Source organism: Silvibacterium bohemicum (assembly GCF_001006305.1).
GTDB lineage: Bacteria > Acidobacteriota > Terriglobia > Terriglobales > Acidobacteriaceae > Silvibacterium > Silvibacterium bohemicum.
In genome coordinates this window covers 1,120,197-1,177,867 of sequence record NZ_LBHJ01000003.1, presented here as the reverse complement: position 1 = coordinate 1,177,867, position 57,671 = coordinate 1,120,197, and the positions used below count along the sequence as shown (strand labels likewise).

The 57,671-nt window shown below is 57.4% G+C and carries 45 protein-coding genes, 1 tRNA gene and 1 pseudogene (2 of these 47 cut by a window edge); 27 read left to right on the top strand and 20 right to left on the bottom strand.

Annotation, left to right across the window (positions count from 1 at the left end; translation table 11 throughout):
* From XX99_RS10465 to XX99_RS10450, 5 genes and pseudogenes are all read left to right on the top strand, one after another.
* On the top strand, positions 1–619 hold the end of the coding sequence (locus XX99_RS10465; RefSeq protein ID WP_050059268.1) for a translocation/assembly module TamB domain-containing protein. It extends 3,602 nt beyond the left edge of the window; only the last 619 of its 4,221 coding nucleotides appear in the window; the start codon falls outside the window, past its left edge; its stop codon occupies positions 617–619.
* Positions 620–892: 273 nt separating this feature from the next.
* Positions 893–1,681 (top strand): BON domain-containing protein, encoded by a 789-nt coding sequence (locus tag XX99_RS10460; RefSeq protein WP_050059267.1) that lies wholly within the window; start codon positions 893–895, stop codon positions 1,679–1,681.
* Between the two features lie 192 nt (positions 1,682–1,873).
* Positions 1,874–2,299: pseudogene (locus tag XX99_RS28650) on the top strand (condensation domain-containing protein); the annotation flags it as partial.
* A 12-nt stretch (positions 2,300–2,311) separates the two neighbouring features.
* Complete coding sequence (locus tag XX99_RS28055; protein WP_231581234.1) at positions 2,312–3,100, top strand: hypothetical protein; 789 nt, start codon at positions 2,312–2,314, stop codon at positions 3,098–3,100.
* A gap of 108 nt (positions 3,101–3,208) precedes the next feature.
* Positions 3,209–4,072, top strand: coding sequence for a UbiA-like polyprenyltransferase (locus tag XX99_RS10450; protein WP_050059265.1), 864 nt, complete (start codon positions 3,209–3,211; stop codon positions 4,070–4,072).
* Between the two features lie 301 nt (positions 4,073–4,373).
* Here XX99_RS10450 and XX99_RS10445 read toward each other — a convergent pair whose 3' ends face one another.
* The gene (locus XX99_RS10445; protein ID WP_050059264.1) at positions 4,374–4,673 is read right to left on the bottom strand and encodes a CsbD family protein; all 300 of its coding nucleotides are present in this window, start codon (positions 4,671–4,673) and stop codon (positions 4,374–4,376) included.
* 125 nt (positions 4,674–4,798) lie between these two features.
* Complete coding sequence (locus XX99_RS27210) at positions 4,799–4,951, bottom strand: lmo0937 family membrane protein (RefSeq protein WP_156185914.1); 153 nt, start codon at positions 4,949–4,951, stop codon at positions 4,799–4,801.
* 109 nt (positions 4,952–5,060) lie between these two features.
* On the opposite strand from XX99_RS27210, the gene pheA reads away from it, so the two are divergent.
* The 4 genes from pheA to XX99_RS10425 all read left to right on the top strand — a co-directional run bounded on the left by pheA (position 5,061) and on the right by XX99_RS10425 (position 10,592).
* Complete coding sequence (gene pheA / locus XX99_RS10440; RefSeq protein ID WP_050059263.1) at positions 5,061–5,885, top strand: prephenate dehydratase; 825 nt, start codon at positions 5,061–5,063, stop codon at positions 5,883–5,885.
* A gap of 277 nt (positions 5,886–6,162) precedes the next feature.
* Positions 6,163–8,604 (top strand): endopeptidase La, encoded by a 2,442-nt coding sequence (gene lon / locus XX99_RS10435; RefSeq protein WP_050059262.1) that lies wholly within the window; start codon positions 6,163–6,165, stop codon positions 8,602–8,604.
* Between the two features lie 273 nt (positions 8,605–8,877).
* A complete protein-coding gene (locus XX99_RS10430; RefSeq protein WP_050059261.1) occupies positions 8,878–9,633 on the top strand; it encodes a TIGR02391 family protein in 756 nt (251 codons plus the stop codon).
* Between the two features lie 74 nt (positions 9,634–9,707).
* Positions 9,708–10,592 (top strand): DUF5677 domain-containing protein, encoded by an 885-nt coding sequence (locus XX99_RS10425; protein WP_050059260.1) that lies wholly within the window; start codon positions 9,708–9,710, stop codon positions 10,590–10,592.
* 251 nt (positions 10,593–10,843) lie between these two features.
* On the opposite strand, the gene XX99_RS10420 is transcribed toward XX99_RS10425, so the two are convergent.
* Positions 10,844–12,742 (bottom strand): hypothetical protein, encoded by a 1,899-nt coding sequence (locus XX99_RS10420; protein WP_050059259.1) that lies wholly within the window; start codon positions 12,740–12,742, stop codon positions 10,844–10,846.
* A 431-nt stretch (positions 12,743–13,173) separates the two neighbouring features.
* Between XX99_RS10420 and XX99_RS10415 the strand changes: the two genes are divergently transcribed.
* The gene (locus XX99_RS10415) at positions 13,174–13,467 is read left to right on the top strand and encodes an ASCH domain-containing protein (RefSeq protein ID WP_050059258.1); all 294 of its coding nucleotides are present in this window, start codon (positions 13,174–13,176) and stop codon (positions 13,465–13,467) included.
* 88 nt (positions 13,468–13,555) lie between these two features.
* Here the strand turns inward: XX99_RS10415 and XX99_RS10410 are convergent, their stop codons facing one another.
* A complete protein-coding gene (locus XX99_RS10410; protein ID WP_156185913.1) occupies positions 13,556–13,825 on the bottom strand; it encodes a hypothetical protein in 270 nt (89 codons plus the stop codon).
* Complete coding sequence (locus tag XX99_RS10405; protein ID WP_156185912.1) at positions 13,822–14,721, bottom strand: STAS domain-containing protein; 900 nt, start codon at positions 14,719–14,721, stop codon at positions 13,822–13,824. Before XX99_RS10405 ends, XX99_RS10410 begins: the two co-directional genes overlap by 4 nt.
* Before the next feature lie 409 nt (positions 14,722–15,130).
* Between XX99_RS10405 and XX99_RS10395 the strand changes: the two genes are divergently transcribed.
* A complete protein-coding gene (locus XX99_RS10395) occupies positions 15,131–15,400 on the top strand; it encodes a hypothetical protein (protein ID WP_050059254.1) in 270 nt (89 codons plus the stop codon).
* A gap of 28 nt (positions 15,401–15,428) precedes the next feature.
* Here XX99_RS10395 and XX99_RS10390 read toward each other — a convergent pair whose 3' ends face one another.
* A complete protein-coding gene (locus XX99_RS10390; RefSeq protein ID WP_050059253.1) occupies positions 15,429–15,968 on the bottom strand; it encodes a cupin domain-containing protein in 540 nt (179 codons plus the stop codon).
* 145 nt (positions 15,969–16,113) lie between these two features.
* Between XX99_RS10390 and XX99_RS10385 the strand changes: the two genes are divergently transcribed.
* The 12 genes from XX99_RS10385 to XX99_RS10330 all read left to right on the top strand — a co-directional run bounded on the left by XX99_RS10385 (position 16,114) and on the right by XX99_RS10330 (position 33,236).
* Complete coding sequence (locus XX99_RS10385) at positions 16,114–16,797, top strand: MarC family protein (RefSeq protein WP_082125443.1); 684 nt, start codon at positions 16,114–16,116, stop codon at positions 16,795–16,797.
* A gap of 600 nt (positions 16,798–17,397) precedes the next feature.
* Positions 17,398–18,210, top strand: a complete 813-nt coding sequence (locus XX99_RS10380; protein WP_050059251.1) for a 2OG-Fe(II) oxygenase — start codon at positions 17,398–17,400, stop codon at positions 18,208–18,210.
* A gap of 315 nt (positions 18,211–18,525) precedes the next feature.
* A complete protein-coding gene (locus XX99_RS10375) occupies positions 18,526–20,799 on the top strand; it encodes a GumC family protein (RefSeq protein ID WP_050059250.1) in 2,274 nt (757 codons plus the stop codon).
* The gene (locus XX99_RS10370) at positions 20,786–21,724 is read left to right on the top strand and encodes a polysaccharide biosynthesis/export family protein (RefSeq protein WP_050059249.1); all 939 of its coding nucleotides are present in this window, start codon (positions 20,786–20,788) and stop codon (positions 21,722–21,724) included. Before XX99_RS10375 ends, XX99_RS10370 begins: the two co-directional genes overlap by 14 nt.
* Positions 21,725–21,869: 145 nt before the next feature.
* On the top strand, positions 21,870–23,222 hold the full coding sequence (locus XX99_RS10365; protein ID WP_156185911.1) for an O-antigen ligase family protein: 1,353 nt from the start codon (positions 21,870–21,872) through the stop codon (positions 23,220–23,222).
* Positions 23,219–24,505: a flippase gene (locus XX99_RS10360; protein WP_050059247.1), complete on the top strand. Its 1,287-nt coding sequence runs from the start codon at positions 23,219–23,221 to the stop codon at positions 24,503–24,505. The genes XX99_RS10365 and XX99_RS10360 overlap by 4 nt, the downstream gene beginning before the upstream one ends.
* Before the next feature lie 199 nt (positions 24,506–24,704).
* Entirely contained in the window at positions 24,705–25,583 is an 879-nt protein-coding gene (locus tag XX99_RS10355; RefSeq protein WP_050059246.1) for a glycosyltransferase family 2 protein, read from the top strand.
* A 93-nt stretch (positions 25,584–25,676) separates the two neighbouring features.
* Positions 25,677–26,759: a glycosyltransferase family 4 protein gene (locus tag XX99_RS10350; protein ID WP_050059245.1), complete on the top strand. Its 1,083-nt coding sequence runs from the start codon at positions 25,677–25,679 to the stop codon at positions 26,757–26,759.
* A gap of 7 nt (positions 26,760–26,766) precedes the next feature.
* The gene (locus XX99_RS10345; RefSeq protein ID WP_156185910.1) at positions 26,767–27,933 is read left to right on the top strand and encodes a glycosyltransferase; all 1,167 of its coding nucleotides are present in this window, start codon (positions 26,767–26,769) and stop codon (positions 27,931–27,933) included.
* Between the two features lie 93 nt (positions 27,934–28,026).
* Positions 28,027–29,904, top strand: a complete 1,878-nt coding sequence (locus XX99_RS10340; protein WP_050059243.1) for an acyltransferase family protein — start codon at positions 28,027–28,029, stop codon at positions 29,902–29,904.
* A 29-nt stretch (positions 29,905–29,933) separates the two neighbouring features.
* Positions 29,934–31,610: a glycoside hydrolase family 28 protein gene (locus XX99_RS10335; RefSeq protein ID WP_050059242.1), complete on the top strand. Its 1,677-nt coding sequence runs from the start codon at positions 29,934–29,936 to the stop codon at positions 31,608–31,610.
* A 51-nt stretch (positions 31,611–31,661) separates the two neighbouring features.
* Positions 31,662–33,236, top strand: coding sequence for a hypothetical protein (locus tag XX99_RS10330; RefSeq protein ID WP_156185909.1), 1,575 nt, complete (start codon positions 31,662–31,664; stop codon positions 33,234–33,236).
* A gap of 14 nt (positions 33,237–33,250) precedes the next feature.
* Here the strand turns inward: XX99_RS10330 and XX99_RS10325 are convergent, their stop codons facing one another.
* The 5 genes from XX99_RS10325 to XX99_RS10305 all read right to left on the bottom strand — a co-directional run bounded on the left by XX99_RS10325 (position 33,251) and on the right by XX99_RS10305 (position 41,872).
* Positions 33,251–34,147, bottom strand: coding sequence for a hypothetical protein (locus XX99_RS10325; protein ID WP_082125440.1), 897 nt, complete (start codon positions 34,145–34,147; stop codon positions 33,251–33,253).
* 115 nt (positions 34,148–34,262) lie between these two features.
* The gene (locus XX99_RS10320) at positions 34,263–35,183 is read right to left on the bottom strand and encodes a hypothetical protein (RefSeq protein WP_050059240.1); all 921 of its coding nucleotides are present in this window, start codon (positions 35,181–35,183) and stop codon (positions 34,263–34,265) included.
* A gap of 250 nt (positions 35,184–35,433) precedes the next feature.
* Entirely contained in the window at positions 35,434–38,751 is a 3,318-nt protein-coding gene (locus tag XX99_RS10315) for a CHAT domain-containing tetratricopeptide repeat protein (protein ID WP_156185908.1), read from the bottom strand.
* 464 nt (positions 38,752–39,215) lie between these two features.
* A complete protein-coding gene (locus tag XX99_RS10310; protein WP_050059238.1) occupies positions 39,216–41,234 on the bottom strand; it encodes an LVIVD repeat-containing protein in 2,019 nt (672 codons plus the stop codon).
* Positions 41,231–41,872, bottom strand: coding sequence for a DUF305 domain-containing protein (locus XX99_RS10305; RefSeq protein WP_231581233.1), 642 nt, complete (start codon positions 41,870–41,872; stop codon positions 41,231–41,233). Before XX99_RS10305 ends, XX99_RS10310 begins: the two co-directional genes overlap by 4 nt.
* A 933-nt stretch (positions 41,873–42,805) precedes the next feature.
* On the opposite strand from XX99_RS10305, the gene XX99_RS10300 reads away from it, so the two are divergent.
* Positions 42,806–42,882: transfer RNA gene (locus XX99_RS10300), tRNA-Asp, on the top strand.
* Positions 42,883–42,971: 89 nt separating this feature from the next.
* On the opposite strand, the gene XX99_RS10295 is transcribed toward XX99_RS10300, so the two are convergent.
* A complete protein-coding gene (locus tag XX99_RS10295) occupies positions 42,972–44,174 on the bottom strand; it encodes a tyrosine-type recombinase/integrase (protein ID WP_050059237.1) in 1,203 nt (400 codons plus the stop codon).
* Between the two features lie 77 nt (positions 44,175–44,251).
* The gene (locus tag XX99_RS28645; RefSeq protein ID WP_050059381.1) at positions 44,252–44,482 is read right to left on the bottom strand and encodes a helix-turn-helix domain-containing protein; all 231 of its coding nucleotides are present in this window, start codon (positions 44,480–44,482) and stop codon (positions 44,252–44,254) included.
* Between the two features lie 373 nt (positions 44,483–44,855).
* On the opposite strand from XX99_RS28645, the gene XX99_RS10285 reads away from it, so the two are divergent.
* Positions 44,856–45,809, top strand: a complete 954-nt coding sequence (locus tag XX99_RS10285; protein ID WP_082125437.1) for a LysR family transcriptional regulator — start codon at positions 44,856–44,858, stop codon at positions 45,807–45,809.
* A gap of 200 nt (positions 45,810–46,009) precedes the next feature.
* Here the strand turns inward: XX99_RS10285 and XX99_RS10280 are convergent, their stop codons facing one another.
* From XX99_RS10280 to XX99_RS26715, 5 genes are all read right to left on the bottom strand, one after another.
* The gene (locus tag XX99_RS10280) at positions 46,010–48,139 is read right to left on the bottom strand and encodes a VWA domain-containing protein (RefSeq protein WP_050059235.1); all 2,130 of its coding nucleotides are present in this window, start codon (positions 48,137–48,139) and stop codon (positions 46,010–46,012) included.
* Positions 48,140–48,141: 2 nt separating this feature from the next.
* Entirely contained in the window at positions 48,142–51,126 is a 2,985-nt protein-coding gene (locus XX99_RS10275) for an outer membrane beta-barrel protein (protein ID WP_050059234.1), read from the bottom strand.
* 128 nt (positions 51,127–51,254) lie between these two features.
* Entirely contained in the window at positions 51,255–53,051 is a 1,797-nt protein-coding gene (locus XX99_RS10270; RefSeq protein ID WP_050059233.1) for a M56 family metallopeptidase, read from the bottom strand.
* Entirely contained in the window at positions 53,048–53,434 is a 387-nt protein-coding gene (locus XX99_RS10265; RefSeq protein WP_050059232.1) for a BlaI/MecI/CopY family transcriptional regulator, read from the bottom strand. The genes XX99_RS10270 and XX99_RS10265 overlap by 4 nt, the downstream gene beginning before the upstream one ends.
* A 296-nt stretch (positions 53,435–53,730) precedes the next feature.
* Complete coding sequence (locus tag XX99_RS26715) at positions 53,731–53,898, bottom strand: hypothetical protein (RefSeq protein ID WP_231581231.1); 168 nt, start codon at positions 53,896–53,898, stop codon at positions 53,731–53,733.
* A gap of 108 nt (positions 53,899–54,006) precedes the next feature.
* Here XX99_RS26715 and XX99_RS10260 point away from each other — a divergent pair, with 108 nt between their 5' ends.
* Both XX99_RS10260 and XX99_RS10255 read left to right on the top strand, forming a co-directional pair.
* On the top strand, positions 54,007–54,378 hold the full coding sequence (locus XX99_RS10260; protein ID WP_050059231.1) for a type ISP restriction/modification enzyme: 372 nt from the start codon (positions 54,007–54,009) through the stop codon (positions 54,376–54,378).
* A gap of 82 nt (positions 54,379–54,460) precedes the next feature.
* Positions 54,461–56,521: an ATP-binding protein gene (locus tag XX99_RS10255; RefSeq protein WP_050059230.1), complete on the top strand. Its 2,061-nt coding sequence runs from the start codon at positions 54,461–54,463 to the stop codon at positions 56,519–56,521.
* A 50-nt stretch (positions 56,522–56,571) separates the two neighbouring features.
* On the opposite strand, the gene XX99_RS10250 is transcribed toward XX99_RS10255, so the two are convergent.
* Both XX99_RS10250 and XX99_RS10240 read right to left on the bottom strand, forming a co-directional pair.
* Positions 56,572–56,859 carry an ATP-binding domain-containing protein gene (locus XX99_RS10250; protein WP_050059229.1) on the bottom strand — a complete coding sequence of 96 codons (288 nt, stop codon included), beginning with the start codon at positions 56,857–56,859 and terminating at the stop codon, positions 56,572–56,574.
* A gap of 356 nt (positions 56,860–57,215) precedes the next feature.
* Positions 57,216–57,671: the 3' portion of a CpaF family protein gene (locus tag XX99_RS10240; protein ID WP_050059227.1), read on the bottom strand. The gene runs 525 nt beyond the window's last position; 456 of the gene's 981 nt are visible here — the last part of the coding sequence; its start codon lies beyond the right edge, outside the window; the stop codon is at positions 57,216–57,218.

Below are 57,671 nucleotides of genomic sequence, written 5' to 3'. Positions count from 1 at the left end.
CGGCCACATCTCCGTTACGGAAGGCAGCGCCACCTTTGCGGGAACGAAGTACGAGCTGCAGCACGGCGACATCTATTTCACCAATCCGCTGCGCATCGACCCGGTCATCGATCTGAGCGCGATGGCTCACGTGGAGGATTACGACATCACCATCGGGTTAAATGGCACGCCGTCGAAGCTGGTGCCTACCTTCCGCTCCGAGCCGCCGCTTTCCGAGCAGGATATCTTCGCCCTGCTGGCCCTGGGCCGGACGCAGGAGGAGCAGCAGATCTACAGCAGTATGCAGTCGCAGGCAGGAGTGAACTCGACCGCCGACACCCTACTGGGCGGCGCGCTGAACGCGACCGTGAGCAGCCGCATACAGAAGCTCTTCGGCGGCGGCAGCGTGAAGATCGATCCCACCTTTGTCAGCGGGACAGGGAACTCGACGGCGCGCATCACGGTCGAGCAGCAGATATCGAAGAACGCGACGCTGACCTACGCGACCAACGTGAACTCGACCGCCCAGCAGCTCATCCAGGGACAGGTCAACCTGACGGAGAACATCTCCATCCTGGCGGTGCGCGACGAGTCGGGAGTCTTCAGCCTGCTGTTCAAGATCAGGCGCCGCTACCGGTAGTTTTTTGAGGACTTTTTAGACGAACTCCGGGTTGTTATAGCGTGTCGTTATTCGTTTGAAGTGTTCGTCATTCCGGCAACCGCGGGGGTACAATCTCCGCGATGCAAAGGAAGTAGCGGGAGCGAAAGAAATCCGTTATAGTTCGGTCCGCGAGCATCTCTTCGATTCGCCGGGGCGTCTGATTTGGACGAAGCGACAAATTGACGAGAAGTCGACAAACGTAAATTGATCCGACGACATAGGAATGAGATAGTCAAAGCGAGGGATTTGACAATGAGAAATGCAAGACTCGGTGTTGCGCTAACTGCGGTCACTCTTATGCTGGGCAGCGGTTCCACCTCAATTTCGCGTCATTCGGCGGCCTTTGCTCAAACCTCGCCCGATGACAATAACCTGCGCGCCGAAATCATGAACAAGGCGTTGAACAAATCGCGGTTCAAAGATGTGCAGGTCACCGTGCAAGGCGGCGTAGCGCGGCTGACGGGAACGGTCGATGTCTTCGATATCAAGGAAGAGGCGGACAAGCGGGTTCACCGCACCAAAGGCATCAAGGCAGTCGATAACGAGATCGAAATCGCCGGGCCTGCGGTTCCGGATGCCGAGCTGCAGCAGAAGCTGGTGAGAGCCATCGAGTATGACCGCGTGGGTTACGGGACGACGGCGTTCAATGCCATTGCCGTGAATGTGGAGAACGGCGTGGTAACGCTTGGCGGCCATGCTTACGGACCAGTCGACGCCGATTCGGCGGTCGCGGTCGCTGCGAATACCAAGGGTGTGAGGGATGTCGTCAACGAAATCCAGGTCGACCCAGTCTCGCCGATGGATGATCGCATTCGCTTCGCCGTCTACCGTACCGTCTACGGCTTCCCGTCGTTGAACAAGTATGCGATCGATCCAGGCAAGCCGATTCGCATCTCGGTGCAGAACGGCAACGTCACCCTCTATGGCGTCGTCGATTCGCAGTCCGACAAAGATGCCGCTGGCATTCGCGCCAACACGGTGCCGGGCGTCTTCCACGTCACCAACAACCTGCAGGTTGCCGGAGGCGGTCCGGAAAAATAGCTGCTGCCTGTTTGTTGTACGAAAGCCCCCGCCGCCTGGTGGGGGCTTTTTGTTTGTGGCTGCGGGTGCGCCCGTCCATGGCTTGCATGGGAATAATGCTCACGCAGAAGCGTTGTTTCTTTAGCGCCAGGCTGGAGTAGGGTGCAGCTCTTCTTCGCTGGGTGTCACCACGAGATAGGAAGTCCCGTCAAAATGAAGACCACGAATCTCCGCCCACTCAGTACATTCGAGCGCTTTTTTTTTCTGCTCGCCCAGGTTGAACCATTGCATTTCTCCGTCTCCGCCCAGATCGAGGGAGAGACCACGATCGCAGAGTGGAGAGCCGCCTTCTCCTCTCTTCAGAAACGCCATCCGCTTCTCAGGGCTTCGATACAGACAGATCACCAGGGTGTCCCTTATTTTCGCGATGAACCGGGAATTCCAATTTTTCTTCGGATCATCGAAGGCAACGCTGTTCAACAGCTGGAGGCGGAGATCGCGAGGGAGATAGCTACCCCTTTTTACTCCGCATCGCAGGCTCCGTTGCTTCGGGCAGTCCTCTTGCATGAGGAACGGCGGTGCATCGTAATTCTCGTTGCTCACCACTCCATTGGCGACGCACTTTCTCTCACCTATGCGATACGAGATTTGTTGGAGGCTCATGCCGGCCGGCCGCTCGACCCATTGCCTGTGCCGCCACCGCATGAGCAACTGCTTGGACTCGAGGACGAGTCTATTGAAGACTCGAGCAAATTTTCCGGAGTGGCGAGATCTATCAATCCAGATTTCTTCAAGCTCGCTCCCCGCGTCGCATCGCTGCGCCTGAGTGAAGAGTTAACGGGCAAACTGAAGGCGCGCTCGCAGCAGGAGGAGACCTCGGTTCATTGCGCCCTGCAGGCCTCCATTGTTTTTACGGCTAAAGAGTTGGCAACGCATGGGGTTCATCCACGATTGGGCGTGGGATCTCCCATCAGCACGAGAAAAACTCTTCACCAAGGTGAGATTTGCGTGTTGCTCACAGATATAGCGCGACAGCAGTTAAGCATTCCCGGCTCGGGTGATTTTTGGGAGCTGGCCCGGTGCGCAAGAAACGAGCTTGCTCCACAACAATCTCTCGATCGAATCGTAAAATCGCGGCGGGAGTTCCGTCAGCTTCTTTCGAGTGTTCCGGATCTGGAAACTGTGAGGCAGATCGTCGGGCAGGGGATGAAGAACGATTTCGTTTTATCGAATATGGGAAGTCTGCCTTTTGACACTCAATACGGCAGATTGCGGCTGGAAACGATGTGGGGCCCGTCAATTCTGATCGGAACCTCAGAGGATCAACAGTTTCTTGGCGTGGCGACCGTGAATGAGAGGCTATCGCTTTTGTACAGCAGCCATGCGCCGATTCCTCGACTTCTGGAAACCATGGAGAGCGTGTTGGTTGAGCATGTTTAGCGCAATCGCCGTTTTTAATACCGGCCAGAACCTCAGCGATGCGAGGAATGTGTCGCTGAGATTCTTTGCCGTCATCCCGGATTGCGACACCTCCGTTAAACTTGATCTATGGCCTTCTTTCGCAACATCGGTGTGACCCTGGAGATGATCAAGTGGGAGCACTCGATCTTCGCATTGCCCTTTGCCCTGACCGGCGCCATGCTGGCTGCCAATGGCGTGCCGCACGCGGCGCAGATCTTCTGGATCATTGTCTGCATGGTGAGCGCGCGCTCCGCGGCCATGGCTTTCAATCGCTGGGCCGATGCCTCCATCGACGCGGCCAACCCGCGCACCGCCTCGCGAGCGATTCCTTCAGGGCTGCTCTCGCGCAGTTTTGTTGGGGGATTCACGCTGGCCATGATCGCCATCTTCGTAATCGCAGCCGGGCAGCTTAACCATCTCACGCTGCTCATGTCTCCTGTGGCGCTGCTGGTGGTGCTGGCCTACTCGTATACCAAGCGCTTCACGCGCTGGTCACATCTGGTGTTGGGGCTGGCGCTGGGCATCGCTCCGGCAGCGGCATGGATCGCGGTGCGGGGAAGCCTCGACCCGCGCATCGTTATTCTTACCGTCGCGGTGATGTTCTGGGTGGCCGGCTTCGACCTGCTTTATTCCTGCCAGGATGTGGAGCACGACCGCGCGCAGGGGCTGTTCAGCGTGCCTTCCACGTGGGGCGTGACTGCGGCTTTCTGGATCGCGCGCCTCATGCATGTGGCCATGCTGGCGCTGCTGGTGTGGCTGGCGCAGGCCTTCTCTCTCGGCCACTACGCGCTGATCGGAATTGCTGCTGTGGCTCTGCTGCTGCTGTACGAACACACGCTTGTCTCGCCGGGGAATCTGAAGAGGCTCAATGCGGCCTTTTTCACCATGAACGGCGTGATTTCGGTGGTTTATTTTCTCTTTGTAGCAGCGGATTTGTTGGCTCGGCGGTAATGAGGATATCTGAGCAGTTCAGAAACATCCCTAGAGGCTGAAGCCTCGTCGCGAGAGTGAGCATTTTACGGCACGGCTGAAGCCGTGCCCTACCTTCAAACCGCTGTGTCTTGTCTCAAACAATTGATGTGTAATGCAGCTGCGTTCTTCAAAGCGAAAGAAAGATCTCCTGCTTGGGTTTGCCCCACGCAGAATATCTTTCTGCTTCAAAAGGCGAGAGGCCCGCGGAGTGATCCGCGGGCCTGGTTGGGGGAGGGACTCGAAGCTTGTTTTCAATCGGCACTCACCACTACTGCTTAGATCAGGCGCTGTGCCGTTTATGTTCATCAATTTTTTTGTTCACGCTGTTCTTCACATCCTGCACCTTGTCGCTGACGTGCTCGCGTGCATGATTGGCGTGAGCTTCACTGTCGCGGCGGTGGGCGTCGGAAGTCTTTTCGGCATCGTCTTTCACGTTGCCCCAGGTCTCTTTCACTGCGCCTTTCACCTGATCGGCTACACCCTGGTTGGCGAGATGCTGATTGCCTACGCCTTCTCCGACTTTCTGTTTCACCTTGCCTATCACCTGATCTGCCTTGCCGGAAACCTGGTCTTTGTTCATGATGAAACTCCCCATACTACGGTTATTTACTGCGGTGATCGGACGCCTGCATGAGTGTTGATTGCCGCCCCCATGCAGGCGCCCGTTTAAGCTACGGGACTAAACAACTGGACTGGACAACTGGATTAGACAACTGGCCGGCGCCCGCTAATCAACTGGATGAGCAACACCACCAGCGCCAAAACCAGCAGGATGTGAATGTATGCGCCGATCGCGTGAAAGCTCACCAGACCTACCAGCCACAAAACCAGAAGGATTACAAAAATCGTCCAAAGCATCGTCGAATCTCCCCTCGTACTCGTTCAAAGCTCGTGTCTACGGAGAGATAAGGTGCACGTGGCTTCTTTAAGGTTGCCGTACAATTAAAAATTTGGGTGCGGAGTCAAGATGCAGATCGCAATCCAGGGTGAGCCCGGATCATTCAGTCATGAAGCAGCTTTAAAGTTCTTTCCCGAAGCAACCATCGTGCCGTGTTCCTATTCTCCGGAGGTCTTTCGCCGGTTAGTAGACGGGGATGTCGATGCGGCCGCCATTCCGATCGAGAACTCGCTCGCCGGCTCCGTGGTCGAGCATTACGACCTGCTGCTCACGCATGATGTGGCCGTGGAGCGGGAGACGCTGTTGGGCATTCATCACAATCTGATTGCCGTTCCCGGCGCGCAGATCGAGCGTTTGGTTCGCGTCTACTCGCATCCCATCGCGCTGGCGCAGTGCCGGCGCTTTTTTGCGGAGCATCCGCAGATCGAGCCGGTTCCTTATTACGACACGGCGGGCAGCGTGAAGCAGCTCATGGAGCTGCGTGACCGCTCCTGTGGCGCGATTGCCAGTGCGCAGGCGGCTGCGTACTACGGGGGAGAGGTGCTGGCTCCCAACCTTGAAGATAACGCGGAGAATTACACGCGCTTCTTCCTGATGCGCCGGCGCAATGAGGTCGCGGCAAACCAGCAAGCGAACAAGGTGAGTCTTGCCTTCCAGGTCGAAAATCGCCCGGGAACGCTGGTAGGCGCTCTGCAGGCATTTGTCGACCAGCAGATCAATCTGACCAAGATCGAATCCCGCCCGGTCCCGGGCAAGCCCTGGCAGTACATCTTCTATACGGATTACCAGCTGGCCTCGCCGGAGCTGGCGGAGAAGGCGCTGCAGCTTCTCGATGAGCATTGCTCCATGGTGAAAGAGCTGGGGCGCTATTCCGCCGGCCAGATCGAAGGCTAGACCAGCTTTCCGCTTTGACGACCCGGTGATGGCGCCGACGACTTGACTCGGTGCGACAACCTGCCGATGAAAAGGCAGTGACGCCATCCTCCAACCCGCATCTAACAGCCAACACCACCCGGTGGTCTTCTCTCCTGAAGCCGCGGCGGCCATTGTGCACCCCGGGAATCACGTCTAAGTTGCAGAAAGCAAACGACACCTCGGCCATTTCCGGACTTTTGCGACTTTCTCAATGTTGCGGAGTCTAATAGCTAATTATTTGATAAGAAGGCACTCAATGGCTAGCGATTTTCTAAGCGTGATTCAGCCCAGCGATCCAAAACAACGTGAGGACCGCTCGAGCGAAAAGTCTCTACCTATCCTCCCGGTACGGGATACCGTGCTGTTCCCCCACGCGGTTCTGCCGCTGACGGTGGGCCGGGAGAGTTCCATTCAACTCATCAATTCTTTGGGAGAAGAGAAGAGCATCGTGGTCGTGGCTCAGCGCGACGCGCGTTTGGACGCTCCCCAGCCCAGCGATCTGCATGCCTACGGCACGCTGGCGACGATCCACAAAGTAGTGAAGATGCCGAACCAGAGCCTGTTTGTCTTCACCGAAGGCACAGAGCGGGTGAAGCTCGGCAACTTTTCGCAGATCGAGCCGTTCATGACGGCCTCAGTGCAGCTCATTCCGGAGATCCATGCCACCAAGGGGCCGGTTCTGGAAGCGATGCAGCGCAATGTCCTGACGCAGTTCCAGCAGATCGTGACCGCGTCGCCGACGCTCTCCGACGAGCTGCAGACGATCGCGATGAATATCGACGATCCGGGCAGGCTGGTGGACTTCATCGCCTCGTCGCTGCCGTTCCTGGCCACGACCGACAAGCAGGAGCTGCTGGAGACGCCTGACGTCTCGGCGCGCCTGGAGCGGATCAACAAGCATCTGGCCAAGGAGCTCGAGGTCCAGCAACTGCGCAACAAGATCCAGTCCGAGGTGCAGGACCAGGTACAGCAGTCGCAGCGCGACTACTATCTGCGCGAGCAGATGAAGGCGATCCAGAAGGAGCTCGGCGAACAGGACGAGGGCCAGAAGGATATCGAGGAGCTGCGCGAGAAGATCGAGAACGCCGGCATGCCGGAAGAGACCAAGAAAGAGGCGATAAAAGAACTCAACCGCCTTGGACGCATGTCTCCCATGGCCGCCGACTACTCGCTAACCCGGAACTACATCGAGTGGCTCGCGGTTCTGCCGTGGGCGAAATCTTCGGGCGCCGAAGTGGACATCATCAAAGCGCGGGAGATCCTCGACGAGGACCACTACGACCTGAAAAAGGTGAAGGACCGCATTCTGGATTACCTTGCGGTGCGCCGTCTCAAGCCGGACATGAAGGGACCGATTCTGTGCTTCGTCGGACCTCCCGGAGTGGGAAAGACCTCGCTGGGACGCTCGATTGCGCGCGCACTGAGCCGGGAGTTTCGCCGGATTTCTTTAGGCGGTATGCACGACGAGGCGGAGCTGCGCGGCCATCGCCGGACTTACATCGGCGCATTGCCGGGGCAGATCATCCAGAACCTGCGCCGCACCGGCACCAACGATCCCGTCTTCATGCTGGATGAGATCGACAAGCTGGGACGCGACTTCCGCGGCGATCCTTCGTCGGCGCTGCTGGAAATCCTGGACCCGGCGCAGAACAACACGTTCCGGGATAACTACCTGGATCAGCCGTTCGATCTTTCCAAGGTGCTGTTCATCTGCACGGCGAATCAGCTCGATCCGATTCCCGCGCCGCTGCTCGACCGCATGGAGATCATCGACCTGCAGGGTTATACGGAAGAGGAGAAGACGCACATCGCCTTCCGCTACCTGATACCGCGGCAGATCAAGGAGAACGGCATTCAGGAAGAGAACATCGAATTCCCGAAAGAGACGATCGGTTATATTGTCCGGCATTACACCCGTGAAGCAGGAGTGAGGAAGCTCGAGCAACTGATCGGCACGGTATGCCGCAAGCAGGCGCGCCGTATCGCGGAAGGGAAGGACGATAAGCTGGTCGTCACCAAGGAGATCATCCAGGAGTTTCTGGGTGGGATCAAGGTGCGGGTGGATACCGAGATTGCGGAGCGCACCAAGCGCGCCGGAGTTGCGGTGGGCCTGGCCTGGACTCCGGCGGGCGGCGACGTGCTGTTCATCGAAGCCAACAAGATGAAGGGCAAAGGCGGCTTCAGCCGCACCGGACAGATCGGCGAAGTGATGCAGGAATCCATGCAGGCGGCGCTGACCTGGATTCGCTCGAACGCGAAATCGGTTGGCCTGGAAGAGGACTTCATGAATGACATCGACCTGCACATTCACGTGCCGGCCGGTGCGATTCCGAAGGATGGACCTTCCGCCGGTGTGACGATGGCGACTGCGCTGATCTCACTGTTGACCGACAAGCCGGTGCGTCCGCTGACGGCGATGACCGGCGAGATCACGCTCAGCGGCAATGTGCTGCCGGTGGGCGGCATCAAGGAGAAGTTCCTTGCGGCCAAGCGCGCCGGAGTGGAAACCGTGATTCTCCCTGCGGAGAATCGGCAGAACGTAGAGGAAGACCTAATGCCCGAGCAGGTGGCGGGCGTGAGCATCCACTACGCCAGCCGCATCGAGGATGTGCTCGCAGTTGCGCTGCCGAGCACACCCGCCGAGGAGAAGAAGGACGAGGCGGTTAGAGAAGAAGTGCTGCAGCACGCGGATGCGTAAGATGCAGTGATTTTGAAAAGGCCCGCCGTAGTCTGGCGGGCCTTTTTTGCTGCCGTAGGAAGAACCAATGGAGTAGTAGGTTCCTACGATGTTGCTTGGGAGGGTCTATTCGCGGGGCTTCGCTGCGTGGATGCTCTTGAGAATTGCTTCATTACTTCCCATGAGTCGACTTGTCGTGACTGATCTGTGTCGGCGTGTCCAATGGCATTTTCTTAATTATTCGGACAACCGGCGGCACTTCCCTATCCACCGCTTGACGCGCGAGAATACCTCATGCGCGAACTGACTCAGACAATTCCTGACGTAGATGCACTGTTGACCATGGAGCCTGAGGTGCTTGGCGCAAAAATGCTTTTTCTTTTGAGGAAGCGTGCCAGTCACAGTGGGGAAAAGTTTCACGCCGGCAATCTCAACAGGGAACTTTGGCATGACTCGAACATGCCTGGCGTTGCACACCCCTACTCGCAATCTCGCAGAGATCAGGTAGACCTTGCTATTGCAGAAGCGTGGCATTGGCTCATCGGTCAAGGATTTCTCGTTCCGGTCGCACACTCTGGCGATTGGGTCGTGCTCAGCCGGAGGGCACTCAAGTTTCAGGATGAGCAAGCCATCGCCATATTCTCAGTGGCACGAATGCTTCGAAAAGAGGTATTGCAGGCCCCAATCGCCAATACGGTGTGGGGCGCATTGATGCGCGGAGAGTTTGACGCAGCGGTTTTCCAGGCTATGAAGGCCGTGGAGGTTGCCGTCCATGAGGCTCTCGGCAAACCAGAAAGCCTTCGGGGGGTTGATCTAATGCGTAAGGCATTCCATGCTCAGGATGGAAAGCTTACAGATTTGACCACCGAGGCGGGAGAGCGGCAATCGCGCTCTGATTTATTCGCGGGCGCTATCGGCTCATTCAAGAATCCGCATTCGCACCGCAATGTGACGATATGGGACCCGACTGAAGCAATCGAGGCCGTCATGCTTGCGAATCATCTGCTACGTATCGTTGCGTCGCGGGTTGAAGTCAGCACTCGAGCATAGGCACGATGCATACGAAAGGGCCGCGCCACAATAAGGGCGGCTAGCCTACGCGCAGCTGGTCATGGAGGATTGCGATGCAACTTGGCGCAGATAAGAATGACACTCGGGAGAATGAAAACGGCACGAAACAGAACGCCGCTTCCACGCCGCAGACTTGGGCGGAACTCATCGAATGGCGGGCGAATTATCCAGACATCATTCACAAATGGCTGCAGGTGATGGGCCGCCTGATCCTTCGGACAAGGGTCCGAGACGACGATGAGTTAGGAGACCTCATTGTGGGGTGTATGTTCGCTTCCCACCGCGACATAAACGACCTCATGACTCTCAGCCATACAGATTCGCATCATGGAGCACAATACTGTCTCCGCGCGCTATTTGAACGGATCGTAACGCTCAAATATCTATATCTGAAGCCGGAGTATCTCGAGGACTTCAGCGCTTACGATGCGGTGGACTGGGATCAGATTGTGAGCGGAATTTATGAAAATACTGGCATCTCTATGGAGCCAGAGGCACGCGAGAGTCTTTCCAGGCGAGCAGCAGAATTGCGAAAAAAAAACAAGCAGGAGAAGTGCCTAGTCTGTAAAAGTCAGCGACCAGCCTCGTGGACGCGGATTGATTCGCGACAGATGGCAAAACAGGTTGGACTTGACCACCTTTACCTGATGAGCTTCACCATTCCGTCGAAGCTGATGCATCCGACGCTCTGGGGAACACGGGATAGGCTGACACACAATACTCCCCTCTATAACACTCTCCACTGTATGCACCATCTGCTAATCGAAATCCTGATGATCCATCGCAGGCATTTCATGGGCAAGCAATACGTTACGCCAATCATGGGAAATGCGATTTTAGATTTCCTCGGCGTTTATGTGTATTCGCAGACATCATTTGACGGCGTTTTGCGACGCGGACAAGAGCGAAACGGACAGCGTATCTATTACGGCTTCTAGGGACACTAGGTTCGCTTGCAAGGGAGCGTCATAGCCGTGAAAGTCTAGGGTTCGCCAGCCTGCATCATTCAGTCCTGAGAAACGCCCTTCTCGTCAATTCCACCTGCTCTCGCGGCAGCCTTGCTTTCGGCAATTGTTCGGAAAATTCGATGCGGCGGACCGAGAGCCAACTGCGGCGCCCTGAGATGCAAGCCAGTGGCGTGCCCGGAGGTACTTCTGGGGGGCTCTTGGCTGAGCCCCGCGGAAGACGATTAGAAGGTGAAGCGGCCACCGATTAATGGCGCGAAGTTGTTGTTGTGAAGGTAGGGAACTCCGGGGCCGTGGGGGATGGCTATGGCCAGGCCTCCGGTGACGAAGGAATAGGCGAGTCCGGCAAAGCCGTCGAAGCGCTTGGTGAAGTGATGATCGATATAGAGCGATCCCTCGTCGAGGCTGCCGGCGCAGGAGCTGCGGAAGCCGGCCTCGGGCGAGCAGGTCTTGGGAAAGCGGAAGTCGTTCTGCAACTGCCCGTACCAAGAGAATGTAATGTCGGTTTTGTGGTCGTAAGCGTACTTCACGCCTGTCCACCAGACCTGCAAGAGCTTTTCGGAATCGAGATTGTTGTCTTCGACGCCGCTCATGATGTAGCCGCCCTGGTCGGAGGCTCCAACGCCTAACGGGTTCGCCGGGTTGTTCTGCCAGATGTATTCGTAGCCGGCAAAGAGCTTGAACTTATCCCACTTATATTTGGCGGCGGCAATCACGCCGTTGTTGTCGGTGACGATGCCGTATACGGTATTGGTGGTTCCGATGAGATTGATGCCGTTGATGGGGTTGGTATTGATGCTGTTGGTGGTGGACTGATAGGACTGCGTGACACTCTGCGGCCCGAGCAAGGGGTTCAATACGCTGATCGCCTGGTTGTAATGCTGGTAGACGATGTCGGCGGATAACCTGCCGTGGTCTCCGCCGAGGTCGAATCCATAGGCGTTGTTATGCGCCGACTCCGGCGTGCAGGTGGCGGCAGTCCAGGTTGAGGAGCCGGAATAGCAGCCGCCATTGCCATCGGCGAATTTATACATCGCGCCGAAATGGATCGGACCATAGGTGAGGCGATACTTTATGGCGCTGTCCCAGCGGCTGTTCTCGGTGTCGCCGCCGCCAGCCATGGTGCCGTTATATCCGATGTACGAGAAGGCGTAGCCGCCGGCGGCCGGATCGTAAAGGAGCATCGCATCGGTGCCGAGGGAGCGCTGACGGCCGCCGGTCAGCGTGCCGAATTGCGCCGACGATACGCCGCCGTAGATTTCGTCATTGAAGGGTTGACCTGCGCGCGCGCCATCGATGGCGTACGAATAGCTGCTGCGGGGAAGGCCGTTGTTGGCGGTCTGGGTGGCCGATGCGTTGGCGAGCAGGCCGGACTGCGGATTGATGCCGGTGGATGCATTGAAGACAACGGACCAGCCGTGCAGAGATCCTTCCTTGGCCCTGATGCCGAGACCCGTCTGCTGCAGGTTGTTGGGCGCGATGAGGAAGCGATGTTCGTAGCCGTTGCGGTTCACCAGCGATGCGCCTTCGTAGTTGTAGCCGTTCTCCGGTAAGCCGTGACTGACCCAGCCGACGCCGATGTCATAGGCACCGTAGACCGTGATGCCGTGCCAGGTCAGCGTGCAATCGGTGGTGTCGAACTCGTGGCCGCTGGCGCAGGCGTCGGGCGTGGATGGAGCTGGCGGAGCCGGTTCGCGGGCCTGGATCTGATAGAGACCGGCGGTTCCGACGGCGTTCTTGATGATCGAATCGACGCCGGAGGTGTCGAAGCTGGCCGCTGCAAGCTGCACGCGGTAATCGCCGGGAGGCAGCAGCGAGAACTTGTATGCGCCAGTGAGACTGGTCTTTTCTACCTCGGTTTTTTCGTGGCCGATTTTTTCGGGGGTGGCCGTTTCCGGCGCTGCCTGGCGCGTGCCTTTATCTGTGACCGTGACCACGGCTTTTGCGGCCGAAACTTTTGTGGCGGCTCCAGCGGATGGATCGGTCACGACTCCGGGCAGACTGGACTGCACCTGAGCCCGGATGCCGGATGGCGCAAAGATCAGGATCGCGGCGAGGAAAGCGAAGAGAGGGGAGAGAGAAATTCTGGATGGCACGCGTAGATAGCGCCAGAATACAGGCATCACAATAGCCTCCGACGAAGCCGACCCTTTTGCGGACTGCGGCAATGCAGTTCGATTGGGCTGTTGGGGAATGTACCGATTCAATACGATTTAAATCGTTAACTCTATAGCATCGTCATCGTACCATTGCCGGCGGCTGGGGAAGGATACAGGTAGGAGAGATGATATTCACCGCACTTCCCGGGCCCATATAATTTCCGGCATGTTTTGCTCCAAGATTGCTCGCACTCTTGTCGCTGCCGCCCTCATTTCGTGTGCCGCGCCTGTTCCTGACTGAGACCGAAGGACGGGGCGAAGGTTTTCTGGACGACGGCTCACGGTTCGGGATTCACTCCCGCCTCAATCTCTATGCAGCGAGCGGTTCAGCTGGCGGCGGGAGAATAGCTGCGTACTTTTGCCGCGCGAGGGAGCTGGTTGGATAAAATCCCGGCATGGTCTTTGCCAAATGGCTTCGCGAGGGAGTTCGCAGCGGAAACATCAGGTGCAGCGTTCGAATATGGGTGCGTCCGCATGTGCTGGTGGGGGGGCGTTACCGCATGGACGAAGGCGAGATCGAAATCGACTCGATCGAACCGATAGGCTTGCCGGATATCACGCCGGAGCTGGCCCGGGAGTCTGGATTTCTCGGGGTGATCGATCTGCTTAAGGTCGCGAAGCACGGCAAGGGCGAGAAGATCTACCTGGTGCGGTTTCACTATGTGCCGCCTGCGGCGCGGAAGGGTTAGGCGGCTGGAGGAGGTGCTTGCATGCATCGCCGAGCGCAAATAACAAAAGCCCTCGAGAGAGGGCTTTTGTTAGAGCTTGTGAGTTGACTTAAGCCGCTTTGGAGGCAGTCGCGAAACCGGCCGCAACACAGTTATCGATGTATGGATTGCTGTTGGCGACCTTCACCGACTGTAGGTTTACGGAAGGAAACTGAGCGACGATCCCTTTGCCCAGTTCATCCATAAACGGGTGATTCGCTACCTGTACCCATGAAAAGTCGAGTACCGGTATTTCATGGATCGCAAGCGATCCCAGGAGGTTCTTGGCAGCCTGACGAGTAATGAGAAACTTTCCGAAGTCTTTCATGTGTATTGTCATGACCGTGCCATCCTTTCCCAGGATTTGCTTAGGTTCGTATCGCTTTTAACATTCAATCGTAGCGTAATAATGGTTCCTGGCCAAGTTTTCGGTTTTTCTTTTGCAGAAACGCTCTCTCTTTCCAATACTTTACGAGCATCGCCCGTGCGAATTGAAAGACTGCCGCCGTTCTTCCTGATGTAGCTGGCAAGTGCTGCGAGCCCTAGTCCTGCACCTGTCTGTTCCTGGTTCCGGTTTCCGCGTGCGAGGGCGGCAGTAATAGCCTCAGCATGTGAGCTGTATCCGGCTGTATCTGTTGCTTCCAAAGAAGCTTTAATTCCGACCCCGGTGTCGCAGATACAGAACTCAACCTGCGATTCCCTCGGGTAATACTGGGCCTGAATCAGTGCGCCGGAACGTTCGGTGATCCTTGGGTCGACCTTTCGATCGTAGGCATGTCTCGTATTGGAGACGAGCTCCCCGCATGCATCAATAAAACTTCTCTTCGAGATGTCGTTCGCCTCGGACACTGCCTCCAGCAAAGCGGACAACTGCTCGATGATATCGGCGTGAATCTCTGAGTTATGAAGCTCTGAAATTTCGATGAACCTGCCGGCGCCGCTGTTTCTATTCCGTTGGCACGGAGTCTCAGCCCCAATGCACTCTAAAAAATCCATCCTGCAGTAATAGGAGCAGATATCCTGGGGCGGATAATGCGTCACAACCACTTCGACGCCTTTGCTGCGGATAACGTTGAGCAACGCCGCCAGAGGAACTAATCCTGAAGGAGAGCTCCATCCGACGCTCGAGAAATCAAGCTTTAGCGTTTTATCTTCGCCAGAAATGCAGGGTTGACATGCACTTAATAATTCTTCCCACGCATGGTCATTCAGTTCACCGGTAACTGGCAATCGCATTGATGCTTACTATACGAGAGTCCGGCCTACACTTGCCAGTGTTGTAGGTGTGGAAGTTATTAACTGTATAAGAATTATTACTTACTCCATTAATTAAGTGATGTTTTCGCGACTTAGGTGACCAGCCCTCCTTGTAGCTCTGGAAAACGGAGTTACGAAGCGGATTCACACTGCTGAAATCTGGCTTTGCATTTCATCCTCTGGCGGTCTGAAGGGTGCATGCGATCTCCGATTCTCCGTGGCCGCGATTGATCTTGATCGCCGCCGACAAAACGCTTCAAGAGACGCTCTCCCGTGAAAATGTGCATCCCAGAATATTGCCGCGGCTCGGGTAACGTCCTTGCTTCGTTACTAAAAAGTCGCCAGGCTGCTATGGCCTTTGGCATGAGACTGATGTTGAGGCTCATTTATGGCGGCGACGATTCTTACGTTTCCTCGGCGGCGCGATTATTGGTGCATGAATCAGCATCGCGTCAAGGGACCTGATTCTTTGATGGTGTGCGAGTTCTGCGAAGAGAGCCTTTGCGCCTACGACCTGTCGTGCCTTTGCTACTGCGAGATGTCGAAGACGGCTCCTCCGCGGACCATTCGGCAGCGGCCGCACACTCTTTATCCGAAGGCTCCCTCGGTTCTGGTGCCATCGGCGGGAACGAACACGCGGCGGCGGCGCGACGCCTGAGCTCCTTGGCTTTCTGTCTGATTGCGGGTTACACAGAAAGCGGCGGTCCAACAAGCTCCAGATCGTACTTGCGAAACAGCGCCGCATCTTGAGGGGGCATCGCATTGCCTCGGCTGACATCGCGGAAGAACGCTTCCATCTTGCCCGCTGGAGTATACGAGATGAGCATCTTGCCGCCGGTACTTCCGACGAAGGCCCAGGCATGCGGCCGGTTTCTCGGAGCCAGGATGGAATCGCCGTGTCCCAGCGTGAGACGATCGTCGCCGATCTCGAAGAGGAACTCTCCTTCCATTACGTAAAACCACTCGTCCTGATACGGATGGATGTGACGCGGGGGGCCACCCTTTTGACGGGTCGCGTGCTCGATCACGAAGAGTCCCCCGTTGGAGTCCTGCGTGGCCACTTTGAAGGTGATGGTGGTAATGCCGAGATTATGGGCTTCTCCGGAGCGATCCATACCGGATAGGACCGGATGAAGAGTTGCCTGGGAAGTAGCTGCCGAGAGAGGATCGACGGCGGCCGCCGAGAGAGCTCCAGCCGCCAGGGAGAGGAAGGAACGACGCTGCATGAGTTGCACCTCGGTCTGATAACACTGTCCTCATCGCAGTTATTCCGGAACTGCTCTGGCAAGACGCTATTCTGGAGCGTTTCAAGGCAAGCGGAGGCTTCTCCGCAGGGCGCGCTGATAAACTTGACCGGATCACCGGGAGTTTGTGTTGCTCAGCCTGCATCTGGACATTGCGTATTTATTGAAGGAAAGCGTTCTGGTCGTTGCCGCGCTTTTTCCCATCGTGAACCCGTTGGGGAGCGCCGCCATCTTCAGCAATCTAGTTGGCAATGTCGAAGATCGCGTTCAAAATGCGTTGGCGCAGAAGATCACCCTTTACAGCCTGGTGCTGCTCATCGTGTCCATGCTGTGGGGCGCGGAGGTGCTCTCATTTTTTGGGATTTCGATCTACGCGGTGCAGATCGGCGGGGGACTGATTGTGACGGTCACCGGCTGGTCGCTGCTGAATCGCACCGGGGAGCGCACCAACTCCGATGGAGACAACGGTGAGAACATCATGGATCACGCGTTCTACCCATTCACACTGCCCATTACGGTAGGGCCCGGGTCGATCTCGGTGGCAATTACGCTGGGAGCGCATCTGATGTCAGACCGCAGCGAGATCGCGTTTCTGTCGCCGCGGGTGCTGGTGCCGAGCATCGTGGGGGTGTTGCTGGTCTGCGCGTCGATCTACATCTGTTACCGCTATGCCAGGAAGGTGGAGCGTCTGTTGGGCAAGACGGGGACGATTGTGGTGATGCGGATGTCGTCGTTCATCCTGGTGTGCATCGGCATTCAGATTATCTCGACAGGGGTGCGGTCGTACCTGGAGACGCTGCGGCATTTTTAAGGGTAGTTTGTGTTACGGGAAGCTGATGAACTACACCATTTGGGTGAGCGGGATGGGTGCGCCAGTACCACTTATGTACCCCATCCAAAGTTTGCTGGAGTCACCCGTGGGTGGAATCTGATATTACCGAAGTGATACTAGGCAATTGCCTCAATAAAAATGGGTTAGATTACCAAAAGGGTATAACATTTTTTTGCATTCCTTGGTAGGCTTCAATCACTGAGAGTTTGGTTTTCAGGGTACACTGCTGCACAGAGGTTTTGCGATGGGGCTAGGCTTGTCCGCTAGGTTTGTGGCCAAAATGGGCGAAGCCTATCCCGAAATCGAAAAGAGCGCGAGTCCCCCCGACTCTACCGCGTTTCTTTCTGTCGCTCGCTAAGATCGCGGAGCGCTTTGAATTTCGGCATCCGCTCACTGTGTGTATCGCCCCCTACAGCGCATCTATTAGGCGCGTGGCACGGGCACCGATCTTCGATGCTCGACCGTTTTCAACCCCCCGTTTGCTTTGAGAGTTTTCCCGGTACGCCATTTTTGAAGCGATAGGGCTGCTCCCCTTCACAGCAAAGTGAAAATCAAGTCAAGGCGCAAGAAGAGGCATTTATGGCAGAAGTGCAAGAAGCAGGGATAATGGCCATGTTGGCGGATAAGATATCCCTTCCCGCCAGCACCGCTGAGCTAGCCGTTACCTATAAGGAAGCGAAGCCCTTTCCGCACATTGTCATCGACAACATGTTCCCGGACGAGATGTTGAACGAGGTTCTGGAGGAGATTCCCTCCATGTCGAACGAACGCTGGGTTCACGACCGGACGGCGCGAACCACCAAGTCGAATCTGCGTTCGGCGGTCGAACTGGGCGAAGCGGGCTATCAATTCACTGCGTTCTTGAACTCTGCGAAGTTCCTGTACCTGATCACCGAGATCACGGGCGTCTGGGCTCTTCTTCCCGATCCTTATATGGGTGGCGCGGGATACCACGTGGTGCCTTCGGGCGGGAAGTTCGATGTTCACGCCGACCGCAATATCGATCAGGTAACCGGCCTGAAGCGCCGCCTGGCGATGCTGGTGTATCTGAACAAGGATTGGAAGCACGAGTACGGCGGCCAGCTGGAGTTGTGGGATACCAAGGGCACACATTGCGAGGCAGTGGTGGAGCCGATCTTCAACCGCACGATCATCTTCGAAGTGACCGACGAGAACTTTCACGGCGTTCGCCCGGTGCTGAACCAGGAGCGCGCACGAGTCTCCTTCGCCACGTACTACCACACGGTGCCGGATTCGGCGATGATCCCGCACAGCTCGATCTATGTTCCCAGTTTTTATTTGAAGAAAGACCCTCTTTATAAACGCGCTGCTGCGGAGATCATGCCCCCCGCACTGTACCGCGCGGCGAGGTGGATTACTGGACGCAAGTAGCATCCGTCGTTTTCGTCATGTTCTACGGCAGTGAAGAACCGGGTCTTAAAGTATCGAAACTTGAAGTATAGAAACGGCAACAGACCGTAATCGCCTTGCACGAGCGCATACGGGGAATACAAAGCAATCGATAAGAAGCGGTTTCCCCCCCATTTCTCTTACGCGGCTACCAGCTCGAAACCGCGGACATCGTCAGGAACGATCGAGTGTCAGAACGCTACTCAGGCCGGTCGAGCACCGACACCCTGCGCTTTTGCTCCGCAGGTGTCATGTCTCATGTGGTACCTAAATTTTTTGCGGTAAGGAATTCAAACCATGAATAGCTATCTTCTCGAAGCTCCGCCCTCGGTGGAAGCCGGGTTAACGGTCAACGATATTTGGAAGGTCGTTCGCCGCCGCAGCCGCGTCGGGTTTGCGATCCTCGGAACGGTAGTTCTGCTGGCCGCGATTTATTGCGCCGTGACTACCCGGCGTTATCAGGCGAGCGGCATCGTTCAGCTGCAGAAAGAGAGCGCAGCGGGACTCAACATGGCGGATATCGATGGAGCTCCGGGAGCGGCCGCGGCAGCGGACGACGCTTTGGCGGCAAACATCAACCTGGAGACGCAGGCCGGGATTCTAACCTCGGACACGCTGGCCTTGCGCGTGATCAACGATCTGGACCTGGAGCACTCACGCGACTTCCAGCCGCATTTCAATCCCATCGGCGCAGTCCTGGGATTGTTTGCGTCCAAGGATGCGCCTGAGCCGGCGGGGCTTTCGCTTGAAGATTCACCGACCCGCCGCACTCGCGCCATTCATACCTTTGAAAAAAATCTAGACGTCAAGGTTCTTCCCGGCACGCGACTGATTGAGATCGACTACACCAGCTCCGATCCCAAGGTCGCAGCGACGGTGGTCAACCATCTTATCCGCGGACTGACCGATTACACCTTCCAGACCAAGATGGCTTCGACGTCGGAGGCGGCGGGCTGGCTGACCGGACAGCTGGCTGATCTTCGCAAGCAGAGTGAAGACGAGCAGGAGAAGCTGGCCGCGCTGCAGAAGCAGACGGGCATCTTCAGCTACGGCACGGACAATCAGGGCAGGGAGCAGGTTTACTCCGACGTACTGGATCAGCTGCAGCAGTCGACGGCGGCGCTCTCCGCTGCGGACTCCAATCGCATCCTGAAAGAAGCGGTTTACAAAGCAGTCAAGAGCGGCAATGCGGAGCTGATCTCGGAGCTGAGCGGCAACTCGGCGGCGGGAACTGGTCCGGCGGTGAACACCGCCTTGAACCTGATCCAGAATTTACGTCTGCAACAGTCCACGCTGGAGACGGAGATTGCGAGCGCCGAAAAGCATTACGGGCCGGCTTATCCGAGAATGGCTGAACTACGCGCCTCGCTGGACAAGACCAACCAATCGATTGCAGACGAAGTAACCCGCGTTTCAGAGCGCGCGAAGACCGATTACGATGTCGCGCAGCAGACGGAAAACGAGGTGCGGGCGCGGTATGAGGCGAATCGCAGAGCGGCCGATCAGTTGAAGGATAAGACGATCGACTATTCGATCCTTCGCGAAGAGGCGACGCAGAGCCGGAACCTGTACGAAGACCTGCTGCGCAAGCTGAAAGAGGCTGGCGTGCTGCAGGGATTGAAGGCTTCCGATATCACGGTCGTCGATCCGGGGCGCGTTCCCGCCAAGCCGAAGAAGCCGAATGTGCCGCTGTACATGGCGATCGCGGCTGCTGCTGGATTGCTGCTGGGATTTGCGGGCACACTGGTCGCCGAAGCGGTCGATCACCGGATTCAGACCATCGAGCAGGTCGAGCGTTTGCTGGGTGCGCCGCTGGTGGGGATTCTTCCCAAGTACGGCAAGGATCGCAACGAGCTGGACAGCCTGCGCCAGGTGCGCACGCTCGATGCTCCGCGCTCGGCATACAGCGAAGCGGTGCGCGGACTGCGCGCGACGCTGGTGCCGGCGAGAAGCACGGCTGAGCCGCCACGCGTGGTGGTGGTGACCTCTGCGAGTCCTGAAGAAGGGAAGAGCCTGACAGTGAAGAATCTGGCGGTGAGCGTGGCCCAGCAGGGCAAGCGCGTTCTGCTGCTGGACGCCGATCTGCGCAGGCCGGCGGATCAAAAGGGAGTGGAGTTCTCGGGCAAGCACGGCTTGAGCCAGCTGCTTTCGGGCGAAGATGCGGCAGCAAGCATCGTTCAGGTGGATGGCATGGCGAACCTGTTCGTTCTGCCCGCGGGGCCGGTGCCAAACAATCCTTCGGAGCTGCTCAGCTCGGCCAAGATGGGTAAGTTGATCTCGGAATTGCGGACGCAGTTCGATCTGATCCTGATCGATACTCCGCCGGTGCTGCCGGTGGTCGATGCGCTGATCCTGTGCGAGTTGGCGGATTCGACGCTGCTGGTGGCCAGGCATGGAGTGACGCCGCAGGCCTCACTCAAGCGGGCTTATCAGACTCTGCTGACGCGCACTCCGCGTTCGCAGATAGGCATCGTGCTCAACGGCGTCACGATGAACTCGGACGCGTACTACAGCTATTACGGGCAAAAGACGGCTCATTACTACATGGAGAATGTGAATGAAACTGCATAATATCGCTGCTCTTTGTTTGATTTGCCTGCTGGCGTTTGGCGGGCTGCGATTGACGGCGCAAGAGAGCCTGCTAATCGCGCCTGGCGATATGGTTCACGTCACGGTGCTGGAAGCGCCCGAGCTCGAACAGCATTCGCGTGTCACCGACGCGGGAGAGTATCCGCTGATTATGGGCGGCAACGTCAAGATCGCGGGCATGACTCCGGAGAAAGCGGCGGAGGTCATTGGCCGGTACATGCTGAACGAGCATTACCTGGTGGATCCGCGGATTTCGGTCACGGTCGAGCAGTATGCGGCGCAGAATATTTCGATTCTCGGCGAAGTGCGGCTGCCCGGCGCTTATGCGGTCACAGCTCCGAAGACAGTGGCCGAGGCTCTGGCTCTGGCGGGCGGACTGATGCCGGATGCGGATCGCAATGTCGTCATTCAGCGCAACGGCACGGGCGAGATGATCACCTACTACTCCTCGAATATGCCGACGGTGATTCCGGACTCGGTGGCTGCGGGTGTGAAGCCGAGCAACGCAGACGCGCTGCGGCGCCGCGACACCATGGTGTATCCCGGCGATACGCTGCGTGTGGCGCGTGCGGAGATGGTCTTCGCACTTGGAGACCTGCTGCGTCCGGGCGGATTCCCGGTCATCAACAATGACTCTCATCTCACCGTTCTGCAGCTGATGTCACTGGCCGGCGGAGCAAACAAGACAGCCGCGCTGGGGCATGCACGGCTGGTTCGCAAAGGGCCGGACGGCAAGCTGCAGGACATCAAGCTGCCTTTGGGAGATATGCAGAAGGGCAAGAAGCCGGATGAGGCGCTGCAGGCGAACGACATTCTCTACGTCCCGTTCAGCTTCGGCAAGAACGCAGCGCTGGGAGCGGTGGGTATTGCCGCAGCTGCAACCGGTGCTGCTGTCTACGCATTCTGATTTTCGATTCGCCGCGGTTCGGCTGTCGCTTAGAAGCAATAGATTCGGGAGCCCGCGCATCAGGGACGTTGTGATCTCTCAGCTCTTATAGAGGGACTTGTTCGCCTAGCAAGCGTCGCTGCAATTTTTTTCGAAGAGGTTGGTTTTGGCTACCATTACAGCTCCACAGTTCGCGCCCTGGGCGCAACCGGAAGGTTCGGCTCGGACCAGAGGTGAGACATCGGCGTACAGGCTGGTGGTGACCTGGGCGCTGATGTTTCCGCTGCTGTTCTTTGCGGTTCGCGGAGCTTTTTCCTTTCAGTACGCAAGCGGGAACAACAGTGAGACGGGGATGTACGGATCGCTGGTGAGTCCGGATTCAGGAAATGGGTCGGCTGCGCATTCGGCCGAGCTGTTGGCCTGCTACGGAATCATCTGCCTGGCGATTGTCCCTTTCTGGCGGCAGGTGGCCAGAGCCTGCTGGAATAACAAACTGTCCCTGATGTTGCCCATCTGGGCGCTGATGTCGGTGGCCTGGTCTCAGGAGCCGAAGAGGACGATCATCTTCGCGATATTTCCTTTGCTGGGGGCGATCTTCGCGCTGTATATGGGGGTTCGATTCAAGCCCCGGCAGCAGATGCAGATCATGATGCTGGTGGGAGTGCTCGCGACTTTGGGTAGCTTCCTGGTGACTGCAGTCATGCCCAGCGCCGGTGTGGACCATAAGAACGCCATGATCGGGCTGGAGGGCATCTATCCGCAAAAGAACATCTGCGCGATGGTCACAATCGGCCTGATGATTCCGGCGTTCTACTACCAATTCCGAGGGCTGTCGGCTACTTTCAAACGCTTTGCCTATCTGGGGCTGGGGGTGGCGTTGGTGTTGGCCACCACGGCACGCACCGGCTGGCTGATGCTGATCGGCTGCCTCACCTTCGTCTACCTGGCCAAGTCGCTGCGGCGCGTGAAGCGCATCGAGCGGCTGATGGTGGTGTTGTTCCTGCCGGCGGGCATCGCCTGCACCGCGTGGCTGGTATACACGTTTCGATTTGAGCTTCTCGCCCTGATGGGGAAAGAGGCCACGCTGAGCGGGCGCACCATCATCTGGCACGCAGTGTTTCTTTCGATCCTGAAAAGGCCATGGATCGGCTATGGCTACCAGGCTTTCTGGATCGGCTTCAAGGGCGAGGTGATTCACCTGGCCATGGCGACCAACGATCCGGGACTGAACAATGCCGAGAACGGCATCCTGCAGCTTTGCCTGGAAGTGGGTCTGGTCGGGCTTTTGATTCTTGCCGCTATTCTCTTCCGTGCCTGCAGAAACGTCATCCGCTGCTACCGCTCCGATACGCCGGAGCATATCCTTTGGTACTCGACGATCATCTTCATGGCCTTGATGGCGGTTTTGGACGGAGATAAGTTCATGCTTCCGCACTCCCTGGAATGGCCAATGCTGATACTGGCTGATGCAGGCCTGGCCCTGCAGGCGAAACGCCTCCGAACGGCGTCCCAGGCATGAAGAGATTCATCGATGAACAGCTGGAGAAGCTGAAGGCGAGCTCTCTGGCTCGGAACACGGGCTGGATGCTGCTCGGACAAGGGCTGGGGTTTCTTTCCCAAACCCTTTACTTTGTACTTCTGGCGCGGCTACTGGGAACTTCGCAGTACGGCATCTACGCCGGCACGTTCGCATTCGTGTCTCTGGTCGCGCAGTACAGCTCGCTCGGATCGGACACGGTCTTTCTTCGCTACGTGAGCGGCAAGCGGGAAAACTTCCAGACATATTGGGGCAATGTGCTGATCTTTATCTGCACATTGAGCATGGTTCTGTCGCTGCTGCTTCACTTTCTGGGTCGGTTCATCCTGAATCCTGAGAGTGCAGCGATCGTGTTTCCGTCCGCGATCGGGGTGTGTTTCAGCACCCAGATCGCATTTGCCGCGGGACGCGTCTTTCAAGCCTTCGAGCAGCTGCGCGTTACCGCCATGATGAACCTGCTGACCAATGTGCTCCGGCTGATCACGGCGTTCATCATGGTCTTTGTTCTGCACCATGCGACGGCGCGGCAGTGGGTGATCGCATCGTTATTCGTGTCGCTGGCCGGGGCGATCGTGGCGGTCGCCACGGTGACGATCAAGCTGGGACTTCCGAAGTTTGCGCCGGGGCTGATCCGCAAGCATGCTGCAGAAGGCCTGCAGTACTCGTTCTCGCAGTCGACATCCTCGGCTTATAACGATCTCGACAAGACGATGTTGAGCCACTACGGGATGAATGAGGCGAACGGCATTTATGCCATGGCCTATCGCGTGGTGGAGATCGCGACGATTCCAATCTTCTCCATTCGCGACGCAGCGATGCCGCGCTTCTTCATCGAGGGCTCGAAGGGGATCGAGCACTCGTACAAGCTGGGAAGATCGCTGTTGACCAAGGCGCTTTGGCTGGGCGTGATTTCCGCAGTGGGGATGTTTTTTCTCGCTCCCATCATTCCGTACATCGTGGGCAAGGGCTTCTCGGAGAGCGTGAGCGCGCTGCGCTGGCTGTGCCTGATCCCGTTCTTCCGCAGCATTCACCAGATGACGGGGGCGGCGCTTACCGGCGCGGGGCTGCAAAAATATCGAACCGCCAACCAGTGCATCGCAGCCGCATTTAATTTCGGATTAAACCTGTGGCTGATTCCTAAATACGGCTGGCTGGGCGCGGCCTGGGCCAGCCTGCTGACGGACGGCGCCCTGGGCATCATGAATTTTACCGTTGCAACACGACTGTCGCGCTCCGCTGTCAAACCGTCAGCGGTCGTGGCATGAATGTCCAGAGACGAAAGTCTCCTCTTGTGCTCTCCATTGCCTTTCTGGAGACGCACTTCAACTTTCAACCAGGTCTTTCGAGCTGTTGGGGGGCGGGGCTGCTGATATCATTATTGCGATGACGCGAGAATAGATCGCCGCCATTCCCCCTTCAGCAGCGACTTCCCCCCTGATATTGATTCTTTTACGAGGTGATATTTTGCCGCGATTTTCGCTGGTTATCTCGACGCTCGGCCGAAAAGATGAACTTCGACGGCTGCTGTTTTCCGTGGTGCAGCAGAGTTTTCATGATTACGAAGTGATTGTTGTAGATCAGAACGACGACGAGCGGGTAGCAGAGGTTTTTGAGGAGTTCCCAACGCTGGCGGGCTGGAAGCACATTCGGTGTTCTCCAGGACTTTCGAAATCACGCAACCTGGGAATTTCCTGGGCGACGGGCGAGATTATCGCTTTCCCCGACGATGATTGCTGGTACACGCCGGACCTGTTGGCGAATGTCGATCGGTGGTTCCGCGACTCTAAGGGCTATTCGATTTTTGCAGTAGGCGCCGAGGACGGGGACGGCATTCCGAGCGGCAATCGCTGGATTCAAGCGAAGTGCGATCTGCATCCGGTGAATATCTTTCGTACGACGTTCTGTTCCAGCCTTTTCATCCTGCGCAACGAACGGTTCGAGGGAACAAAATTCGATGAGAATATCGGCCCTGGATCGGGGACCATCTTCGACTGCGGAGAAGAGACGGATTTCGTCTTGCAATTGATGGATCGCGGGCTTCGCGGGCGCTTCGACCGGACGTGGCATGTCTGCCATCCACGGCGGGACATGTTGAGCGGCAGCATCTCCCGGCGAAGGGCCGTCGGTTATGGCCGTGGAATGGGAGGGGTGCTGCGCAAGCACTCGCTCTATTCGGTTTGGATCGGGCTGGTGCTTTACGACTTCTTCCGGGCGCTGATCGTGGCCGGACGGGGCAAGCTGTCGGCTGCGTCGCTTTGCTTCGCGCATGGCCAGGGCGTGATGAGCGGATTCTCGGCGAGTGTGACCCCGGACATAACTCTCAAACAAGAGGTCAATCTGTAGGAGCTGTCTCATAAGCGGGTGCATGAGACGGCATCAAGTGTCTTTGGACCTCCTGAAGGGGGCCCCATCCGGAGGCAGAACTTCGAAGATGCTATGGCCAGCAGAGAAAAAAAATTGTTATTTCTCGACTTAGGCGGATCGATGGGAGGCGTGGAATCCTACCTGATCAGCCTGAGTGGGATGCTGCGCGACTCCGCCGCGGTGTATGCGATCTGCGTGTTGCCGGAGCTGGCGGCGCGATTCAAGAACAACGGCGTGAATGTGTATCTGCTTCCGCGATTCGGAGGCGCAGCGAAGCCGCTGCGTTTTCTGGTCGCTTTTTTTGTGATCGTTTATGTCATCCTGTGTCATCGCATCGACGTGCTGCAGGCGAACGGATTTTTGGAATCGGTCTTTATTCTTCCAGCGAGATTGCTGGGGCGCGAGGCTCTCTATACGCGGCATGGTCCCTTCGAGGATGACTTGTATACCTGGTACAAGGATCCGTTGCGTTATGCGCCACGGCTGCTTTCGAAGCTTTGCGTGCGCTTTGCGTCGCATGTGATCTGTGTTTCGGAATCCGTCGGCGACGTGGTGAAGCAGGTGATTCCCGCGGAGCGTACCACGGTGATTCCCAATTGGGTGGCGCAGATTCCTCCTTATTACGACCGCTTCCTTCGCGATAACGGTGGGCTGCGGGTTCTCTATGTGGGCAGATTGGAGAAGTACAAGGGGCTTCAATTACTGATTGAAGCGCTTCGCGGCGTGCCCGATGTGCGTCTCACGGTGTTAGGCGATGGCGGATATCGCAAGGAGCTGGAGGGCATGGCGTTGGGCATGAACGTGGAGTTTGCCGGATTCCAGAGAGAGACGGAGCAGTACTACGCAGACGCCGACGTCTTCGTGATGCCATCTCTCGGACCGGAGGGCTTGCCGATGGTGACCATTGAAGCGATGGCGCATGGGCTGCCTTGTCTCTTCAGCGACCTGCTGGTGCATCGGGAAATTACCGGCGAGGGCAAGGCGGGGATGCTGTTTCGCAGCGGAGACGCCGATGATCTGCGTGAGAAGCTTCTTGCGCTGTTGAAGGATGCCACGCTGCGCCGCTCGCTTTCGCTTCAGGCTTACGGCATGGTGAAGCAGAAGTACAACCCCGAGATCGCGCGCCAATCCTATCTCTGTGCGTTCGGTCTGTGAGGCGGCCTTGAAGAGAGTACTCGTTTTTGCGGAGCGGATGCTGCCCTCGACCCAAACCTTTATCCCGGTTGTGGTCGATGCTTTGACCACCTTCTCGCCGCAGTATGCCGGCTTGATTCCTGCCGAAAAGAACTATCCGCTGAACTCCGCGCCCATCCTACTTACTTCAGACCGCAGCCTTCGCTCGCGTGTGAGGCGCGAGGCGTATCGCTGGACGGGTGCGTCCCCGGCCTTCCATCGGCGCATCGCAAAGACGAATCCCGACATTCTTCATGCGCACTTCGCGGAGAGTGCGGGATCGGCTGTTTCGATTGCGAAGGCTCTCGATATTCCGATGATTCTGCATCTGCGCGGCGGCGCGGAGATGCACTCCGATGATGTGCTGCGCAGCAAGCTGTTTCAGCGGCCTTATCTGCGCTGGCGGGAGCAGCTGTGGCAGCGTGCATCTTTGTTTCTCTGCGTCTCGGAGTTCATTCGCAGGAAGGCGATCGAGGCGGGTTTTCCCGAAGACAAGCTCCGCGTGCATTACACGGGCATTGAGATGAGCCGCTTCACGCGGTCGGAGCCGGTACCGGAGCGGGATCGCAACCTGGTGCTGTATGTGGGACGGCTGGTGAAGTACAAGGGCGGCGATCAGCTGCTGCGCGCGATGCAGATTGTTCGGCGGACGAATCCTGAGGCGCGGCTGGCGGTGATCGGCGACGGCGAATTTCGAGCGCATCTGGAGGCGCTGGCGGCGGAGCTGCAGGTTCCGACTGAATTTCTTGGAGAGAAGCCGGCAGGCGTGGTGCGTTCGTGGCTGGAGCGGGCGCGTGTCTTCTGCGGGCCGAGCGTGACTTTGGAAGACGGCATGAGCGAGGCTTTCGGCAATGTGTTTACCGAGGCTCAGGCGATGGGACTACCGGTGGTGAGTTATCGCCATGGCGGCATTACCGAGACCATGCTCGACGGGAAGACGGGCCTGCTGGCTGACGAATACGACTACCAGACTCTGGCCGCCAATCTCAATACGTATCTGCGGCACGAGCAGGCATGGGAGAGCGCGCACGAGTTGGGAATGCAATGGGTCCGTGAGAACTTCGACGTGCGGGTGCAGACGCGGCGGCTGGAAGAGATCTACGACGAAGTGATTGCTGCTTACGCGCCCAGGCGCAGAAAAACTATAGCGGTGTAGGCGCGGCTAGCCGGCCGCATTCTCACTGCGAGGCTTCAAGAAAATATGGAATCATCCACCGCTACCGTGCATAGCAAACCAGAAACGACACGGATGCAAAAACTCACATATCGGGCGGACATCGATGGGTTGCGAGCGGTCGCGGTGCTGCTGGTGGTCGCGTGCCACTCGCGAATCCACCTGTTCAGCGGCGGTTTCGTCGGTGTCGATGTCTTTTTCGTGATTTCCGGATTCCTGATCAGCTCCATCATCCTGTCGCAGATCCAGTCGGGCAAATTTTCTCTCACCGGGTTTTACGAACGGCGCATTCGACGCATCCTGCCGGCGCTGGTGGGCGTGATTCTGGCGACCAGCCTCCTGGCGTGGCGATTTCTGCTGCCGACCGAGATGGAAGATTTCGCGCGGTCTCTGCTGGCTGCCATCTTCTCCGTCTCGAATGTCTATTTCTGGACGCAAACGGGATACTTCGATGCGCCTGCCGCGTCGAAGCCTCTGCTGCATACGTGGTCACTGGGCGTGGAGGAGCAGTTTTATCTGCTCTTTCCACTGTTGCTTTATTTTGTGCGCAGGGTTTTTCCTCGCCGGCTACAGAGCTTGGTAATTGTGCTTGCCGTGGTTACATTCGTCGCAAGCGTTGTACAGACGTCTCGCGCTCCGTCGAGTGCCTTCTATCTGGCGCAGTATCGGGCCTGGGAGCTGCTGCTGGGGACGATCCTCTCCATGCAGATTTTGCCGCAGCTGACGCATCGCTGGCTGCGCGAGGCTGCATCGGCAATCGGTTTGCTGCTCATTTTCTTTGCGGGCGTGACCTATACGCTGCTGACGCCGTTTCCGGGCTTCAGCGCGCTTGCTCCGTGCCTGGGAGCTGCGGCCATCATTGCCGCCGGGCAGGCGGGTACCTCGATGGTGGGACGGCTTCTCTCCACCAGGCCGATGGTCTTCCTCGGGCTCATCTCCTATTCGCTCTATCTGTGGCATTGGCCCATCATCGTGTTTCAGGGCCTCGGGCACATCCTGGTGGGCACCGGATCGGTGCGCAGCATTCAGTTGGTGGGCGTGATCGCATCGCTCATCGCGGGATACCTCTCGTGGAGATGGATCGAGCTCCCGTTCCGCGGTGGCAAGCTGAAGCTTTCCGGTGCGCCGCTGTTCGGCGCGGCTGCGGCTGCGGTCGCGTGTATTGCGATTGCAGCGGGGAGCACACTGTGGGCGCATGGTTTTACGTCACGCTTTTCGCCGCAGGTTACGCGCATTGGCGCCTATCTCGATTACAAATCCGGCTATCGCGAAGGGACCTGTTTCATCAGCACGCACTATGCCTATGGGAAGTACAATCCATCGGTCTGTTTGAGTGCGGTAAGCGGCAAGAAGAACTATCTTTTAATCGGAGACAGCCATGCCGCGCAGCTCTGGTATGGGCTGGCGCACGTATTGCCGGATGTGAACGTGATGCAGGCCACGGCCTCGGGCTGCCGTCCGGTGCTGCGTAATACGGAACACTCTTCCTGCACGCAATTGATCGATTTTATTTATTCGTCCTACCTACCGTCGCATCACGTCGACCAATTGCTGCTGGCGGCGCGGTGGGAGCCTCAGGATCTTCCGCAGCTTACGCAGACCATCGCATGGGCACAGCAAAATAATATTCCGGTAACGCTCTTCGGTCCCATCGTCGAGTACGATACGGCATTGCCCGGACTGCTTATCTCCGCTCTATCGAAGAACGATCCATCGATTCCGGCGCGTCATCAGTTGACGGCTTTTCGGCAGCTCGACGACAAGATGCAGCAGCTGGCGGATAGCCAATGGCACGTCCGGTACCTCTCGTACTATCGAACGCTTTGTCATGCGGGGCGGTGCGTGGAGTATGTAAACGGCGATGAACCGCTGCAGTTCGATGTCTCGCATTTGACCGATGATGGATCGATCTTTGCCATTCAACGATTCGTACAACAGGGCCAGCTTCCCTGAGGATCTACGCTCAGGCGCACAAGGGAGATATGGAAGAGAAACAGTCGCTGATCGATCGCCGGACCATGTTGAAGCGCACCGCCGCAGGAGCGGCACTTGCCGCTGAGTCGCTGCTTTCTCCTGCGCGGAGTTTTGCGCAGCGTGCGGGGCATACGGTGAATCCGCGCTCGTTTGGGGCCAAGGGAGACGGGCAGACCAAAGACACGGCTGCACTGCAGCAGGCTATCGATAGCTGTGCTGCGGCGGGTGGCGGAACGGTTCTCATCCCGGCTGGCACCTATGTTACGGGCACGCTGGTGTTGCGCGGCAACATCACCTTTGAAATGCAGGCCGGCGCGACGATTCTGGGAAGCACGAATGCCGATGATTACACGCTGCCTCCGGAGATTGCCGCGCTACATGGCGCGCAGGGGGGAAAGCATCTGATCTTTGCTTACCGGGCCGATAACCTGACTATTCGCGGGCCGGGCGTGATCGACGGGCATTCTTCGGCATTTCTGGCGATGACGGGCAGACCGCAGCCCAAGCCCGAGGATCTGTGGAAGGATGTGATCGCGTTCGAGAGGGCGCGCACGGTCCGCATCTCTCCGATGGTCGAATTGGTGTACTGCAACAATCTGCGCGTGGAGAACGTTACGCTGCAGAATGCGGCGGGATGGACGCTGCGGCCGGTGGGCTGCAATTCGGTGACGATCGAGGGCGTGAAGATTCGCAATCCGATCGACGCCTCGAACTCCGACGGCATCGATCCTTCGTGCTGCCAGGATGTGCTGATCAATAACTGCGACATCGTTACCGGCGATGACGCCATCTGCGTGAAGAGCTACAACCAGTACGGCACAAATACCGTATGCCGCAACGTAACGGTTACAAATTGCAAGCTGCGCACCTGCTGCAATGGGCTGAAGCTGGGCAACGAGGGACCGGCGGCATTTGAAAATATCGTCTTCAAGGACTGCGAAGTGTACAGCGGGGATGTGCCACTGAACGAGAGGGTGATCGCGGGCATCGATATCGAGATGAGCGAACACGCTTATGTCGATGGGGTGACGGTGTCGAACATTACGATGAGCAATGTCCGTACGCCGATTTTCGTTCGATTGCAGGGACAGAATGGGCACAATCCACGACCGGCGGAAGGCAGTCTGCGGAACATTCACATCTCCGGGATCAAAGCAACAGGAGCCAGCCTGACATCGACGATTACAGGAAGCCCGGGAGCGATGATCGAGCAGATCAGCCTGAGCAATATTCAGATCTCGACGGACGAGCCAGGCAAGGAAGAGTGGGCGCACGCGGATGTTCCCGAGAAGACAAATGGCTATCCGGGCGCGGTCATGATGGGCCGCCTGTCGTCGTATGGGCTCTTTGTCCGCCATGTGAAGGGCTTGCAGCTACAGAATGTGGCGATCCGGTCGTCGGCGCACGATCCGCGTCCCATGCTGATTTGCGACGACGTGCAGGCGCTTAACATGACGGGTGTTTCGGGCAGCGCGAGCAGCCCGCAGGAGCCGTTTATGAGCCTGAATAACGTGCAGTCGGCGGTGATTCACCAGAACACTGCGCCGGCAGGCACGGCTGTCTATGCGCATATCTCGGGCGCGGAGTCGCACAACATCCGGATCATGGGCAACGATCTGCGCCAGGCTTCGCAACCGATTCAGGTTTCCTCCGAAGTTCCGCCGGATGCGGTGATCCGTTCTTAATAGTGTTCGATAACAGTTACAAATTAACAAAAGCAAAGGTGGAACGGGATTTTGAATGAGCGGGCAGGGAAGTGGTGCGGGGCCATCTACGTGGCGATCGTATCCACCGTGGCGTTATTTTTCAGGTTTCGCTTCGGCGGCGATTTTCTCGCTTTTTACGAAGACGATTTCTTCTATTACCTGAAGGTCGCCCAGAATATCGCCGCACATGGCGTCTCCACCTTCGACGGCATTCATCTGACCAACGGCTATCATCCGCTGTGGATGGTGGTGATGGTGGGCGCGTTCAAGATTGCGCCGTCGGGCGGGTTCTATCTGTTGCAAGCCATCTCAGTGTTGAGCGTGCTGTGCGTGTATTGGTTCTCGTACCTTTGCCTGCGCATGGAGCAGGACTGGATCAAGAGCTTGTCTGGTGCGGTGCTGCTTGCCACCTTCTCGGTGGTTTTGGCGAGCACGGGGATGGAAGTGATCCTGACCCTGCCGCTGGTGTTGCTGTGGATCTGGTATCGGCTGCGGCCCGAGTTTCAATGGACCAATGCGCAAGTTGTCGTTTGGGCGCTGCTGGGGAGCCTGGTGGTTTTATCCAGACTGGACGCTGCATTCCTGATTCTTCTGGTGTTCGTGCTGGATGGGCTGGGACAGCGCTTCACGCTCAGGCAATGGGTGGAGCGCGGCGGCATCTACACGCTTGGCTCATGGCTGGTGGTTGTCTATCTCGCCTTGAACATCTGGATCTTTCATAGCGCTACGCCGGTCTCGGGAAAGGCGAAGCAGCTTCGCTGGCACCATTGGCCATCGCTCTCCAGCATCAAGTCCTTCTTCTTTCCTCTCACCGAGCGCATCCATATTGAATTGAGCGTGCCGGGAACGATCGCTGCGATTTGCGTGCTGATGCTGCTTGTGGTTCCAGCGTTGGGCAATCGTTCGCCGAAGCGATTCCTCTTCTTCGGCCTCACGGCGTTTCCTTTCTTCTATATCTTTCTTCTTTCCTGTCTTACCGACTGGCCGAATGGTGGCTGGTCCTGGTACGACTACATCTTCGTCTTCCCGATTTTCTCGTTCATGTTTCTCTTCCGATGGCCGGGCAAGCGAGTTTTTGCCGCGCTGGCAGTTGCGATGGTGCTGCTGCTGAATACGGCGATTGCGGCGAAGCTGCTGACGCAGGTTCCAGAGCCGGGTGGGGTTGCGAAGCAGGGCAGCTACGGCGTTTACGCGACGGGCAAATGGCTCGCGGAGTTTTCTCAGAGCCATCCCGGGAATTATGCGATAGGGGACAGGGCGGGCGCGCCTGGATATCTCATGCACGAGCCTGTCATGCAGTTGGAAGGCCTGATGATGGATGCGCAGTACCTGAAGGTTTTGCGCACGCAGAGGGATTTGAACCAGGTGCTGCGCGACTATGACATCCGCTACTACGTGAGCACCAATGCCAAGCTGGATAACGGCTGCTATGTGACGTCCGAGCCGGCGAAGGCGGGCAAAGACTCTCCGAAGATGACGGGGCGATTCTGCAGCGCGCCGATCGGGAGCTATCGCTACTTCTCGCCGGGGAAATCGGGCGGCGCTTTCACTACACTGGTCTTCGATCTGCGGCGTGAGGCTGCTCTTAGGAGACCCGCGAACTGAGGCTCAAACTGAGCTTAGGAGCGGAGCAGGGCGAGATCCTGCGCTGTATATGTCGCTTGAATCTGCGTGTCATTTTGTGCGGCGTGCACGTTGGAGACAGCGAGGCCCATATCTTGCGTATCGGGGAGAACTGGATAGTTGATCTGCCAGGGATGGACCTGTCTGATCTTGTAGCCAGCGCGAATGGCATTGACGTGCAGCCATAGATCGTCCGCCTTGGGGCAGACCTGCTCGAATTGCCTGCCCATGGCTTTGAGCGTGCTCAGAAAGGCCGGAGGGTAGAGGCAGCCGGAGACGCCGGTTCCGAAGTTGCGGTATTCGGGTCGATCGGTGCGGCAGCGTCCCCATGTGGCGTAGGGCGCGAGCTGCTCGCCTGAGAACCTGATCTCGTGTGCGCGATAACAGCTCACCACTGCGGGGTTCGTGGCATATCCGCGGGCCAGGCCCTGCAACCAGGAGGCGGCGTAGACGGTGTCGTCATCGGCGGTGACGAGTGGTTTGTCGAATGTGTTGGTCGATTGCAGATAAGGGAAATATTTGGTGTGGGGTCCGAAGTTTTCACTGAGAAGGATTTCGAGGCCGCGGTCCTGGAGACGTTTGAGGCCGACGGGGAGATTGCGGAGGGCCGGCTCGTCGTCGAGCCAGAGGATCATGCGCGAAGGGCGCAGTGTTCCCGCGGCGATGGACTCGATGGTGAGATGAACGGTCTGGATGCGGCGTCCGTAGGTGGTTAACGAGACGATGGGGCCGTTTGCGCGGACGGGCTTGCGGGACTTTTCGTTGAGGCTAGCCAGGCGGCTGAGGTTGAGCTTGGTCTTCGCCATGTCCCATTGCTGCAGGTCCAGCCATCGCCGCTGGAATTGTTCTCCGGCTAACGTGTAGAGGGATGGCTTCGATGCAGAGGAACTCATTCTTCTCTTTTATCTGAAAAGAGCGTGCAGCTGAAATGGCGAGGTAGTTGCACGGGGACTTTCGTGATGGTGATTGGGCGAGCACACTGCAGGTCCTTCGACTCGCTCTGCTCGCTCAGGATGACAATACAACTTGGAATCGAAAGCTCAACGATTCATCCTGGCTAGCGGAACGCAGGGTTAAGACGTACGCTCCTAATGGCAGCAACTCTGCGGGCAGCTGAACGGTCAGAAATGGGCTTCCGGCATGGGTGAGGCTGGGTTTTTGCCACAGCGTTTTTCCTTTGGCGGAAGTGAGCACCGCGGAGTAGCGGCCGGGTGGGATGTCGGTTTCGCTGGTCAGCTGGAGCTTCATTTCCTTCGCGCCCGTGGGGATAGTGATGGTTTGGACTGCGTGCTGGTCGCGGCTTTCGTCCGCCAGGAGCATTGCGGTGAAGACGGGCCCGGCGTTTGCGTGTTTCGGCTTTGTATCGGTTGCGGTTACAGAAGGAGCGGGCAGAGTTTGTCCTGCTGCGGCTGTGGTTACAGAAGGTGCGGCAGCTTTGGTTTGCAGCGTGGCTTGCGCGGGCTGGCTGATGCGGTGATCGAAGGGGCGAAAGATGGCGATCACGGTCAGAAACAGGAGACAGGCCGCCGCTGCGGCGAGGCTTGTTTGAAAGAACGAGAAGGGCGGCGAGAGGCGGGGAAGAAAACTCCTGCGGCGCTTACTCTCCAACGTGAAATGCGATGTCTGCATGACCTGGCGCAGGGCGATTGCGGAGCGCAGGCGCAGCGTGTTGTCAGGATGGCGAAGAGCCCATTGGCGAATGGCTTCGCGTTCTTCCAGACTCAGTTCGTCAGCGGCGTAGGCGTCGATCAGATCGGAGACGACCTCCTGTACGACGTCCACAAAGTTGGAGGTGCCGATGAAGCGGCGGTCGAACTCCAACAGGTCGTCTTCGGAGAGCGTGCCTAAAATCGAGCCCCGCGCCAGCCGCCGGTCTTCCTGCTCCTGCGTGTCCTGGGGCTGATTTTCGTGGGGATTGATTGTTTCCACGCTCGATTCCTTCGCTTCGCCAATACTAGGAGTGTCAAAGTTCGATGATTCATCATGCGGTCGGCATGGTCAAGTTTGTGCGGGGGCCTCGCAGGGGATCGAGGATGCGTTGAGTTAACCTTTCGCGCGAGTGGGAAAGCCAAGCGTTCATGGGTTCGCCCACCTTGTCAGGATTCTTCCTCCCTTTCGTCGTCAGAATGACAGTTTCGAGTAAGTTGTGAATGTTCGCTGGACACCATAGGAAAATGCTCTATTGCTGCCAATCGCCGAGCAGGATGAAGGGCGCCCAGAAGTAAGGCGAATGCCAATTTTTGCTATGCGCCAGAGTGCGCTGCGCACGAGCCAGGGCGGCGGCCGGGGAGAGTCCCTGCTTGAGTAAGCCTTCGTAGAAGTTCTCCATCAGAGCGGCTGTGGCACGGTCGTTGACGTTCCAGAGCGTGGCCAGGACTTTGTGGCTGCCCGCATAAGAAAACGCGCGTGAGAGGCCGATGACGCCTTCTCCGCGCGTTTTTTTTCCCAGGGCAGTGCGGCACGCGCTTAGTACGACGAGGTCGGCGGGCATGTGCAGCTTGTAGATGTCGTGGACGCGCAGGAATCCATCGATCTGCTGGCCGGATGGGTTCATGAGAGACAGGACGATGCCGGAGAGGTCGGGGTGGACGTCGTCGACGAGCGCGTGCGTGGAGAAGTGCACGATGGTGTAGCGGCTCCAATCGGTATTCAGCACGGCATCGCGGTTGGCGTCGAAATCGAGAGCGATCTTGCGGTCCCGCTCGGGTAACAGTTGCCCGATGGCCTGGGCCTCTTCGCGGGAGTAGGAGAGGCGCGGGAACTGATCGAGGCCGAGATCGCTGGATGAGCGGGTGAGGGCGTCGCTGTTTATGGGAGATGCTGGTGTGCGAGCTGAGTTATCGAGACCTTTCTCTAATGCCTTATCCACTCGGGGGTCGTCAGGACTGAAGACGGGATCGGCGAAGACGGCCAGCACCGGATGAGGCGAGCGGTTCTGGTTGCGGCGCAGCTCCGGGAGCAGGGAAGCGGACGGCAGATAGACGACCTGATGGGTTTCGATCAGCGGCTTTCCGTCGAAGGGGAGCGCTTGAAAGGGCAACGACGAGAGCGGCCCTTCGGCGACGATGACGACGCTGGTGTGCTGATGGAGTGTTTGCGCGCCGGGTTGAAGCAGGAGCCGTTCGAGTGCGATCCCATCCCGCTCTGAAGCTTGCTCGGCTTTCTGGATGCGCAGCTGGCGGGTTTCGGCGGTTTCATTCGGTACTGCAGTGTTGCGTGCCGTGAGCGCTGCGTACAGGGCAGAGGATTGGGTCTGCAGCGCGGATAACGAAGGTAGGCGGTAAGTGGTTGTCGATGTGGAAGTGATGGCCCAGAGATAGCTTTCCTTTTCACCGAGCCAGTACTCGAGCAGAACGGCGTTCGGGTCGAGCAGATGCTGGCCGAGATCGCCGGCGAAGATGGTTTTGCCGCGAACGAGCGCGCCATATCCCGAGCCCTGGGAGCGAATCTCGTTTTCTACCGCGTCGTATTCGCCTCCTAACGAGAGGAGCTGGGTGCGGATGGCCGGAGCATCTTTCTCTTCGGCATCGGTCAACTGTTGCAGCTTGGCTTCGATCTGGTTGGAGAGCTCGCGTTCGCGCCCGATGAATGCGGGAGCTACTCCGCGATCGGTCTCGACGCCGCTTTCGTGGAGGGTATCGAGAAGAGAGCGTGCGCGGGCACGCTCGCTGATGTTGAAGGCCGACGCGGCATAGCTCTGGCCCGGATGCAGCCGGTCCATCTGCATAAGCAGGCTGATGTAGAAGTCATAATAGTCGCGTTGGTTGTCGAAGTACGAGGTGCGCGATTCGGCACTGCGAATGCCGGTGCGGCTGGATTCGATGGTGCTGACTGCGGATTCGATGTCGGTGCGGGCCTGCTCGAGATGCCCGAGCATTCGCTCGAGGCGTGCGCGATCGGCCATGAGATGCGCCTGCTCCCGCTTGTCTAACGTGGTGGCGTCGAGTTTATCCGATTGCTCGAATTGTTTTTGTGCGGCATCTGTATCGCCGGCAGCGAGTGCGATCTCTCCAAGGCTGCGCAGGCAGGCGGCTTCGATGGAGCGGAGGTTGAGCTTCTGCGCGAGAGCTAGGGCTTTCGATAACGCCTCGACTGCGTTGGATTTTTGTCCGGCGGCTTCGTAGCTCTCCCCCAGCTCTTCGAGAATGCTGGCGCGTTCGCGTTCGAGGTCGGTGCCGGTGAGGAGATCGAGTGCGGCCAGATGCATCTTGAAGGACTGCGGGTAATCGGCCTGCGAGTAGGCGAGAAAGGCTTCGCCGTCGAGAGCATAGGCCTCGCCCATGGGGTCCTTGATCTGTCGCCATAAAGCTACCGACTGGTCGAACGCGGCTTGCGCCCACGCGTATTCTCCCAGCTCGGTATAGATATTCCCGAGGCCGTTCAAGACGTGGGCGTGGGTGGTGGGATTTTTTTCGATTTCCGGAGATTGAATCGCCTGACGGTAAGCGTCGAGGGCCTCCTGCAGATCTCCGCGCGAGAGGTGAATGTTGCCCAGCTCTTCGAGCGAGGCCACGAGGCCGCGTTCGTCGTGGATGGAGCGCGCCTCTTCGAGGGCCGCAGTCAGCTCTTCCAGCGCAAGGCCGTTTTCTCCCAGAATGCGGTGCGCGCGCGCGGAGTTTTCGTTGAGGATCTCCTGATTGAGGGCGTCCTTGTTGCGGGCGTAGAACTTTCGCGCCTCGGCATAGGAGGAGAGTCCGCGATCCAACTCGCCCATGGAGGCGTAGCTATAGCCGAGCATCTTCCAGCACACGGCAGTGCCGGCGATGTCGTCCGGAGATTCGGGCATGGCGACGGCCTGGAGCATCAGGTCGCGGGCTTGCGCGAACTGCCGTGTTTCATACGCGAGACGGGCCTTGAGATAGAGCGCGCGCCGGATCAGAGGTCCATCCTGAATTTCTTTTGCGGACGCGAGCGCCTGGTCCAGGACGGGAGAAGCAGCGGCGCGCGATTCGGCGGTGGCTTTGCGGCGCAGCTGGTCGCCTTCGGCCAGCTCATCTTCCGCGTTCCCGCGGGTGGTGTCAGACGCGCTGGCTGGCCTGGGCGTCTGGGCGCTGAGGGTTAGCGTGCAATCGGTTGACGTCGAGAGGCAGCGCACGCGGATCTCTTGAGAGCCGGCGGCGATGAGCGTGAAGGGGATTGCGGAGTTCCTTCCGGAGTCATTGCGGCGGATGCTGTGCGGCTGGCGGGCGGGATCGAGCCAGAGGGCTCCAACCTCGCCTGTCGTTTGCAGGAGACGCAGAGAGGCGACATCGCCTGCGTTGAGGGAAATGGAATAGGACGCGACGGATTGAGGCTTCAGCGTGTCGGTGAATTCGCCTGCGGTGGTGAAGACGCGCGTGATTGTTGGAGTTGGATCGAGGTAGGGCGAGAGCGGGGAGGGTTCGATCTTCTGCTGCGCGAGGACGGGGAATGCGAAAACGGGGAACGCGAAAACAGCTGCGAGAAGGCAGTTGGAGAGGCTGCGAAGAATTCCGTTACGGACAGCGAAATCGGGCAAGAGCACCTAGGCTAACCCATGGCCGGAGATTGAGATCAGCCGAGCGGGGAGCGATTCGGCCCGTAGTTCAGTAGCTTGTCCAAACTTCAGCGACGCGGGTGAAGCAAGTTTGATGCTAGTTAATCCGCGGTGCGGATGCGGTTAGTTTTCCAGCGCTGGTGCGGGTTGTCAAGCATGGAGTACGGCCCGGGACTGAAGCCCTGCTTGGTTTTGGCTTATTCCCCGGACTAAAGTCCCGGGATCCCTCCCAAGTAAGGATGGGCTGTGTGGTTGGGATTGGCTTCGGAGTTTGGATGGCCTGCGCGGTTCGAATGACCTTCGGGAGCGGATCGCTTACGGAATAAGAACGTTTTTCGCAGGTCGATCGTCTCCAGCGTTCGGATGAACTTTGCGCTTCTATGCGTAAATCAAAAGCCCCGCTGCGAGCGCTCGCGTGCGGGGCTTTTGTCTGTCTGGGTGAGCGGTTATGCTGCTGGATGCTTGAGGATGTCGGCGAGGGCTTGCAGACGCTTGGCGTCGGCCGGGCTCTTGGCCGATGAGGCGTCACTCTCGACTGCGGGAGCCAGCTGGTTCAGCTTGGCGAGGTTCTTCTGATCCAGATGCGACTTCTCGGTGCGGCTGATCGCCTTGTTGAGTGCGGCGATGCGGTCAGCGGGAAGCGCCTGGGAACGGGCAAGCTGATCGAGGTAGGCTTTGGCCACGATCAGCTTCGCAGGCCAGACGATTTTCTGCTGGTTCTGCACGTTCAACTCATCGACGTGGACTGCACTGGCTGCGTCGATTTCATTCTGCGTGAGGTACTTGCTCGGCGTGAGCTTGAAGACGTCGAGGCCGCGAGCGATTTCCGAGCCGTAGATGTATCCGTTGTACCAATACGCCGACCAGTCGCCGCCGAGGACGAGTGTCTTGGCATCGATGGGTCCGCGATCGAAATAGCCAATCTCGAAGGGATGCGCGGGATCGGTGAAGTCCATGATGGACACGCCGCCCTGATACCAGGCCTGTACTTCGATGTCGCGGCCGGGGACGGGGATGAGCGAGCCGTTATGCGCTACGCAGTTCTCGGTATCGCCTTGCGCAGCGGGCAGCTTGTAGTAGCCGGCGAGGCTCAGCTTGTCATCCTGCAGATGGAAGATAGCGTCCGCGCCCCACTTGTTGGGATCGTTCGGACGGCAGCGTGCGCCGAGGCCGCCGCCCCACTCGTCGGTGAAGACGACTTTCGTTCCGTCGTTGGAGAACGAAGCCGAGTGCCAGTAGGAGTAGTTGACGTCGTTGACGGCATCCACACGCTTGGGATGCACGGGGTCCTTGATGTCGAGCAGAATGCCATTGCCGGAGCAGGCGCCTGCGGCGAGGCCGACCTCCGAGTAGACCGTGATGTCATGGCAGTGGTTGGTGTCGGCCGGTTTTTCTTCGCCCTTGCCGTGGCTTCCGCCATTGTTCAGGCCGTTGAGAGCGCCGGTGCGCGGATCGATGAAGATGCGTGGGTTGGAGACAATCTTGGCATCCTGCGGTGCAGCCACGGGAACCTTGATTACATCGATGCGGAAGAGCGAAGTATTCGGATCCTTATCCGGAGCGTCATTCGAGCAGCCTGCAAGCTCTTCGTTCTGGCGGACGAAGGACGTGCCGGAAACATAGATGTAGACGTTGTCCTTGTCGTTAGGATCGAGCACTAGCGTATGGGTGTGCGATCCGCGGCAGGTTTGCACCGCAGCCACTTGCTTGGGGTTCTTGATATCCGAAATGTCGAAAATTCTCACACCGCGAAAACGGTCGGCATCTGCAGCCGGACGGCGATGCTCATTCTCGTGGCCGGGCTCCGGCGGAGGCATCGGCGCAAAACCCTGCGTTCCGCAATCGAGGCGTCCGTTCGGCATCTCGACCGACATGAACATGAGATTGCCGTACACCGAGAGATCGCCCTGGCCGCCGGGGCAGACCATCGAAGTGAGCAACGATGTTTTGGACGGGTTGGAGATGTCATAGATGTTGACGCCGTAGAAGTTGCCCTGGAACAGGTGGTTGCCCTGGAATGCGAAATCGGAGTTCGAGAAGGCGAGCTGGGCAATCATCAGGTCCAGCGACTTTGGCGTCTTGAACATGCTGCTCATGCCGAGCTGGCCAATCATCTTCTGCACCTTAGGATCGTTGGGATCGGTGGCGCCAAGCTGAAATGCAGCAGGCTTCTTGAGAAGCAGGAGATGCTTCATGCCCATCGAAGTTTCGCCAGCGTTATAGAGACCGGGCGAGAGCTTATAGCGGGGATCGTTCACGTCAGACCCTGTCATTCCAGGCGGGAGCTTAGGAGCGGGTGCCGGCGCAAACGGATTCGACTCTTCATCGCCGGCCTTCGCAGGCGCGGGGGCGGCGGTTGCGGGCGCGGAAGCCTGGGCGTACGCCCGGCTCACTCCAGAACATAAGACAACTGCGGCCATGGCCACACTGGCCAGCCGGAAAGTAACACGCTGCAATTCGTTCATTCTTTCTCCTTAAGCATGTTTTGCATGATCTTGATTTCTGCCCGCTGTGTATTGTCGACGTCCGTAGCGAAATCGAAGAGGTCGGCATCCTGTCCTGCGCCCGGGGCGTCGAACAGATCTTTCACCATCACCAGCGCGCCACCGTGGTGCTGCATCATTCCGGTGAGGAAGAGGTGATCGAACTCAGCGCCCGTAGCGTGGCGCAGGGCGTCCATCTGCGCGGGCGTAAGCATCCCAGGCATCATCGGCATGTCCATACCTGGCATGTTCGCCATTTCCATCGAAGTGGATTGGCCGCGCGCTGCCAGCCAGCGGCGCATGAACTTCATTTCGTCGGTTTGCGAGATGCTGATGCGTTCACCGATCGAACGCACGGCTTTGTTCTCTGTATGCGAGGGAATCAGCGCTGTCATCTCCACGGCCTGACCGTGATGCATGACCATACCCTGCATGAAATCGACGTCGGCTTTCGAGAGCTGCGGGACGATTCCGGTTGTCGAAGAGGGAAGCCGTTTGGTGGGCTGGCCCGGTGCGCCGGGCTGGACTACAGATACAGAAGAACTAGATGGAGATATAGCGGAGGGACCCTGCTGCGCGTTCGCCAAAGAACCGGTAAGCGACGGAGCCAAGATGAGCACGCTCGCAAGTATCGTTGTAGCGCGTGGAAGAGCTTGCCGCTTCTTATTGTGTGGACGCTTTGAGGGCTTGGATGAGGAGCAGGACATATGCGATCCTCCCAACCTATCATGATGGTCGACAAAGCGAGAGATCAAAGTTATGGCTGGTTTTATCGACATAAATCTCAATGAGCAACGGGGGTGCCGTCGATACGCGGACGGCCGATGGGGCTCGACAGGATCACGATAGACCGTAGATAAGTCAGACCACAAGAACGAACAATCTTGCGCCATAACATCGAGTCGATAATCAAAAGCAAAAGAACACTCCCAAGCAATTTCATCCTCACGCGCGCGCATCTGTTCCCGATAGTTTCTCGTGTCTGGACGTGCTTTCCTGAAGGTTGAGCGCGCTGTTCGGGTGTCCGATGTTATGCGACGCCCTCATTGCCTCCTCTACAACACTAGGAGCACAGCTTTATTCCGGGGAACGCACTAGTTTCACCGCAATCTGCAGGAAGGCCTGGCAGCAGTCCTACAAATTATTACGGACTCTGTGGCCTTGGACTGTGGCTGGTGTTCGTATGTATAAGTGCATGATCTCTACCTGCGGGAGTTGGCATGCGTGCCGATGCTTCTTGCTGAGGGAAGGCTTGCGCCTGCGTTTCGCTCTTCTGTGAAAGGATATTTGAGCGATGGGGAGAGGCAGGACGAGAGCGCTCCCGGGAAACTTCACTTTCCGACGCCCGACGTGGAAAACTTGCCTCGGCGGAAGGGCAAGTCGACACCAAATCTGATAGACTCAGTTCTGTCGTTGCGATGGCTTGTAGGTGTTCGGTTCGGCGTCCCCACGGGGCCGCGATTGAGCCCAAAGCCAGGCAACATCGGAAACAGGCGAATGCTGCAAACGCTTGTTTCTATATGAGATAATCCAAGTAGTGGATTCACACTCTTGGGGACGTAGCTCAGTTGGTTAGAGCGCTGCCCTGTCACGGCAGAGGTCGCGGGTTCGAGCCCCGTCGTCCCCGCCATACATTCCAAAAGACTTACGGAATATATGGGACCTAAGTGACAAGCAAATCAGGACACAATAAGGTCACAATAGCGAATCGCCCAACGATTACGCTTCTGTGCCCGTTCGTGCCTCTTTCTGCTTTGCGCCCACGTTTGTGCCCACGCCGGGCACCATCATCTGAACAACCTTGCTCTGTGCTGCCCGCTTATGCGAGTTCACGGCCTGCGTGTAAACGTCGAGCGTGATCTTGCTGTTGGCGTGCCGCAAAAGCTCCTGGACGGTCTTCACGTCTTCCCCGTTGGCCTTCAGCAGTGTGCCGAAGGAATGGCGGAAGGTGTGCCAACCGATGTTCTTGTGGATACCAGCCGCTTTGGCCGCTGGCTTGATATGCCGCTTCATGAGGTTGTCCGGCCAATAAGGCTGTGTGCCTTTCATGGTCGGGCTGGCGAAGACCCAATCAGACTCCATCGGATAGAGGCAGGTCTTTCTCCAACGCAGAAGATCTTCGGCCATGTAGCTGTCCATCGGGACCGGCCTGGCCGACGCTTCTGTTTTGCAGACACCCATCACCTGATGCCAGATGGACTCGGTGACGCGAATCTCCAGGTTCTCGAAATCAATGTCGTCCCACTTCAATGCGAGAAGTTCACTGACCCGAAGGCCCGTCGCTGCGTCGAGCAGAACCAAGGTCCGTTCCCGCACGGCGAGCTTTGTCAAAAGAGCTTGAAGTTCGTGCAGTTCGAGTACATCGGGAATTCGCTCTCTCTTGGCGCTTTGGCGCACGAGTTTGATCGGATTCTTGTCCGTCCACTCGTACCGCATCGCGTGACTGAAGAGAGCGCTCATGATGTTCCGAATCTTCGCTTTTGTTCCTCGTGCCCGCTGAATGCTGCCTAACCACTCTTCCACGGCAACAGACTTGACCTGCTGCAGGCGGTGGTCGCCCCACCGTGGAAGAATCCAGCCGTTCAGATAGCATTCGTAGCCGGCTCGTGTCGAGTGCGCTTTGCGTCCCTGCTCGTCCTCGGTCAACTCCTTCAACCGGTAGTGTGCGATCAGTTCGGCTATCGTACTCGGGCAGCTCACCGCCCGCGGGGTTTGTTGGTTGGCATCGATGCGCAACGCGTTGGCGGCTTTCAGGGCTGCTGCTTCCGACGGGAGAGTGATGGTCGTGCCGATCACAGCTTTGCGCTGTAAGTTCGTACCGTCCGGCCCAATCTCTCTCCAGCGGAAGACCCAAACATCAGGCCCCTTCTGCCGCTTGCTACGCTGCACGCTTCCTTGCTGATACCGTGTGCGCCTTGGCATATCTACTCCTGGTCCCCGGCGCAACGGGTGGCTTAATTCAAGGCTATCGCTGCGCCGGGCAGAGGTCTAGTGGAAACTCAGCTTGCGAGCTGTTCTGTGATCCAGCGGTCGATGTCACTGGCCCGGAAACGCCACATGGTACCGAGCTGGAAACCCCGGACGATTCCTTGACGCGCATACCGCTGGAGGGTTTTTGGATGTATTCGCATGATTGCCGCCGCTTGGTCGGTATCCAGTAATGGCTCAGGAACGAACGGCTCACTTCGAACAGGCTTTCTCCCCAATTCCTGACCCGATGGTCTGTCCATCATCGCTGTGCCTCCTTTGAAGCCGAAGCAGCGTCACGCCGTCTCAAAGCGCCAACTTGTTGGTTTGTTCCCGGCCAAGTGAGCCCGCTATTGATTCTTCGGATACCGCTTGCTGACTACGATTGGCGCAAACGTCCGCAAATGTCCAATCACAGTTTGCCAGTCGACTATTCCAAAACGTAATACTCGTTCTGTCCACCGACATCCCGTGGGCCACGGAATGTAAGCAGATGCGTCAAAATATTGACAGGGACACGATCCCCACCGGAAGATTTCAAAAGATGGTTTTTGCGTTTCCGATTCTCTAAGGGCCCTTCCACTACTCATTGCGGGCTCTTCGATTCCCCAGGCAGAGAGTCAAGTGGGGGTAGGCATGGCCCGAAGCAAGGCAAAACGTCCGATCAATCTAAAACACATGGAAGCCGCCATCGCGGTAGCAGAGACGCTCAACTTTTCGAGAGCCGCCAAGCGCCTCCATATTAGCCAGCCTGCTGTCACGAAGTACATCAAAGAACTTGAGGAAAGTCTGGGTGCTCTCCTCTTCATTCGGGCACACCATACCGTCTCTATCACCGAAGCTGGGAAGGCTTATGTTGAGGAAGCCCGGATCGTTGTTCTCCACGCTGGACGCGCGGTACAGGCAGCGAGGGCCGCCCAACAAGAGGCAGAACTGATTCTCAATGTGGGGCGCTCGCCTTATGTCGATCCCTACTTTACCTTGATGCTTCGGACGATCCGATTGCCGATGTTTCCTAGACTGCACTTGCAGCTCTCCAGTGGATTTTCATGCGATCTCACCCAGGACGTCCTCAATGGTGATCTTGATATTGCCGTGGTGATCGAGCCGCCGCAGTCAGGGCAATTGGCCGAGTTTGAAATCGAAGAGTCGCCCTTCTACGTTGTCATGTCCAGGGAAGATCCGTTGGCTCAACTTCCCGCTCTTGACTTGAATCATCTCTCTCTCAGGCGATGGCTCCTGTTCCAACGCAATCTTCATCCTCCGCTCTATGACCTGATCCAAAAGCTAGCGCATGAGGGCCACGTTATTCCGTCTGCCCTACAGCACTTCATGGTGCCGGAAGAGTGCCTACCTCTGCTGCTTGAGCCTGGAGGAGTTGTCATTGCGCCGAAGTCGGGGGCTTTAAGGATTGCCCGTGATGGACTCACCATGAGACCACTCGATGACGCTCGCCTCAAGATGAAGACTCGGTTGATCTCGCGGGCCGATAATCCTTCTCCGGCGATCAGCGATTTATTTCGGACCTTCATGCGGAGGCTCAAGCACATTCGAGTAGACAACCAGATGTCACTGCCTCTTTCCACGTAGCGGCTCGATGACATCTGAAATCTGTTGAACGTCAACGATCTTCACGTTCACTGGACCGGAAGCGTCGCATTTCTGACAGGAGACGATTCCCGCTGCGATAACCTTGGCATCAATGTCATCGATCCGTACGACGTGGCCACACGCTTGGCATTGGTGTGCATGTTCCCATCGAGATTGAAGAGGCTGGCTTCCCAATCCGCTCACTCCCAATCCGCGGCGATCATGATCTGGCTACGCCATACAGCCACTCGATGGGTAATCAAGTCCAACGCTGTCACTTGCACCTCGTACTCGCCGGATTCCATGCCACTGAGCGGTATTTTTATGTGAATGGGCGTGGTGCCTAAATGGTCTTCCGCAATCGGCTCGGCTTCGATGGCTTGGGTTTCTATGGTTTTCTTGTCCTCACGGAATAAGGTGACATAAGCAACGATGGGGCCGTAAGACGGAAGCGTTGTGGTACTTGCTGCGCTATCACCCTGATAAACCTGTAGGAGCACCTCCATCTCGCGGTTCTTGCGGAAAACCCGCGTCACGCTAGGGATGAGTTTGCCTTCAGAATTTACCAGCGGATCGACGGCGTCATTCTTCATCCGGTCCTTGCTCTTAACCGTATTGAACAGCGCGGACTTGGTATCGACACGCTGATTGCTTAACACCACGGAACTGATGGGCAGCTTCTTCGTCTCGTTGTTTAGGTTAGGGATGGTGAAGGTTGTCTGATAGGTGCCGATGCGTCCTGTTTCGTCGTCGCGCGCGAGGAACTTGATGCTGTAGCGGCCGGGCAACAATGTGAAACCGGTGCTGTACTCAATGGGACGCTTTGTGAGTTCGGCCACGGTGGCGTCGCTTAGTTTTACGTCCACGTTGTCGCGCAGGTTGGTGACGGTATTGCCGCTGATCTCATCCTTTACCTCACAGACAAAGTCGATGACGGTGTGTTCCGCGCTGAACTTCTTTGCAAGGGCGAGTTCGCGGCCAGGGATTTTGACCGTGATGGGCACGAAGTATTCCGCGCGGTTGAGCTGGAAGTAGTTCAGCTCCATCGCCACGGTGAGTTCCGTAATCGGATCGCCGAGCCTCAGGGCATCCTCCAGCTGGCGTTCCTTCTCTATGCCGTTGAACTTACCGAACTCTTTATTGGCGTAGTAGCCCTTTCGGTAGTCGAGCGATTCGTGCAGCGTTTCGCCCACGGTGATCTTGATTTGGCGGAAGGCTCCGTTCTGCGCGGTGTTGCTGGTGTAGTACCCGATGAGGTAGTAGTCGCTGACCGCATTCTGTGCGCGCACAATACCGGCGTCGAGATCGTTGTTATCGAAGAAAGCTCTGCCACCGGTGTCCGCAGCCAGGGCGTATAGCGTGTCCTGCGACTGTTGAAAGCGATCGTTCGAAACCTGCGCCGCCGTTCCGCTGTACATGCCTTGGTTGCCGGGTGAGCCCTGTGATGCATCGCCGAGAGGAGCGTCCGCGACAAGGCCGCGCGCGTCGATGGGCCAGAAGGATACGCCTGACTTCACCGCGGCTTCCACAGTAGCGTGCAGCTGGGCCTGATTATCGTTGCCGTTCAGACGCAGGCCACTGGCGAAATACAGGAGCGTCTTCTTTTCGTTCATTGTGCCCAGCATCGCAGCCGCGGTCTGGAGCGCGGAAAGTTGGCGATCCGTGTTGAAAATGTTGAACTCACCGGAGTCCTGACCAAAGGCCGCGCCCGTGTCCGAGCTGCTCGCATCGCTGATACCCTCATCATTGCCTTGTCCTTCGCCGACAATCATCGTCTCAAGGATGGACAGCATCTTGTTGCGGTCGTCCGTAAAATCCTGAAGCACATCGACGGAACCGCCTTGGTAGCGCAGGATGCTAACAAGGTCAGCGGGGGTCATCTGCGTGCGGATGAACTTTTCCGCGGACTTCAGCGCACGTATCTGGTCGTCCGGCTTCATGGCCGTCATGTCAAAGTACATGGCGATGAGGCGCTTGTCCTTGTAATGCGCGCCTTGCGCGTAGGAGGTGCGTGCCAGCTTCTTATAGATCTTGACCTCCTCTTCGTCAGGGTCCTGTTTAGGCAGTGGCACTGCGTCAGTGGGGAGCGACTCATGCTCGAAGACGCGAATCTTCTGCGGCGCGCCGTCTTCCGTGATGGTGAAGTCGCTGGCTTTCAGGTCCGGGATGAACTTGCCGCTCTTGTCCTTGATGACGACGGCTTCCGTAACGAGCTGCGACTTCACACTGAGGGTGAAGGTACCGTCTTTACCCTGCGGCTGGTTGGTGCCAATGGTCTGCGCGAGGGCAGGAAGTGCGAGCAGAGTTGCGATGATTCCGAGAGCTTTCATGATTAGAAGCGGAGCCTCCCACTGAGTTCGAATGACCGCATGGCGTTTGCCGATGCGGGCAGGCCGAAGGTAGTACTGTTGGTGAGAGTGTTCCAGCCGGTGAACGCGACGTGATTCAGCACGTTGGTGGAATCGATGCGTATGTCCAGCGAGAGCGGATCGCGCAGCTTGAAGACACGCGCCAGTGATGAGTCAACTGCGACTGCGTTGGGACCTTCAATGGAATAGCGTCCCGCGTTGCCGAACTGTCCCGCTGCTGGCGTGGCGAACGCCGCCGCATTTAGGTGGTAGCCATTGCTGGCGGTGTACAGATCGGCTGCGGTGCGGTTGGGCCGGATGGTTCCTGCAAATCCCGTGCCTGGCAGCGTGGTGTAGTAGATGGGCGTCTGCGGCAGGCCGCTGCCCGCGCTGAGCGACGAGGAGAGCGTCCACTGCTTCAGTACTCTGCCACGCCAGCCCGTCAGCAGCGTCCCGCCGCCGATTCCCGTGCCGGAGGTGTACTGGAAGGTGAACTTCAGCAGGTGACGCTGATCAAACGACGAGCGGCTGCGTTCTGCCTGCAGATTCTGCCAGTTCTGCGCGATGGTGTCAGACGGTGTGTTGTACGGGTCGAGCGCGGAGTTGTATGTGTTGGTGGAACCGCCGCCCAGGTACGCATCGTTGTCGATGGAGTGCGCGTAAAGGTAGTCCAGCGTGGCGGTGAAGCCGCTGCGGAGGCGGCGGCGCAACTGCACTTCACCTGCGTGGCGGATCGAGTTGCCGTTCGATGTGCGATAGAGGAAGCCTCGTGGACACGATGCGCATGTCGGTGCAGGTTGCGTGGTGGTGCCGTACGACGGCGCATAAGTGTTAGGCAGGAACTCCTGCGGGCCGCGTGTGCCCTTCGATCCAAGATATGTTCCCGTCAAAACGATGGAGCCGGGTAGGTCCTGCTGCGCGGACAGGTTCCAGATTTGTGCGTAGCCGACGCGGAAGTTGGGGTCGATGGCGAAGGTGTCGGACGTGATCCCCGCGCAATCTTGGAAGCCGTTTACCAGCGTCAACGCGCAGGTGCTGCTGTTCGACACACTCAGGCTCTTGGACAACGGTGCCTGCTGGGCCATACTGCCCGCCGCCGAGAGATATACAGACGTGTCCACGTAAATGCCGTAGCCGCCGCGAATGACCAACGGCGTAGCTGGAAGTGGTCGCCACGCAAAGCCGAAGCGCGGCTGGAACTTGCGGAGGTCCGGCCGGACAAGAGATGAGGGATAGTGCATCCCAGTAAGAGGCCCGACTGGATTTGACCCAAGCACCGGCTGCACGGCGGTGAAGCCAGGCGCGACATCAAGGTTGACGAGGCGACCTTTCAACTCTGTGACGGGCGCGCTGTAATCCCAGCGAATGCCCGTGGTCAGCGTCAGTTCCGGCTTCACGCGCCAGTCATCCGTGACAAAGAGGTCACTGACAGATTCGCGGAAGTACTTGTCCGCATTGCCGAAGGCGACTTTGCTGGCGTCTGGCACACCGGTAAGGAAATCCCGCAGGTCAGAGCCTGTTGCCTCGCCCGTGAAAGCAAAGGTACCGCGAGGATTTGCCTGCTGCAACTGATTGAACTGCTGCCGCCGGAAGTCGCCACCAAAGGTGACGGTATGGCGCCGGTACGTCCACGTTGCGTTGATGCCAACACCGTCCGTCTGATTACGATCAAATGCGCTTATGCCGTCTGTGAGCGATGCTATGCCGCTGGAGAAGTTCAGCGTGGGCGGTCCCCAGTTTGCAGGGTCCTGCAAATTACCCGTAATTCCCGTATTCCCGCTGACGTTGATTAGATTCGCGAAGAACGGTGTCACGTCAGTCCTCAAACGCGAGAAGCGATACGTCGTCTCCACAAAGATCTGGCGCGGAAAGCGATGCTGCCACGTCACGTCTGAGTCAATGCCGAATGTCTTTGTGGTATCACGGAAGTGAAACAAGTTGGTCGCGTCCGCACGAGAGTTCAGAAAGGCAAACTTGCCGTTCATGGTGTCCCGGCGACCAATGGTCTTGTCCAGGCGCGTCTGCAGCGAGTCAACATGGCTATTGTTGAGCACCTGTGTCTGGTAGTTGTATTGCGTGCTGCCTGCGAGGTTTGGCAGTGGATACAGCGCCAGCAGCGCGGCGGCTTGGGGCGTCACGGCGACAGTTCCGGTGGGCAGGATGCCTGCGCGTTGCGCTGCAGTCGGCACCAGGCCGGACTGCGTAAAGGCTTCCGGGTTCCGTGTCCATTGATATGCCGCGAAGAAGTTCGGACCGTTGTAAAACACATGGGGGATGCGAATCGGTCCACCCAGCGTGGCGAGACCAGTGAAGGTGGAGTACGACGCCTTTGGCGTCTGCAGACCGGTGAGGGAATACGGTCGCGCATCGAACGGCGAAGCACTCAACTTGAATCCGAGGCTACCCGTGTACAAACTCTTGCTGCTGGCACGACGCGTACCGAACGCCTGTGCCAACGAGTACTTACTGGTGGCCGCGTTGTTGTTACTGCCATTAATCAGCATGCCGTCCGCGGTCATACCCGCGTCACTGTCTGTTGGCGGAGCCGAAGGAGAGGGTGTGTCCGTCCCATCCTTCGTTCTCACTGTTGAATCGTCTCTAACGGCAGGCGCGGACGGATGTAAGGTCTTTGCCGATGCGCGCAGGTCGGACAACGGCAGCATCTCCATCTGGACCGTCGCGGACGGCGTTGTCTCAGGGACAGCGACCGTGGTGTCGACCGCCTTGAAGCCCTGCATCTCAAAGTGCAGATGCCAGTCTCCCGCACTGAGTGAGAGAAACTGAAAACCTCCCTCAGGATTGGTAACCGTGGTTAGCGTCCGTTCATTCTGGCTAGCAATCACTGTGACGCCTGGAAGTGGTGTGCCATCTACAACAACCCGCCCGCGATGCTCTTGCGCGAATGCGGCACTTCCGACAACAGAAGCATATAGCAACAAGATCGACGCGCAGCGGGTCACTGTTGGCATTAGACTGACCTCTAACTTTCTCCAACCACTGGAAAATAGCCATGATTCGGCCGCACGTGGGCGCACCAACGCGCGACGTTGACGTCGGGTGGGTTCGTGCGACTTACCGTAAGTTCTTAAGGAAGCGGCTAGTTTTCCTTTGGCCGGTCGATATGGTCGATGACCAACGTCGGCACAGGGCCTCTACTCGGCTGCAACTTCAATCCCAACTGGTCTTGAAGAGCAGTGAACAAAGGCGGTGCATCGTCGCTGTGTTCCGCTTGCGCGAGGTCTGGTGACCACTTGAGCGTCAGATCGTATTTCGCAGGCAACCCAGTCTTATCGACGACGACGCGGTCGGTCTGCCGACTTAGATAATTGGCTAACGCCTTCATGTGGAGGTTCGATGCTGTGACTTGCATCCCATGCATGTGCATTAGGTCATCTTCACCGGCCTGCGACGAAGGCTTGAACTTGACGCCGGATTTTGCGACAACCAAGTCGTAAACCGGCATTGTTTTGGTGTCGGTGTGCGTCTCTAAATGAAACCGATCCATAATCAAGCGGCGCGCCATGACACGAACCTGATCGTTGGTTAGGCTTTTGAGCGTTTCCGGATCTGCATCGAGCACTTTCGCCTTGATATCAAAGCGTTCTGATTCCGCCCAGGGCGGCAGACCTGAAATCAGGTCGGGCCGAATGTCGTATGCCAACTGCAGTAGCCGTCTGATGGTGGTATTACCCATCTCGAAGACAGCTCCATCTACGTTGATATGTATGTCGGTACTTCCAGAGTTGTTGGGGCGAACAGTAGAGACATCGTACTTAGGCAGTTCAGCGCTTTGCTGTTGCGCCGACATATCAGACAGAGACTGAACACGGGCAGCGACCAACGCTGGCTCCGTAGCCTCCGCTTGGCCCAACATTAGCGGAGTTGCAACCGAAGCTATAGTGAAGGTCGAGAGCAGTAGTCTGCCAGGCCAAGTGAGCCTCGCTCCCGGTTGTCCTCGTAGAATCTGAGCGATACGATGTTTCAGGTCCGCGCCAGTCACACCGGCAACAAGGGCCGTTTCCGGCGTTACGCATAGTTCGCAGACCTTCAAGATGCTTTCGGCATACACTTTCGGAGCGTGCTTGAGAGCCAATACCTCTTCGTCACATGCACACTCGCGCTCCTCTTCAAGTTTCCGGCCTAGCCACCACACCATAGGGTGGAACCAGAACACGGCTTCGACGAACATATGCAGCGCCGCGCAAAGATTGTCAAAGCAACGCACGTGACAAAGCTCGTGAGTGAAAATTGCTCTCATCTGCGCGTCGTCGATACGTTCGGATACTGCCTGAGGCCAAATCAATATCGGACGGAACATGCCATACACGCCGGGTTGCTGCAACGTCTTTGACGATGAGATACGCAACTGCGGCCATTTGCGAGAATTCATCTTCCGCAGAGTGTCTATCTCACGTCCCTGAACGAGGAACTCGTTCTCACGAACTATCTGCGCAGCTTGAACCCAAGACCTCAGCCACAGCAGAACCACTACAAGGAAACCGGCCAGCCAAACAATCAGCAATGCCGGAATGATGTGACTCCATGCCATCCCAGCCGCGACCGCAGGTTGCAAGTCGGTCGGGCCTGTATTTCCCATGCCACTTGAAACGAATGGCGTCGCAACTTGCTGTATGACATTGACGATCTCAGAGCGACCGGACTGCTGCACTCGTCGCGCCAGCAGTGAATCGCCGAGAGCCATCAAGAATGAGAACGGAACAAAAAACTTGAGGGAGGCCGTCAGCCACAACCAGTAGCGAATTCGGGCCTCATTTTTTCGAAGCAATATGTTGATCAGCGCTACCGCTGCTCCAAACGCCGTAGACTGCCATAGGTGATTTCTGAGAGCCGGGCTGAACTGCTCCAGAAGCAGTTGGAGATTCGTTGACATCATCGCGGCTCCCTCTTTTCCGTGTGCTCTTTCAAGAGCTTCTGCGCTTCCTTGATGTCCTCGCCTGTCAGTTTGCCTGACTGGATCAGGTGCGCGATCACCGGCTGAACACGACCGTCGAAGAAAGAGAAAAACTCATCCACGAGTCTTCTATGTGCCGCTGTACGTGAGAGCGTCGCCCGAAAGATTAGGGAGTTGCCGATCTTCTTCGCCCGCTCCACTGCTCCCTTGGCCTCTAGGCGGTTCACCATCGTTTGGACAGTTGTGTAGGCAGGTCGCCCCTTCTCCGGGAACTCATCATGAATCTCGCGCACGGAGCATTCGCCCTTTGTCCATAGGGCGTCCATGATTTGCATTTCCAGCTTCGACAGCTTTGGAATTGACATTCTCTACTACCTCTGTGGTTGAAGGTACTACGCCTGTAGGAGCGTGTCAACTGTCAGCTCATACAAAATTCTGCTAACGAGTTCAACTATGAGGTAGGTGAGTGGGGTGATGCTAAATGAAACAAGCCTTACCGTTCCGTGCAGCGTCAGTAGGTCTTCTTCTGCGCAGCCGGCGAGCGGGGGCCGGAGTCAAGCGAATGAGGGTGCAGGGGGAAAACAGCATGTGTTCCCCCTGCCGCTGTTTTCGGCGCAAATAGAGGGCGGCAGGTTCGCCGCCCTCGAAGGACTGGAATTATCTAGGCCACTTTCTTCGCGGTCTTCGCCGTTGGCTGCGGTGTCTTCTTCGCTTTGTCCTTCGCAGCGAACTCCTGACGTACTTTTGCTGCGATGGCGTCTGTGTCCACCTTGTAGGCAGTCGCGGCGTCTTTGAGGACAACACTTGGATTGCCGCGCGAGGCAGCCAACAGGATGCAAGCCTTCCTTCGGAACACGACATCGAAACCATTCTGGCCCTCGATGCAGATTGGGGTCGGTTACAAGGCACAAAGGTTATGCCCGGAAACGGGCGGGTCGTGACGCGTGACTGGACTGATGCTGAGCTTGGAAAGATCAACGCACTGGCAGCAATACAGTTAATAACGGTCGATGATGCTTTAGCGCTACTGGGCGAACGATGTGTGGACGTCTACCTAAATGGCGCGGCATGCTGGGCAGCCGTCCCAATCAACGTCTGGACCTACACCCTCAGTGGATATCAGGTTCTCAAAAAGTGGCTTAGTTATCGGGAGTCCCGGCTTCTGCGCCGCGCCTTACGTCCTGAAGAAACACAGTATTTTGCCCAGATCGTCCGGCGTATCGCAGCCATTCTGCTACAGGCAGTTGCTCTCGATGCGAACTATCTAGGTTTGATTCGAACGGCCACCGGCCTATCGAGCGATCATTGAACTAGGGCTCAGCAACCGTTTTCGTCTTTCATTCGCCATCGGGGTTGGAAACACGTATGATGAATGCTTTCGAGGAGCATGCGTGAAAAGGATCAGCGTAGCCGTCGGAGCGGACCATATTGATAGTCTGGCCCGGGCGCGTAAGCCGCTCTTGGCAGTCATTGAACTCATTTGGAACGCTTTAGATGCCGACGCGAAAAAAGTAGCTGTCATCTTGACGCCAAACGGTCTCTTTGGATTGGATTCAATCCAGATTGAAGACGACGGAACGGGCATTCCCCCAGAGGAATTCGACAGCGGCTTTGGTCAACTTGGGGACTCGTGGAAGAGACGAAGCGAACGCACGAAGGTATTGGGGCGTGCGCTCCACGGGAAAAAGGGTATCGGCCGTTACCGGGCTTTGTCTCTTGGCGGGAGCGTGATTTGGAAGACTCGATTCGAGGTTGACGAACAAGTACTGCAATACGAGATCGCCTTTGACGCGGGGGATCGGCGTACCGTCACAGCTACCGACCCGGCACCGTCAAGTGAGCGCCCCGGCACTATCGTTACGATTTCCAATCCTTCACCGAAACTTGAGACGCTGGAATTTGATGTAGTCAAGCCGGAGCTAACGGAGCATTTCGCTCTCTACTTACGCCAATATCCTAACGTTGAACTTCGATACGACGGCTCTGTCGTAAATCCGACAGAACTCATCTCCCGTACGACAGATATTCCGTTTGATTTTATGGCCGAAGATGGTCAACTCGCCCCACAAATATTGACCGTGATTGAATGGCGGGTTCCGCTGGAACGCTCGCTGTTCCTGTGCAGCCGAGATGGTTTCAGCCTCCGTGAAACTGTCGCAGGAATTCAAGCGCCCGGGCTTCAGTTCACCGCGTACCTGCGTTCCGAACTATTAGAAAAATTCGAGGCACAGGATTCTATCGAGATTGAATTAGGCGATCTCGGTAAGCTTTTGGAATTGACCCGAGAGAAACTTCGGGAATATTCCGCGTCCAGGCAAGCTGAGCAGGCAGCCGAGCAGGTTGAAGAGTGGAAGCAAGAGGAGATTTATCCCTACGAAGGGATCGCCAGCGACGCTGTCGAGGTGGCTAAGCGGCAGGTGTTCGATGTGGTAGCTCAAAATGTCGAAAAGTATCTGCCCGACTTCAAGGGTTCAAAAAAGAAAAGCAAACAGTTCACTTTCAACCTCCTTAGACAAGCTATCGAGACAAGCCCTTCGTCGCTCCGGAAAATTCTTGAAGAGGTCATTGGCTTGCCAAAGGAGAAGAGAGACCAGCTAGCGATCCTGTTGGAAAAGACCTCTCTTGTTTCGATCATTAATGCGTCAAAGATTGTTTCAGATCGACTGGAGTTCATCCAGGGACTTAAATCGATGCTGTATGACAGTCCGTACCGGGATAAGCTTCTCGAACGCAAGCAACTTCAACGTCTCGTCGCGGAGAATACCTGGCTTTTCGGGGACGAGTATTTACTCATGAATGATGATGAGAGTCTGCTGAATGTTCTCAAGAAACATCTAGGTAACAACGGCTATTCGATAGACGAAGGTCTCATAGATTTTACGGAGGATGTCACTTTTGAAGGTGGCGGTACGGGCATCGTGGATCTTGCTCTTACTTCTGAGCCATCTGCTGATGAGAATCTACCAGGGACAGTTTTAGGTAAGACTCTTCCTCGTTCAGGCGTCGATCCTGTGCATAATCTCGTCATCGAACTCAAGCGCCCTTCTCAGAGGATAACGCCGGCAGTTCTCAAAGAGGTTCGCGACTATGCGTATGCGATTGCAAGAGATGAGCGGTTCCACAGCGTTCCCGCACGGTGGACCTTCTGGGCGCTCTCAAATGCAATTAGCGAACAAGCCCAAGAGGAAGCAATGGTCAAGAATTTGCCTCCAGGCGTGGTGTACCAGAGCGGAATTGTGGCTGGAAGAAATTATGAGTATACGGTTATTGCCAAGACGTGGGCACAGGTTCTAGACCAAGCAACTCAGAGGCTCAACTTCTTTCGGACCCACATCGGTTACAGTCCAAGCTTCAGCCAAGGTCGAGAGTATTTGAACGCCGTGTACCGCAAGTTCATTCCGGTGGAAGCTCAGACATCAGGCGATAGCGCAACTCTCGTCGAAATCAAGTAGATTAAAGCGCGCAGGTCAGAGGTACGACTACGCGACCCATCTGCGAATGTTCACCGAGCGACTAGAGCCAACCCCTGCGCCATCGAATTGCTTTGTGCATTGCCGAAACTGACAGCCGCGCTCTTGCTCACGTCCTGACTCAGTTTGCCGGCGAGCGACGCAGCATCGTTGGTATAAATCCGAGCGTCGTGCGAAGCACGCGAGACAGAGACATAGGCAAACCTGCTGTTTATCAATTCAGGATGAACCACCGTATCCATGTTCACCAACACACGCTCGGAGGTAAGCCCCTGCGAGCTATGTGAGGTGACAGCATAGCCATGATCGAAGTGCCGCATCGCGCTCACATCGAAGCGGACGATACGCTCTTTTGCCCCATCCAGCCGAAGCAGAAGAACGAGCCTGCCGCCGGGCGTCGGTATGACCCCGAAGCCGTGACCGTGCAGAAAGCGGGATAGCTATGGGAGACACCCGCCTGAACAATCCTCTTCATCCGCTTCCTGGGAATGCCATGTATTGGCAAGAGCGGTTCACTCATCCCTACCAAGAGCTGCGCAAAGAGCCGCAAGTCAGCGCCGAAAACGAATGTCTCCAGGCTGCCTATGGCATGCTCAGGAGCACACGTTCTGGTCGTAAGATTCAGCACCGCGATGTGGGTGAGAAGCGCCATAACGATTCCTGTTCCATCCGCGTCTCAAGCAGCCGCTGCCGCAGAGGGGGCACGATAGATTTCCTCGGTTTGGAAGGACTGATCCGCGTGGCTGTAACCCGTCACACGAATCAGCTCGCGTACCCTGCGTCGGCCCGCATGATCGCGCTCGCAGTACAGGACGAAGTCGATGGCCTCGGCGGTCTCCGAACGGACGAAAGAATGGTTGAGATTCGGTCGCGCGCTTAGAGCGAGATCGGAGAGCCGATTCAGCGCGTCCCACGCGCTCTTGGCATGGATGGTGGAGAGCGTTCCACCGTGCCCCGTGTTCATCGCTTGCAGCAAGTCATAGCCGCATTCATCGCGTATCTCGCCCATGATGATGCGGTCGGGACGATGCCGCAGTGCGGCGGCAACAAGCTGGCTTGGAGTCACGGCAACCTGACCTGGAATGGCCTCAACTGCTTCCCATCGAACGGCGTTCGGATGGGCTATCTTTAG

Coding starts and splice junctions, on each gene's coding strand:
- XX99_RS10395 (WP_050059254.1), top strand. CDS start 15,131: ATGGCGGCGACGATTCTTACGTTTCCTCGGCGGCGCGATTATTGGTGC.
- XX99_RS10450 (WP_050059265.1), top strand. CDS start 3,209: ATGGCCTTCTTTCGCAACATCGGTGTGACCCTGGAGATGATCAAGTGG.
- XX99_RS10415 (WP_050059258.1), top strand. CDS start 13,174: ATGGTCTTTGCCAAATGGCTTCGCGAGGGAGTTCGCAGCGGAAACATC.
- XX99_RS10335 (WP_050059242.1), top strand. CDS start 29,934: ATGGAAGAGAAACAGTCGCTGATCGATCGCCGGACCATGTTGAAGCGC.
- XX99_RS10270 (WP_050059233.1), bottom strand. CDS start 53,051: ATGATGTCAACGAATCTCCAACTGCTTCTGGAGCAGTTCAGCCCGGCT.
- XX99_RS10360 (WP_050059247.1), top strand. CDS start 23,219: ATGAAGAGATTCATCGATGAACAGCTGGAGAAGCTGAAGGCGAGCTCT.
- XX99_RS10295 (WP_050059237.1), bottom strand. CDS start 44,174: ATGCCAAGGCGCACACGGTATCAGCAAGGAAGCGTGCAGCGTAGCAAG.
- XX99_RS27210 (WP_156185914.1), bottom strand. CDS start 4,951: ATGCTTTGGACGATTTTTGTAATCCTTCTGGTTTTGTGGCTGGTAGGT.
- XX99_RS10460 (WP_050059267.1), top strand. CDS start 893: ATGAGAAATGCAAGACTCGGTGTTGCGCTAACTGCGGTCACTCTTATG.
- XX99_RS10410 (WP_156185913.1), bottom strand. CDS start 13,825: ATGACAATACACATGAAAGACTTCGGAAAGTTTCTCATTACTCGTCAG.
- XX99_RS10285 (WP_082125437.1), top strand. CDS start 44,856: ATGGCCCGAAGCAAGGCAAAACGTCCGATCAATCTAAAACACATGGAA.
- XX99_RS10370 (WP_050059249.1), top strand. CDS start 20,786: ATGAAACTGCATAATATCGCTGCTCTTTGTTTGATTTGCCTGCTGGCG.
- XX99_RS10275 (WP_050059234.1), bottom strand. CDS start 51,126: ATGCCAACAGTGACCCGCTGCGCGTCGATCTTGTTGCTATATGCTTCT.
- XX99_RS28645 (WP_050059381.1), bottom strand. CDS start 44,482: ATGGACAGACCATCGGGTCAGGAATTGGGGAGAAAGCCTGTTCGAAGT.
- XX99_RS10310 (WP_050059238.1), bottom strand. CDS start 41,234: ATGAACGAATTGCAGCGTGTTACTTTCCGGCTGGCCAGTGTGGCCATG.
- pheA (WP_050059263.1), top strand. CDS start 5,061: ATGCAGATCGCAATCCAGGGTGAGCCCGGATCATTCAGTCATGAAGCA.
- lon (WP_050059262.1), top strand. CDS start 6,163: ATGGCTAGCGATTTTCTAAGCGTGATTCAGCCCAGCGATCCAAAACAA.
- XX99_RS10375 (WP_050059250.1), top strand. CDS start 18,526: ATGAATAGCTATCTTCTCGAAGCTCCGCCCTCGGTGGAAGCCGGGTTA.
- XX99_RS10445 (WP_050059264.1), bottom strand. CDS start 4,673: ATGAACAAAGACCAGGTTTCCGGCAAGGCAGATCAGGTGATAGGCAAG.
- XX99_RS10265 (WP_050059232.1), bottom strand. CDS start 53,434: ATGTCAATTCCAAAGCTGTCGAAGCTGGAAATGCAAATCATGGACGCC.
- XX99_RS10390 (WP_050059253.1), bottom strand. CDS start 15,968: ATGCAGCGTCGTTCCTTCCTCTCCCTGGCGGCTGGAGCTCTCTCGGCG.
- XX99_RS10430 (WP_050059261.1), top strand. CDS start 8,878: ATGCGCGAACTGACTCAGACAATTCCTGACGTAGATGCACTGTTGACC.
- XX99_RS10350 (WP_050059245.1), top strand. CDS start 25,677: ATGGCCAGCAGAGAAAAAAAATTGTTATTTCTCGACTTAGGCGGATCG.
- XX99_RS10420 (WP_050059259.1), bottom strand. CDS start 12,742: ATGCCTGTATTCTGGCGCTATCTACGCGTGCCATCCAGAATTTCTCTC.
- XX99_RS10380 (WP_050059251.1), top strand. CDS start 17,398: ATGGCAGAAGTGCAAGAAGCAGGGATAATGGCCATGTTGGCGGATAAG.
- XX99_RS10325 (WP_082125440.1), bottom strand. CDS start 34,147: ATGAGTTCCTCTGCATCGAAGCCATCCCTCTACACGTTAGCCGGAGAA.
- XX99_RS10405 (WP_156185912.1), bottom strand. CDS start 14,721: ATGCGATTGCCAGTTACCGGTGAACTGAATGACCATGCGTGGGAAGAA.
- XX99_RS10425 (WP_050059260.1), top strand. CDS start 9,708: ATGCAACTTGGCGCAGATAAGAATGACACTCGGGAGAATGAAAACGGC.
- XX99_RS10340 (WP_050059243.1), top strand. CDS start 28,027: ATGCAAAAACTCACATATCGGGCGGACATCGATGGGTTGCGAGCGGTC.
- XX99_RS10280 (WP_050059235.1), bottom strand. CDS start 48,139: ATGAAAGCTCTCGGAATCATCGCAACTCTGCTCGCACTTCCTGCCCTC.
- XX99_RS10250 (WP_050059229.1), bottom strand. CDS start 56,859: ATGCGGCACTTCGATCATGGCTATGCTGTCACCTCACATAGCTCGCAG.